General features: G+C 71.7%; 46 protein-coding genes and 2 tRNA genes (2 of these 48 only partly in view). 24 read left to right on the top strand and 24 right to left on the bottom strand.

All coding sequences use genetic code 11. The features are described from left to right. Positions 1-803, bottom strand: the 5' end (the start) of a protein-coding gene (locus WMF17_RS23275) for a tetratricopeptide repeat protein (protein WP_437595266.1). It extends 1,999 nt beyond the left edge of the window; the window shows 803 of its 2,802 coding nt (coding positions 1-803); its start codon is at positions 801-803; its stop codon lies beyond the left edge, outside the window. 149 nt (positions 804-952) lie between these two features. Here WMF17_RS23275 and WMF17_RS23280 point away from each other — a divergent pair, with 149 nt between their 5' ends. Beyond that, positions 953-1,249 carry a hypothetical protein gene (locus tag WMF17_RS23280; RefSeq protein WP_437595267.1) on the top strand — a complete coding sequence of 99 codons (297 nt, stop codon included), beginning with the start codon at positions 953-955 and terminating at the stop codon, positions 1,247-1,249. A 13-nt stretch (positions 1,250-1,262) separates the two neighbouring features. On the opposite strand, the gene WMF17_RS23285 is transcribed toward WMF17_RS23280, so the two are convergent. Next, on the bottom strand, positions 1,263-2,597 hold the full coding sequence (locus tag WMF17_RS23285; RefSeq protein WP_437595268.1) for a serine/threonine-protein kinase: 1,335 nt from the start codon (positions 2,595-2,597) through the stop codon (positions 1,263-1,265). After that, entirely contained in the window at positions 2,594-3,820 is a 1,227-nt protein-coding gene (locus WMF17_RS23290) for an FHA domain-containing protein (RefSeq protein WP_437595269.1), read from the bottom strand. Before WMF17_RS23290 ends, WMF17_RS23285 begins: the two co-directional genes overlap by 4 nt. 105 nt (positions 3,821-3,925) lie before the next feature. On the opposite strand from WMF17_RS23290, the gene pilB reads away from it, so the two are divergent. From pilB to WMF17_RS23320, 6 genes are all read left to right on the top strand, one after another. Beyond that, on the top strand, positions 3,926-5,626 hold the full coding sequence (pilB, locus tag WMF17_RS23295; RefSeq protein WP_437595270.1) for a type IV-A pilus assembly ATPase PilB: 1,701 nt from the start codon (positions 3,926-3,928) through the stop codon (positions 5,624-5,626). Between the two features lie 3 nt (positions 5,627-5,629). After that, entirely contained in the window at positions 5,630-6,769 is a 1,140-nt protein-coding gene (locus WMF17_RS23300) for a type IV pilus twitching motility protein PilT (RefSeq protein ID WP_437595271.1), read from the top strand. A 204-nt stretch (positions 6,770-6,973) separates the two neighbouring features. Continuing rightward, on the top strand, positions 6,974-7,666 hold the full coding sequence (gene lexA / locus WMF17_RS23305; RefSeq protein ID WP_437573024.1) for a transcriptional repressor LexA: 693 nt from the start codon (positions 6,974-6,976) through the stop codon (positions 7,664-7,666). 154 nt (positions 7,667-7,820) lie between these two features. After that, positions 7,821-8,099, top strand: coding sequence for a DUF4398 domain-containing protein (locus WMF17_RS23310; RefSeq protein WP_437302040.1), 279 nt, complete (start codon positions 7,821-7,823; stop codon positions 8,097-8,099). A gap of 8 nt (positions 8,100-8,107) precedes the next feature. Continuing rightward, positions 8,108-9,265 carry an OmpA family protein gene (locus tag WMF17_RS23315; RefSeq protein ID WP_437595272.1) on the top strand — a complete coding sequence of 386 codons (1,158 nt, stop codon included), beginning with the start codon at positions 8,108-8,110 and terminating at the stop codon, positions 9,263-9,265. 134 nt (positions 9,266-9,399) lie between these two features. After that, complete coding sequence (locus WMF17_RS23320; RefSeq protein WP_437643291.1) at positions 9,400-11,145, top strand: hypothetical protein; 1,746 nt, start codon at positions 9,400-9,402, stop codon at positions 11,143-11,145. Positions 11,146-11,351: 206 nt separating this feature from the next. Here WMF17_RS23320 and WMF17_RS23325 read toward each other — a convergent pair whose 3' ends face one another. Then, positions 11,352-11,717: a PilZ domain-containing protein gene (locus tag WMF17_RS23325; protein ID WP_437475591.1), complete on the bottom strand. Its 366-nt coding sequence runs from the start codon at positions 11,715-11,717 to the stop codon at positions 11,352-11,354. Positions 11,718-11,968: 251 nt separating this feature from the next. On the opposite strand from WMF17_RS23325, the gene WMF17_RS23330 reads away from it, so the two are divergent. Together WMF17_RS23330 and WMF17_RS23335 are read left to right on the top strand one after the other, a co-directional pair. Further along, positions 11,969-13,546 (top strand): TIGR02266 family protein, encoded by a 1,578-nt coding sequence (locus tag WMF17_RS23330; protein WP_437643292.1) that lies wholly within the window; start codon positions 11,969-11,971, stop codon positions 13,544-13,546. A 39-nt stretch (positions 13,547-13,585) separates the two neighbouring features. After that, positions 13,586-14,551, top strand: coding sequence for a hypothetical protein (locus WMF17_RS23335; protein WP_437595275.1), 966 nt, complete (start codon positions 13,586-13,588; stop codon positions 14,549-14,551). A 265-nt stretch (positions 14,552-14,816) separates the two neighbouring features. On the opposite strand, the gene WMF17_RS23340 is transcribed toward WMF17_RS23335, so the two are convergent. The 9 genes from WMF17_RS23340 to WMF17_RS23380 all read right to left on the bottom strand — a co-directional run bounded on the left by WMF17_RS23340 (position 14,817) and on the right by WMF17_RS23380 (position 25,793). Beyond that, positions 14,817-14,888: transfer RNA gene (locus WMF17_RS23340), tRNA-Val, on the bottom strand. 337 nt (positions 14,889-15,225) lie between these two features. Continuing rightward, on the bottom strand, positions 15,226-16,425 hold the full coding sequence (locus tag WMF17_RS23345) for a pyridoxal phosphate-dependent aminotransferase (protein WP_437643294.1): 1,200 nt from the start codon (positions 16,423-16,425) through the stop codon (positions 15,226-15,228). 224 nt (positions 16,426-16,649) lie between these two features. Then, the gene (locus WMF17_RS23350; protein WP_437595277.1) at positions 16,650-17,765 is read right to left on the bottom strand and encodes an MlaD family protein; all 1,116 of its coding nucleotides are present in this window, start codon (positions 17,763-17,765) and stop codon (positions 16,650-16,652) included. Between the two features lie 35 nt (positions 17,766-17,800). Beyond that, on the bottom strand, positions 17,801-18,580 hold the full coding sequence (locus WMF17_RS23355) for an ABC transporter ATP-binding protein (RefSeq protein WP_437643296.1): 780 nt from the start codon (positions 18,578-18,580) through the stop codon (positions 17,801-17,803). Positions 18,581-18,620: 40 nt separating this feature from the next. Next, on the bottom strand, positions 18,621-20,396 hold the full coding sequence (recJ, locus tag WMF17_RS23360) for a single-stranded-DNA-specific exonuclease RecJ (protein ID WP_437643298.1): 1,776 nt from the start codon (positions 20,394-20,396) through the stop codon (positions 18,621-18,623). Positions 20,397-20,480: 84 nt separating this feature from the next. Next, positions 20,481-21,722: a protein translocase subunit SecF gene (secF, locus tag WMF17_RS23365; protein ID WP_437643300.1), complete on the bottom strand. Its 1,242-nt coding sequence runs from the start codon at positions 21,720-21,722 to the stop codon at positions 20,481-20,483. Positions 21,723-21,796: 74 nt separating this feature from the next. Then, a complete protein-coding gene (gene secD, locus WMF17_RS23370) occupies positions 21,797-23,950 on the bottom strand; it encodes a protein translocase subunit SecD (protein WP_437643302.1) in 2,154 nt (717 codons plus the stop codon). Between the two features lie 55 nt (positions 23,951-24,005). Continuing rightward, the gene (gene yajC, locus WMF17_RS23375) at positions 24,006-24,440 is read right to left on the bottom strand and encodes a preprotein translocase subunit YajC (protein ID WP_437595282.1); all 435 of its coding nucleotides are present in this window, start codon (positions 24,438-24,440) and stop codon (positions 24,006-24,008) included. Positions 24,441-24,650: 210 nt separating this feature from the next. Beyond that, positions 24,651-25,793: a transketolase gene (locus tag WMF17_RS23380; protein WP_437595283.1), complete on the bottom strand. Its 1,143-nt coding sequence runs from the start codon at positions 25,791-25,793 to the stop codon at positions 24,651-24,653. A gap of 433 nt (positions 25,794-26,226) precedes the next feature. Here WMF17_RS23380 and WMF17_RS23385 point away from each other — a divergent pair. The 3 genes from WMF17_RS23385 (at position 26,227) to infC (ending at position 29,365) form a co-directional block, all read left to right on the top strand. Continuing rightward, a tRNA-Val gene (locus tag WMF17_RS23385) sits at positions 26,227-26,298 on the top strand. 33 nt (positions 26,299-26,331) lie between these two features. Continuing rightward, positions 26,332-28,398, top strand: a complete 2,067-nt coding sequence (gene thrS, locus WMF17_RS23390) for a threonine--tRNA ligase (protein WP_437595284.1) — start codon at positions 26,332-26,334, stop codon at positions 28,396-28,398. Between the two features lie 244 nt (positions 28,399-28,642). Further along, entirely contained in the window at positions 28,643-29,365 is a 723-nt protein-coding gene (infC, locus tag WMF17_RS23395) for a translation initiation factor IF-3 (protein WP_437643304.1), read from the top strand. Between the two features lie 165 nt (positions 29,366-29,530). Here infC and WMF17_RS23400 read toward each other — a convergent pair whose 3' ends face one another. Both WMF17_RS23400 and WMF17_RS23405 read right to left on the bottom strand, forming a co-directional pair. Then, positions 29,531-31,033 carry a serine/threonine protein kinase gene (locus tag WMF17_RS23400; protein WP_437643306.1) on the bottom strand — a complete coding sequence of 501 codons (1,503 nt, stop codon included), beginning with the start codon at positions 31,031-31,033 and terminating at the stop codon, positions 29,531-29,533. A 162-nt stretch (positions 31,034-31,195) separates the two neighbouring features. Beyond that, positions 31,196-31,882, bottom strand: a complete 687-nt coding sequence (locus tag WMF17_RS23405; protein WP_437595287.1) for an SMI1/KNR4 family protein — start codon at positions 31,880-31,882, stop codon at positions 31,196-31,198. A gap of 127 nt (positions 31,883-32,009) precedes the next feature. Here WMF17_RS23405 and WMF17_RS23410 point away from each other — a divergent pair, with 127 nt between their 5' ends. The 6 genes from WMF17_RS23410 to WMF17_RS23435 all read left to right on the top strand — a co-directional run bounded on the left by WMF17_RS23410 (position 32,010) and on the right by WMF17_RS23435 (position 38,045). Next, positions 32,010-32,273, top strand: a complete 264-nt coding sequence (locus WMF17_RS23410; protein WP_437643308.1) for a hypothetical protein — start codon at positions 32,010-32,012, stop codon at positions 32,271-32,273. Beyond that, a complete protein-coding gene (locus WMF17_RS23415; protein WP_437643310.1) occupies positions 32,270-33,889 on the top strand; it encodes a hypothetical protein in 1,620 nt (539 codons plus the stop codon). The genes WMF17_RS23410 and WMF17_RS23415 overlap by 4 nt, the downstream gene beginning before the upstream one ends. A 66-nt stretch (positions 33,890-33,955) precedes the next feature. Continuing rightward, a complete protein-coding gene (locus tag WMF17_RS23420; protein ID WP_437643312.1) occupies positions 33,956-35,329 on the top strand; it encodes a hypothetical protein in 1,374 nt (457 codons plus the stop codon). A gap of 21 nt (positions 35,330-35,350) precedes the next feature. Further along, on the top strand, positions 35,351-36,718 hold the full coding sequence (locus WMF17_RS23425) for a protoporphyrinogen/coproporphyrinogen oxidase (protein ID WP_437595291.1): 1,368 nt from the start codon (positions 35,351-35,353) through the stop codon (positions 36,716-36,718). Positions 36,719-36,861: 143 nt separating this feature from the next. Beyond that, entirely contained in the window at positions 36,862-37,425 is a 564-nt protein-coding gene (locus WMF17_RS23430; RefSeq protein WP_437643314.1) for an FMN-binding protein, read from the top strand. After that, on the top strand, positions 37,422-38,045 hold the full coding sequence (locus WMF17_RS23435; protein WP_437643316.1) for a hypothetical protein: 624 nt from the start codon (positions 37,422-37,424) through the stop codon (positions 38,043-38,045). Before WMF17_RS23430 ends, WMF17_RS23435 begins: the two co-directional genes overlap by 4 nt. A 255-nt stretch (positions 38,046-38,300) precedes the next feature. Here WMF17_RS23435 and WMF17_RS23440 read toward each other — a convergent pair whose 3' ends face one another. Both WMF17_RS23440 and glgB read right to left on the bottom strand, forming a co-directional pair. Beyond that, positions 38,301-38,912 (bottom strand): response regulator transcription factor, encoded by a 612-nt coding sequence (locus WMF17_RS23440; RefSeq protein ID WP_437595294.1) that lies wholly within the window; start codon positions 38,910-38,912, stop codon positions 38,301-38,303. Positions 38,913-39,219: 307 nt separating this feature from the next. Beyond that, positions 39,220-41,466, bottom strand: a complete 2,247-nt coding sequence (gene glgB, locus WMF17_RS23445) for a 1,4-alpha-glucan branching protein GlgB (protein WP_437595295.1) — start codon at positions 41,464-41,466, stop codon at positions 39,220-39,222. A 336-nt stretch (positions 41,467-41,802) separates the two neighbouring features. Here glgB and WMF17_RS23450 point away from each other — a divergent pair, with 336 nt between their 5' ends. From WMF17_RS23450 to WMF17_RS23460, 3 genes are all read left to right on the top strand, one after another. Continuing rightward, positions 41,803-43,371: an aldehyde dehydrogenase family protein gene (locus tag WMF17_RS23450; RefSeq protein ID WP_437595296.1), complete on the top strand. Its 1,569-nt coding sequence runs from the start codon at positions 41,803-41,805 to the stop codon at positions 43,369-43,371. Positions 43,372-43,476: 105 nt separating this feature from the next. After that, positions 43,477-43,680, top strand: a complete 204-nt coding sequence (locus WMF17_RS23455; protein ID WP_437643318.1) for a hypothetical protein — start codon at positions 43,477-43,479, stop codon at positions 43,678-43,680. Further along, positions 43,677-43,910 (top strand): hypothetical protein, encoded by a 234-nt coding sequence (locus WMF17_RS23460; protein ID WP_437643320.1) that lies wholly within the window; start codon positions 43,677-43,679, stop codon positions 43,908-43,910. Before WMF17_RS23455 ends, WMF17_RS23460 begins: the two co-directional genes overlap by 4 nt. Here WMF17_RS23460 and WMF17_RS23465 read toward each other — a convergent pair. The 3 genes from WMF17_RS23465 to WMF17_RS23475 form a co-directional block, all read right to left on the bottom strand. Beyond that, positions 43,895-44,455, bottom strand: a complete 561-nt coding sequence (locus tag WMF17_RS23465) for a helix-turn-helix domain-containing protein (protein WP_437643322.1) — start codon at positions 44,453-44,455, stop codon at positions 43,895-43,897. The two genes, WMF17_RS23460 and WMF17_RS23465, sit on opposite strands and share 16 nt — an antisense overlap. 561 nt (positions 44,456-45,016) lie before the next feature. Continuing rightward, positions 45,017-46,141, bottom strand: coding sequence for a hypothetical protein (locus tag WMF17_RS23470; RefSeq protein ID WP_437643323.1), 1,125 nt, complete (start codon positions 46,139-46,141; stop codon positions 45,017-45,019). Between the two features lie 236 nt (positions 46,142-46,377). Then, entirely contained in the window at positions 46,378-46,737 is a 360-nt protein-coding gene (locus WMF17_RS23475; protein WP_437643325.1) for a S16 family serine protease, read from the bottom strand. 237 nt (positions 46,738-46,974) lie between these two features. On the opposite strand from WMF17_RS23475, the gene WMF17_RS23480 reads away from it, so the two are divergent. Beyond that, a complete protein-coding gene (locus tag WMF17_RS23480) occupies positions 46,975-50,217 on the top strand; it encodes an RCC1-like domain-containing protein (RefSeq protein WP_437643327.1) in 3,243 nt (1,080 codons plus the stop codon). Positions 50,218-50,327: 110 nt separating this feature from the next. Here WMF17_RS23480 and lon read toward each other — a convergent pair whose 3' ends face one another. From lon to WMF17_RS23500, 4 genes are all read right to left on the bottom strand, one after another. Beyond that, on the bottom strand, positions 50,328-52,724 hold the full coding sequence (lon, locus tag WMF17_RS23485) for an endopeptidase La (RefSeq protein WP_437643329.1): 2,397 nt from the start codon (positions 52,722-52,724) through the stop codon (positions 50,328-50,330). 229 nt (positions 52,725-52,953) lie between these two features. After that, complete coding sequence (locus WMF17_RS23490) at positions 52,954-54,765, bottom strand: LA_2272 family surface repeat-containing protein (protein ID WP_437643331.1); 1,812 nt, start codon at positions 54,763-54,765, stop codon at positions 52,954-52,956. A 49-nt stretch (positions 54,766-54,814) separates the two neighbouring features. Further along, complete coding sequence (locus WMF17_RS23495) at positions 54,815-55,678, bottom strand: tetratricopeptide repeat protein (RefSeq protein ID WP_437643333.1); 864 nt, start codon at positions 55,676-55,678, stop codon at positions 54,815-54,817. After that, on the bottom strand, positions 55,675-56,277 hold the full coding sequence (locus WMF17_RS23500) for an RNA polymerase sigma factor (protein WP_437643335.1): 603 nt from the start codon (positions 56,275-56,277) through the stop codon (positions 55,675-55,677). The genes WMF17_RS23495 and WMF17_RS23500 overlap by 4 nt, the downstream gene beginning before the upstream one ends. Before the next feature lie 474 nt (positions 56,278-56,751). On the opposite strand from WMF17_RS23500, the gene WMF17_RS23505 reads away from it, so the two are divergent. Next, positions 56,752-57,261, top strand: a complete 510-nt coding sequence (locus tag WMF17_RS23505; protein ID WP_437643337.1) for a hypothetical protein — start codon at positions 56,752-56,754, stop codon at positions 57,259-57,261. 193 nt (positions 57,262-57,454) lie between these two features. Further along, positions 57,455-57,671 carry the beginning of an alpha/beta hydrolase family esterase gene (locus tag WMF17_RS23510; protein WP_437595309.1) on the top strand. 830 nt of this gene lie beyond the right edge of the window, so 217 of the gene's 1,047 nt are visible here — the first part of the coding sequence; its start codon is at positions 57,455-57,457; its stop codon lies beyond the right edge, outside the window.

The raw sequence follows: 57,671 nt of genomic DNA on the forward strand, positions 1-57,671 counted from the left end.
TCCGGCGCGGGCGCAGGCGTGGTGGCGGCGCCGTCTTCGCCCGCGCTCTCGAGCAGCGCCCCCTCGGGCTCCCTCGCCCGCCGCCTGCCCGGAGCGCCGCCGCGCGGGACGAGCACCGCGAACGAACCCCGCCCGCCCACCCGCGCGAAGCAAGGGATGGCGCCGGCGAGGTCGGGGTTCTCCTGCACGCGGCGGAAGATCTCCTCCGCGGTGAGGCCCCTCTCCGGATCGGCCTCGTCGAGGTGCTCGACGAAGGCGCGGGTGAACACCGACGGCAGGTCGGCGTCGAGCGATCCGATCGGGTGGGCCGAGACGAGGAGCTCGACCCCCGTCACGGGGGACGCCGTCGCCTGCTCGGCGGCGGTGACCACGGCGCGCGAGGTCGCCCCGGGGCCGTGGTGGCACTCGAGGACGAAGAGCACCTCGCCGCGCGCGCGATCGCGGAACACCGCGGCGATGTCGCCCAGCGCGTCGCCCACGCCGGGGTTCTCGGGGTCGAGGCAGAGGAAGAGCTCCCCGTCCGGCGACAGCGCGACCGCGCAGGAGGCGTAGAAGAGGAACAGGGTGGAGGCCTCGTCGCGCGCGGCGTCCTCCGCGTCGACCAGGGTCCGCCGCGTCGCGACGAGCTCGTCGAACAGCGCGTCGAGCTGCTCCGCGAGATCCCGCGCGGGATCGACGTCGAGCACCCGGAAGCCCGCGTCGTCCAGCGAGAGGCGGGCCCGGATGAGATCACCGTCCAGCGAGCCGGGCGCCGGCCGCTGATCGCGGTGCAAGCTGGGCGTGGCGACGACCGCCAAGCGCATCAGGGCGCCCTCTCCTCGTTGCGTACGCGCATGCAGGCGAGCAATCTACCCAGGGCCGCGCCCGAAGCGAAGAAGGTTGCCACCCGGCGTGCAACTCCGACGCAGCGCGAGGTCCCCCGTACGAGACAACCCGCCGGGAGAGAGCACGCATGAGCAAAGGCAAGGGTCGTTGGTGGACGGAAGCGCCCGGCAGCGCCGGAGGAGCTCGCGCTGCGTCATTTGCGCTCGCGGTCGCCCTCGCGTCGGGCTGCGGGGGCGCGTGCGACGAGGCCGAGGACCACATGGAGGAGTGCGGGTTCCAGGGCAGCGGCCTCTCCAGCGAGGCGTCGTGCGAGGGCGCCGTCCGCTGCGCGTCGGCGTGCGCCGCCGAAGTGCCCTGCGGCGCGTTCGACGGAACGGACGCGGCCGCGTCCGATCGGTACAGGAGCTGCCTCGAGGCGTGCTGAGGCGTCGCGGAGCTCAGCAGACGGTCCGGACGAGCGCCGCGCCGTCCTGCGGGCGCTCGTCGTCGGGGCCGAGGCACCGCAGCGACAGCTCCTTCCAGGGAGCCAGCCCCTCGCCCCCGAGCGGCTCGAGGCGCACGAGGACGTCCTCGAGCACGCGGCCGTAGCCGTAGATATCGTCGCGCGGGTCGCTCGGCCGCCCGGCGAGCCGCTCCGGCGAGACGTACCCCGGGCTGCCGCCGGCCGACGGCGCGCCGCGGGGCCGGGCCAGCCCGAAGTCGCTGAGCACGGGCTCGGCGAGGCTGCGCAGGAGCACGTTGGCCGGCTTGACGTCGGCGTGGACGTAGCCGCGCTCATGGATGCGGGCGAGCGCGCGGGCGAGCGGGCGCGCCCACCGCGCGACCGGCGCGAGCGCCGCCGCGTCGCCGGCGCGGAGCGCGTCCCGGACCGAGCCGCGCGCGATCCACTCGAGCGCGATCCACCCCTCGTCGGGGTCCGCGTCGAACACCCGCACCACGCCGGGGCCCGCGAGCGCCGCGGCGAGCCGCACCTCGCGGGCGAGGTGCGACCGGTCGCCGCCGCGCCCGTGGTAGACCTTGAACCCGATGCGCCGGCCGAGCACCTCGTCCTCGGCCTCGTAGACGACGCCGGCGCCGCCGCGCGCCACCTCGCGGAGCAGGCGGAACGGGGTCTTGCCCGCCGAGGGCGCGACGACGGTCACGTCCTCCACGCGGGCCGCCGCGGGCCGCTCCGCGCCGAGCGCCGCACGCCAGCGGTGGTGGCGCTCGCGCGCGCCGGGCGCGTCGATCTCCCGGGCGAGCACCCGCTCGATCGCGCCGACCGCCCGCGGGAGCTGCCCCAGCGACGCGTAGAGGTCGGCCGCGAGGACGAGCCCCTCGGTCGAGGACACCGGCTGCGCGCGCGACCCGCCGCCGCGCTCGCGCGACGCGGCGCCCTCGAGCACGGAGAGCGCGCCCAGCTCGTCGCCCCGGGCCGCGAGCAGGTCGGCGCACGCCACCCGGATCGGATCCGGCAGCACCCGCTCTGCCATCGCCGCGACGAGGTGCGCCACGGCCTCGGCCTCGCGCAGCGTCCCGCGCGCGCGCCGCAGGATCGCGATCACCTCGTCCGTCGAGGGCGCGTCCCGCGTGCCGGAGCTCCGCAGGCGCGCGATGTCGTCGCCGCCGTCCTCGCGCGCCGCGCGCCCCCGCGCGTCCGCCGCCGGCCGCGCCGGGCGCGCGCCGCGCCCGGCGTCCGGCGCGGCCGGCGCAGCACCGCCGGGCGGCGGCGCGCCGCCCTCCGCCGCGCCGCCGCCGCCGAGCCGCTCCTTGAGCCGCCGCCACAGGCTCATGCCGGCCCGCCCTCCGCGCCGCCGTCGCGCCGCATCGACGCGGCCTGGCCCGCGGCGGGCAGCCGGAAGACCGGCGTCCCGCCGCGCGACGCGGCGATCGCGTCGCCCGCGCAGAGCTCGACGGACGGCGCGAGCTGGTAGTCGCCGAGGAACGGCGGCGGCGCCCCCGGCGGCGTCTTCAGCGCGACGAACGCCGAAGCGCCCGCCCGCTCGAGGCGGAGCCGCCACGGCCCGACCGGCAGATCGCCGAGCGGCGCCGTGAAGCGCTCGCCCGCGATCGCCACCACGCAGCCCTGCCCGATCCCGGGCGCGATCGCGCACGGCACCTCCCCGCCGAGCAGGATCTGCACGCCACGGCCGACGGGCAGCGGCGCCGTGAGCCGCGCGCCGGCCAGCGTCGTCCCGTTGCGCGTCCCCAGATCTTCGACCTCGATGCCGGACGGGCCGCGCCGGATCCGCACGTGCGTCCTGCTGACGGCGCGGGACGAGACGACGAGGGTCGCCTCGCCGCGGCCGATCGTGACCTCGTCGCCGAGGGCGCACCGCACGAGGGCGCCGCCGAGCTCGATCGAGAGGAGCGGACCCGAGAGGAGCCGCGCCCGGATCGCGCGCAGCGCGTCGGCCACCTGCTCGCCGCCGCGGCCGCCGCCGCCCCACGCCTCGGCCACCGCGATCGCCTCGCGGCGCTCCGCCATCCGGTCGAGATCCGCGATCCTCGTCAGCGCCGCCGCGAGCTCGCGCTGGTCCCTCTCGGCCGTCATCGAGACGCGGAGCCGCTCCTCGAGCCGGTCGATCGCGCCCGCCGCGGCCAGCACGCGCGCCTCCGACTCGTTGTCGCCGACCAGGGCGTACGCGTCCGCCGCGCGCTCGAGCTCCCCCGCCGCCTCGAGCTCGCGCGCGACCGCCAGCACCTCGCTCCGCATCGCGCTCGCCTCCCGCGCGCGCACCAGGTCGAACGCGAGCATCGCCTTGCGCCCGAGCGCCGCGCGCTTCAGCTCGGGGCTCTCCGCCGTGCGGGACGCCGACGCGCAGAAGGCGATCCGCTTCTCGACGCTCCGCTCGGCGTCGGCGCGGAGGAGCAGGACGCGGGCGGCGTCGTCCGGCATCCCGGCCTCGAGATACAGCTCGACCGCCCCCGCGAGATCGCCGGCCAGCTCCCTGGCCTCTGCCGCCCGGCGCCGGCTGTCCCCCCGCTTGAGCCCGAACCACTCAAAGAGACTCACGCAGCGCCATCCTCACCACCAGCCGCCATCCTACCCTTGATGCGCGCGGGCCCCAACCGCCAGCGTTGACTCCCTCCCTCGCCACCCGCAGGATTTGCGGCCTCGATGTCGACAACCAACCGCCTCGGCGAACTGCTCGTCCGCGAAAAGCTCATCAGCCTCCAGCAGCTCAGGCAGGCCCAGGAGGAACAGCGCAAGACAGGTCAGAACCTCGGCTACGCCCTCGCCAAGCTCGGGTACATCTCCGACGGCGAGATCACGAGCTTCCTCTCGACGCAGTACCGCGTCCCGGCCGTCGCCCTCGACGAGTACGAGATCGACGCGGAGGTCTCGCGCCTCGTCTCGCGGGACGTCTGCGAGAAGCACAAGATCATCCCGATCTCCCGGTCGGGCACGGCGCTCGTCGTGGCGATGGCCGATCCGACGAACCTCCACGCCATCGACGACATCAAGTTCCTGACGGGCTTCAACGTCGAGCCCGTCGTCGCGTCCGAGACGGGCATCACCGAGGCGATCGAGCGCTCCTACAACGTCGGGCCCTCCTACGACGAGGTGCTGAGCGAGTTCGGGGAGGAGGAGGTCGGCTTCCAGGTCGAGGCCGACGACCTGAACGTCCTCGAGCTGGAGAAGGCCGCCGAGGGCGCGCCCGTGGTCCGGCTCGTCAACGCGATCCTCCTGAACGCCATCAAGAAGGGGGCGAGCGACATCCACGTCGAGCCGTACGAGAAGAAGCTCCGCGTCCGCTACCGCATCGACGGCGTGCTGATGGAGGAGATGCAGCCGCCGATCAAGTTGAAGAACGCGATCGCGAGCCGCCTCAAGATCATGAGCTCGCTCGACATCGCCGAGCGGAGGCTCCCGCAGGACGGCCGCATCAAGCTGAAGATGGGCCGGGGCCGGGAGATGGACTTCCGCGTCTCCGTGCTCCCGACGATCTGGGGCGAGAAGATCGTCCTCCGCCTCCTCGACAAGTCGAACCTGCAGCTCGACATGGCGAAGCTCGGCTTCGACCCGAAGCCGCTCGGGGACTTCAAGTGGGCGATCGGCCAGCCGTGGGGCATGGTCCTCGTCACCGGCCCGACCGGCTCCGGCAAGACGACGACGCTCTACTCGGCGCTCTCGGACCTGAACCAGATCGGCTCGAACATCAGCACCGCCGAGGATCCGGTCGAGTACAACCTGCACGGCATCAACCAGGTGCAGATGCACGACGAGATCGGGCTCAACTTCGCGATGTCGCTGCGCTCCTTCCTGCGGCAGGACCCGGACATCATCATGGTCGGCGAGATCCGCGACTTCGAGACCGCCGAGATCGCCGTCAAGGCGGCGCTCACCGGCCACCTCGTGCTCTCGACGCTGCACACGAACGACGCGCCCTCGACGATCTCGCGCCTCCTCAACATGGGCGTCGAGCCGTTCCTCATCACCGCCAGCGTGAACCTCGTGCTCGCCCAGCGCCTCGCGCGCAAGATCTGCGCCGACTGCCGCGTCCCGCTGCGCCTGGACTCGGCGGTGCTCCTCGACTTCGGCTTCACCGAGCAGCAGGTGGCGCGCGCGGATCTCGTCCGCGGCGGCGGCTGCAAGACGTGCAACGGCTCGGGCTACAAGGGCCGCGTCGCGCTCTACGAGGTCATGCGCTTCACCGACTCGCTGAAGGAGATGGTCCTCCAGGGCGCGTCCACGGCCGAGCTCAAGGCCGCGGCCATCAAGGGCGGGATGCTGACGCTCCGGATGAGCGGGATCGAGAAGGTGCTGGCAGGCGTCACCACGACCGAGGAGGTCGGCCGCGTGACGATGGGGGACTAGCGCATGACGACCGAGCTTGTCGGACAGCAGGAGGGCCTCAGGTACACGCTCCAGCAGCTCCTCCGCGCGATGGTGGAGAAGGGCGCGAGCGACATGCACATCACGAGCGGCACGCCGCCGCTCCTGCGCATCGACGGCACGGTGGTGCCGCTCAAGCTCCCGCCGCTGATGCCGAGCGACACGAAGCAGCTCTGCTACTCGGTGCTGAACGAGGAGCAGGTGACGACGTTCGAGCAGCGCAGCGAGCTCGATCTGTCGTTCGGCATGAAGGGGCTCGCCCGCTTCCGCGCGAACATCTACATGCAGCGCGGCGCCGTGGCGGCCGCCTTCCGGCAGATCCCCTTCCGGATCATGAACTTCGACGAGCTGGGCCTGCCGCCGGTCGTGCTCGACATCACCGCCAAGCCCCGCGGCCTCGTGCTCGTGACCGGCCCGACCGGCTCGGGCAAGACGACCACGCTCGCGAGCATCATCGACAAGATCAACTCCGAGCAGCGCCTCCACATCCTCACGATCGAGGATCCGATCGAGTACCTGCACCCGCACAAGCTCTCGCTCGTGAACCAGCGCGAGATCGGCTCCGACACCGCGTCGTTCAAGGACGCCCTGCGTTACGCCCTGCGCCAGGATCCGGACGTCGTGCTCGTCGGCGAGATGCGCGACCTGGAGACGGTCGAGTCGGCGCTGACGATCGCCGAGACGGGCCACCTCGTGTTCGCCACGCTCCACACGAACTCGGCGATCTCGACGATCAACCGCATCATCGACGTCTTCCCGCCGCACCAGCAGTCGCAGGTGCGCCAGCAGCTGTCCTTCACGCTCGTCGCCGTGATGACGCAGCTGCTCCTGCCGCGCGCGAACGGCCCGGGGCGCGTCATGTCGATGGAGGTCATGATCCCGAACGCGGCGATCCGGAACCTCATCCGGGAGGACAAGCTCCACCAGATCTACTCGCAGATGCAGGTGGGCCAGTCCGGCAGCGGGATGCAGACGATGGCGCAGTCGCTCGTCTCCCTCTACCAGCGCCGGATGATCACGCTGGAGGAGATGTTCGCCGCCGCCACCGACGCAGACGAGATCCGGGCGATGCTCGAGCCCCGCCAGGCCATGAGCTCGCGGAACAACCTCCCGAAGCCGACCTGAAGCCGACAGGATCAGGGGCCCCTGCCCTTCGGTTCACCCTGCACGCTCGACGCGCCCCCCGGCTCACCGCGCGGCCCGCGCCACGGGGTCAGCCGCGCCCGCGCGCCACGCCGGCCCCCCGAAGATCGCGGCAAATTCGGCCCTGTGGAGAGAGACCTCCACACTTTTTTGACATCTACCCAACCGTTCAGTAGGTTCCGCCCGATGCAGGGGCTCACCGAGCGGCAACAGCAGGTGCTTCACTATATCCGGCAGTCGATCACCGAGCGCGGGTACCCGCCGACGCTGCGTGAGATCGGCGCGCATATGGGGATCCGCTCGACGAACGGGGTGAACGATCACCTCCGGGCGCTCGAGCGCAAGGGCTACCTCACCCGCGAGGACATGAAGTCGCGCGCCCTCCGGCCGCGCGACCTCGACGGCGGCGGCACGAGCGGCGGCGCCGAGCTCCGCGGCGCGCTGGTGGCCGGCGGCAACGACGCCCCTGCGAACGACCAGGACGACGACCTCGTCGAGATCGCGGTCGTCGGCCGGATCGCCGCGGGCCTGCCGCTCCTCGCCGAGGAGCACGTCCTCGATACGGTCCGGATCGAGCGGACGCTCGTGCGCGGCGGGCGCGAGGTGTTCGGCCTGCGCGTCACGGGCGACTCGATGATCGAGGCGGGCATCTTCAGCGGCGACTACATCTTCGTCCGCCGGCAGCTCACCGCGCAGCGCGGCGACATCGTGGTGGCGCTGATCGGCGACGAGGCCACCGTGAAATATTTCTTCCCCGAGAAGGACTACGTGCGCTTCCAGCCGGCCAACGCGGCGATGGCGCCCATCCTGGTCCGGGCGAGCGATTTCAAGCCCGCGATGCTCCTCGGCGTGGTCGTGGGCGTCTACCGGAAGCTCTAACCTCCTCCCCTCTTCCCGAGCCGGTTGACGCGCGCCGAGCGCCCTTGGTAGCGTCGCGACGACCGGGCGGACGGTCCAACGGGCCCGCTCCAGAAAGAACGCGATCGTGACGACGCACGGGCGGCGATTCGGGATTTGGATTTCAGGCGCGGGCATGGTGCTCGCGGCCGCTCTCACGAGCGGCTGCGGCGGCGCCATCTACGCATTCACCGCGAACTCGGCCTCGAGCAAGCTCGAGACGGCGGAGGCGCTCGGGGCGGCGAAGTACGCGCCGTACGAGTACTACACCGCGCGAGAGCACCTCTGGAAGGCGCGCGAGGAGGCCGCGGCCGCCGATTACGGCGACGCGATCGACTTCGCCGACGTCGCGGAGGAGTACGCGGACAAGGCGATCACCCTGGCGAAGCAGGCACACGAGGGCGCGGGTCGATGAGCATTCGGATGAAGCGTCGACCTTCCCACCGCGCTCGTCGCGCCGGCGCCGGCGCCATCGCCGTCGTGATGATCGCGGGGTCCGCGCTCTCGTGCGCGCAGGTGCCGGTCATGCGCGGCGACATCGAGGCGCTGAGCACCATCGCGAAGCAGGCGGAGCGCAACGGCGCGCTCCGCTGCGCGCCGCGCGAGCTGGCGATGGCGAAGTCGCACCTGTCGTTCGCCACGGTCGAGCTCGATCAGGGCTTCTTCGCTCGCGCCAAGGAGCACCTCGACATCGCGAAGGCGAACACGCACGCCGCCTACGATCTCTCGCCGCCGCAGAAGTGCGCCGAGCGCGGGTTCGTCGAGGAGGCGCCGCCCCCCACGCCCGGCGACTGCGACGGCGACGGGCTGCTCGATCCGCAGGACAAGAAGTGCCCCTGCGATGCCGAGACGTGGAACGGCTTCCAGGACGACGACGGCTGCCCGGACGATCCGGACACCGACGGCGACGGCATCACGGACAGCAAGGACAGCTGCGTGCTCCTGCCCGAGGACAAGGACGGCTACCTCGACGAGGACGGCTGCCCCGAGCTCGACAACGATCTCGATACGGTCCCCGACCTGAACGACAAGGACAGCACCGGCAAGAGCTGCATGAACGACCCGGAGGACCCGGACGGCTACGAGGACGCCGACGGTTGCCCGGAGCCGGACAACGACCAGGACACGGTGGTCGATCTCGAGGACCAGTGCCCGAACGAGCCGGGCGTGGTCGGCGGAGACAAGCCGGGCTGCCCGAAGAAGCCGAGCCTGGTCATCGTCACCGAGAAGGAGATCAAGATCACGCAGCAGATCCACTTCGAGTTCGACAGGGACAAGATCCGGCCCGAGAGCTTCCCGATCCTCGACGCCGTGGTGGAGGTCCTCCAGCAGAACCCGAAGATCAGGATCGAGATCCAGGGGCATACCGACAACAAGGGCGCCGCGGCGTACAACAAGAAGCTGTCGGATCGGCGCGCGGCCTCGGTGAAGAAGTACCTGGTGGCCAAGGGGGTCGACGAGGCCCGGCTGACGTCGAAGGGCTACGGGATGGAGCAGCCGATCGTGCCGAACACGTCCGATCAGAACCGCGCCCTGAACCGGCGCGTGCAGTTCGTCCGCACGGAGGGTGGCGCGCAGTAGGCAAGCAGCTGCTGGAGCGCCGCCCGGCGTGTGGGGGGTACGCGCGATCTCGACCGCGCCGTTCTGGAGCCGGATCCGGCTCGGATTCTCAAAAGCAAGAGCCCGTCCCCAGCATTTCCTGGAGGTTCGAACCCGTGTTTTCTTGTCGCTCACGCCGCGGTCGCCTCGCGTTCGCACTGACTTCGCTGCTCGTCCTCGGCGCGCCGGCGGCGGCCAGCGCCGCCGGCGAGAGGGACGCGGAGGCGATGAAGCTGCACAACCAGGCGATGGACGATGACTATCTCTCTGTCGAGTTCGACAAGGCGGAGAAGAAGCTCAAAGTCGCCCTGAAGAAGTGCGCGAAGGGCGCGTGCACGAAGCCGGTGATCGGCAAGCTGCACATCGCGCTCGGCACGGTGTACGGCGGCGGCGACAAGCTGGATCAGGCCAAGGCGGAGTTCGTGCTGGCGCTCCGGGCCGACCCGAAGGCGGCGCTCATCGACGCGCTGACGACGACCGAGCTGGCCCAGGCGTTCAAGGACGCCCAGAAGGAGGCGCAGGGCGCCAGGAAGCCGGCGGATGAGTCGCAGGGCGAGGGCGGCAGGCCCGCGAAGGCTGCCGCGGGCGACGTCCCGCACACGCCGGTGGCGGAGCAGGCGGTCAACACGCCGGTGCCCGTCTATGTCGAGATCCCGGAGGAGATCGACGCGTCCAAGGCGACGGTGCGGTACAAGCCGTTCGGCTCGCCCAAGTGGAAGTCGCTCGAGATGACGAGCATGGGGAGCGGCTTCGGGGCGGAGATCCCCTGCGAGGATGCCACGACGACCGGCGAACTCCGGTATTTCGTGATCCTGCGGGACGAGGCGGGCGACCCGGTGGGCACCGCCGGCTCGATGCAGGCGCCGCACCGGGTGCCGATCAAGAACGAGATCGAGCAGGAGCCGTCTCTCCCCGGCCAGGAGCCGCCGAAGCGGTGCGCCGCGAAAGAGGATTGCCCGCCTGGCCTGCCCGGTTGCCCCGAGGCCGGCGGCGAGCGCGGGGACAAGGACTGGGGCTCGGCCTGCGAGGAGACCGTGGAGTGCCAGTCCGGGCTCGTCTGCCTGAACGGGACCTGCGAGCAGGGGACCGAAGGCGGGGGCGGTAGGGCCGCCAGCGGCAAGGGCAACCGCAACGTGATCGGCCTCTGGGGTGGGCTCGACCTGCTCCTCGTGCGCGGCACGGATTACGTCTGCTCGGGCAGCGACGCCGCCTACGCCTGCTTCTATCCGGGCAGCGGCGGCAAGCAGTTCTACGGCGAGCCGGCGGATCTCCCCGGAACGAACGGGGTCAAGGGTGGCCTGAGCCTGGGTGGGTGGCGCGTGATGCTGTCGTACGACCGGCAGCTCTTCTCGAGTCTGCCGCTGCTCGTGGGCGCGCGGGTCGGGTTCGCTTTCGGCGGCTCGCCTACCTCGGAGGCGGAGAAGACGCAGTGGCCGGACAAGGAAAACCCGCATCCCCAGGCGCGCAGCTTCCTGCCGCTCCACGGGGAGCTCCGCGTCACGTACTTTCTCCTCGGAGATCGGATTGTCGAGAAGGGTGGATTCCGCCCGTATGGGTTCCTGTCACCCATTGGCCTGGCCCAGGTGAACGCCTCTGTGCCCGTGGATGTGTGCGATCGTCGGACGGAGGACCTAACGCCGCTGGCGGGGAGCGGCAGCAGCAGGTGTCCGTCGAACACCCGTTTCGTGGAGGACCTCGACGCCTACCAGATCACCGGTTTGAACTTCTCGGCGGCCGGCGCCGGTGTGGTTTATGGCATCACCCCGCACTTCGGTGTGTCCGCCGAGGTGAAGGTCATGCTGATGTGGCCGACGCTCGGCCTCGTCATAGCGCCGACCATCGGCCCGGTGTTCGCCCTCTAGCGCCCCGCGCCTTCAGCGACCTTCTCGCCACGCAGGCGAGCTCCGCCACGCCAAGCCCCCCGGTTCCCCCGTTCCCTCCACAGCGCGGGGGGCGGCCGCACAGGAGACGGGCCCAGATCGGCGTTTTCGGCGCGCAGGCGTACTCTCGTACGCCGAGCACCGAAAACGCCGAGATGGGCCCGTATCCGAAGCGGCCGCCCCCCGCGCTAGAGGTCGAAGCGTTCGGTGCCGAGCAGCTGGTAGAGCGCGTAGAGCGCCCCGGCGTCGTGATGCTCGAAGCGAACGCCCCCGCGGGCCGGTCTCCCCGCCGGCCCGCGGCGGATCCAGGCGATCCGGCCGCGGAGGCTCAGCGGATCCCAGAGGTTCGGCGTGGTGACCTCGAGCGTCACCGAGGCCTCGGGATCCAGGAGCTCCGACGCGAGCTGAGCCTCGGACAGCTCGATGCCGGCGCCGCCCAGCCCCAGATCGCGGATGCGAACGCCGTGCTCCTCGAACGACTGCCTATCGCGCAGCGTCGCCCCAAGATCGACGCGTCGCCGCGCATGAGCGCGAAAGTGGTCCCGGACAGCCATCCCGGCGCATTCTCCAGTCGGCGCGAACATATCACGAGAGGCGCGCGCGCAGGCTCGGTTCACATGTCCCGCAGCGCGCGGGCACGGGCGCGAGCACGCGCGCACGAACAGCATGCTCGCCCGGTAGCCCATGGCCGCGTTCGGTAAAGCGACCGTCACGTGTTAGCCTTTGGGCTTCGCGGCGAACCTTGGGTAACATGCGGACGAGATCCGCAGGAGCGAGTCGCGAAGTAGACGGGAGTTCTACCCTGATGGCCCAGGACACACGCAAAGATCCGCGAGCGAGGGTGCTGCAGATGACCGTGCGCTACAAGAGCGCCACGGTCGACGAGTTCATCGAGCACCACTCGCATGACGTGAGCCGGGGCGGCATCTTCATCAAGACGCCGTCGCCCTTCCCCGCCGGCACGCTGCTCAAGTTCGAGATCCGTCTGCTGGACGAGCAGGCCGTCATCGCCGGCGTCGGTCGCGTCGTATGGAAGCGGGAGCCTGCGCAGGCGAGCGACGCGCACCCGTCCGGCATGGGCGTGAAGTTCATCAAGATCGATGAGAAGTCCAAGGCCGTCATCACCCGCCTGGTCGACGCGCAGCAGGGCGCCGGGTCGGCGTTCGAGGCCGGCATCACGGACCGCACCGAGCTGGGCGACGAGGCGCCGGAGCCCGCGGCCGCGGCGGCGACCACGACCGCGCCCGCGCCGCAGGCCGAGCCTGCGGCCGCGAAGGCCGCGCAGGCGAAGCGGGCGTCGACGATGCTGGGGCTCGGCTCGATCGGGGCGACCTCGAAGGGCGACGCGGGCAAGAGCGACGCGGTGAAGAAGGCCGACCCCGCGGAGGCCGGCGGCTTTTTCCCGCAGACGAACCCCGAGAAGGAGATGCCGCCGCCCGACGAGCGGACGATGATGAAGCAGGCGGCCGAGCTGCTGAAGCAGGCGCTCGCCGAGGCCGGCGGCTCGCTGGACGAGATCGGCGCGTCCAAGGAGCCGCTCATCGCCACCCCGCCGAAGAAGGCCGAGCCCGCGCCGGTGCCGAAGCAAGAGCGGGCGAAGCCGCTGGCCGAGCCAGCGGCCGTTCCTGTCGCGGCGGTCGCGCAGCTGGCGAACGAGAGGGAAACGCGGGACGATCTGCCCGCGGCCGAGGCGAGAGCAGCCAAGGTCGCCGCGGCGAAGAAGCCGGCGGAGGAGGCGGACAGGACGCCGGCCGAGGAGCTGCACGGCAAGCCCGCGCGCCAGGAAGAGAAGGCGGCCGACGAGCCGGCCAGGGCAAAGCCTGTGGCAGCCAAGCCGAAGGACGACAAGGCGGTCGCCGCCAAGACCGCAGCCACGGGCAAGACCCCGCTCGCGCAGGAAGAGGAGAGCAGCGGAACCGGACGGCTGCTCACGATCCTGCTGGTCGCGGCGGCGCTCTGCGGCGCGCTCTGGCTCGTGTTCGGCCAGAGCGACCCCAAGCCGACCGCACCCGCGCCGGCCGCGCCCGCGCCGGAGCAGCCCGCGGCGAAGCCCGAGGCTCCGGAGGAGAAGCCCCGGCCGACCGAGATCGTGCCCGCGGCGACGGACACGACCGCGCCCACGGCGCCCGCTGCGCCCGCAGCGGCCCCCGAGGTGACCGCGGCGCCTACGCCCACGCCCACCGTCGAGGCCCCCGCGGCGACCGCCGAGCCGGCAGCGCCCACGGCGACCGCCGAGCCGGCAGCGCCCACGGCGACCGCCGAGCCGGCAGCGCCCACGGCGACCGCCGAGCCCGCCGCCCCCAAGCCGGCGGCCACGCCGGCGCCCAGGCCGGCGCCCAGGCCGAGGCCTGCCGCGCCGAAGAACGACGATCCCTACGGTTGAGGACGAGGCCGTGGGTCACCCGCGGGAGAGGCGGCGGCAATGAGCGGCTCGGGTAGCCACGTCGATGAACCGGGGCCGGGGCTGGGTCGCCCGAAGGCGGCCGCCCCCCTGGCCGCGCTGGGCCTGCTGGTCGCCACCGGCCTCGTCTGCGGCGCGGTCGCGCTCCGCAACCCGACGGCCGTGACCGTGCTCGAAGGGGAGCTCAGCGGGGCGCAGAGGCCTGTGCCGACCGCCGCCCCCAGCGGCAGCGACCGCGCCAGCGTACCGGCGCCCGAGCCGGCGGCCGCGAGCGAGCCCGCGGAGCCCGAGGCCCCCGCGAAGGCGGAGCCCGCCCGCGCGCAGCCCGCGGAGCTCGAGCGCGCCCAGGCCACGGGGGCCGCTGCGCTCGGCGCGCTCGCGCAGCGGTATCCGGAAGACCCCGCGGTCCTCCGGGCGCTCGCGGTCGCGCAAGGGCGCGAGAAGGCGACGGTGGCGGCCGCGCTGCTCACGGCGAAGCGGCTGTTCGAGATCGCCCCCGAGGAGACCGGGATCGACGAGCTCAAGCAGTTCATCCTGAGGGCCGCGAACGGCCCCCCGGACGTCGCCCTCACGGCGCTCGATCTGATGGCCAAGCACATGGGAAGCCGCGGCCCCGACCTGCTCTACGAGGTGGTGACCGCGCCGAAGTTCGGCGACTGGCCCAGGGACCACGCGAGCACGCGGCTGCTCGACAGCAGCGTGCGTCAGCTCGCGTCGCCGGCGCTGCTCGTCGCGGACGACCTGCGCCGGCTCACGGGGTGCCCCACCAAGGCGCTGATCGCCAGGATGCGCGAGGAGGGCGATGTCCGCTCGCTCCATTACATCAAGCAGCTGCTCACCCCGCAGCGCTGCGCGGGCCAGCGGACGCGCCGCTGCATCAAGTGCGGCGCCGTCGCCAAGGATCTGCGCGCGACGGCCGGCGTCATCGAGAGGCGCAAGAACGACAAGGCGGCCGCAACCCCGCCCGCGGCGCCCCCTGCGCCCTGACGTCTGCGCCTCGCCTCGGGCACACGGGCGTCGGCCTGCGGGCCTCGTCGCCGCCGAGGTCGCGACGACAGGCAGGGGCGTCGCCTAGGCAACGCGCGACGGGTCGCGACGGCACGTCCCCCGATGCGAACGGGAGGCACACGGCGCGAGCTGCACCACGCTCGACACGACGCATCGGCCCAGCTGCCCAGCGCCTGCCGCTGGCGGCATCGTCGCGCGGGCGACTCGATGCGTTGGACCAGCTCGCGCGGGGGGCGAATCGGGGTGGGCGCAGCAGGACTTGAACCTGCGACTTCGTCCGTGTGAAGGACGCACTCTACCGCTGAGTTATGCGCCCGATGCCAGCCGGTTGTCACCCGGCCGTTTCGGAAAGACGTGGCGCTTTTAACCCAGACATCGGCATTCGACAAGAAGAACTCGCTGCCGACAGCGAACTTCCTCGCGGTGCTCGGCAAATCGGGCGCCAGCGGGCCGTCCCTCACGGCTCCGGCGGAGAGGCTCGGCGAGGCTCGGCCGCGCGCCGTCGCGCGCCCTGACGCGCCGACCGCGAGGGGGGTGGATCCAGGCAAGCAGCCGCTTCCGCATCCCTTCTCGGTCGCGCCCTCGAGCGGGCGGAGCCGGCGCCGCGGCCTCGAAACCGCGCCCCGGGGATCGGCCCAGGGGTCCGCGATCCGTCAATCGAGCGCCGCGACGGCGCGGCGGAGCGCGGCGAGGCCCGCTTCGATGTGGTCCTCGTCGCAGGCGTAGGAGAACCGAAGATAGCCGGGTGCACCGAAGGGGGTGCCGGCGACCGCGGCCACGTGCGCTTGCTCCAGCATCCACGTCGCCACGTCCTCGTCGCTCGCGAGCGTCCTCCCCTGGAAAGAGCGCCCGCAGAGCCCCCGTACGTCGGCGAACGCATAGAAGGCCCCCTCCGGCATCCGGCAGCGCACCCCAGGGACCGCGTTGAGGCCCTCGACCATGAGCGAGCGCCGCCGGGCGAAGGCCGCGCGCATCGCGAACACCGCGTCGCGCGGGCCGTTCAGGGCGGCGACGGCGGCGGCCTGGGACACGGCGGCGGCGTTCGTTGTGCTCTGGCCCTGGACCACGTCGAGCGCCCTCGCGACCTCGGTCGGCGCGATACTCCAGCCGACGCGCCAGCCGGTCATGGCGAACGTCTTGCTGACCCCGTCGACGACGATCACGCGCGGGGCGAGGTCCTCCGCGAGCGCGGGGAGCGACACGTGCTGGAAGCCGTCGTACGTGAGGTCGGCGTAGATCTCGTCGACGATGATCCAGCAGTCGTGGCGCCGCAGCACGGAGGCCAGCGGGAGCAGGTGCTCCTCCGCATACGCCGAGCCGGTCGGGTTCGAGGGCGTGCACAGGACGAGCGCCTTCACCCGCGGAGACAGCGCGGCCTGGAGCGCGTCCGCCGTGAGGCGGAAGCCCGTCGCCTCGGTGGTCTCGACGATGACCGGCGTGGCGCCGAACAGGCGCACCTGCTCGGGATAGCTCACCCAGTAAGGCGCCGGGATGACGACCTCGTCACCCGGATCGAAGAGCGCGGCGGCGAGGTTGAACAGCGCATGCTTCGCGCCGCAGCTCACGTTGATCTGGCTCGGCAGCGGCCGCCATCCGCGGTGCTGCTCGGTCGCGGCGCAGATCGCCGACTTCAGCTCGGGTGTACCGGACACGGCCGTGTAATGGGTGGCGCCGGCGTCGAGCGCCGCCTTCGCCGCGCTGCGAATCGGCTCGGGCGTGTCGAAGTCCGGCTCGCCCACGCCGAAGGAGTAGACATCGTGTCCCTCGGCGCGGAGCCGCGCGACCCTCGCCGCCATGGCGAGCGTTGCACTGGGCGCGACGGCCGACAGACGGTCAGCGAGCTTCGTGGGCATGGGGACAACGAGGAATAAAGGGGGGACCGGAACAACGCAAGGCGCTACCCCCCTGGCGGTTGCGCAGGCGACCCGGATGTGCCTCGCGCCGCGGGAGCTCCGCCGCCGTGCGCCCCGAGCGTCGCGCGCCACGCGACAGATACGGCGCTCGACGCCTCCCGGGGGAGCCGCCGCGAAGCGGCGCAGCAGCCCGGCCACGCACGCCGGACACCTGACGCGCGGCCCTAGGGAGCGGGCGCCGGCGTGGTGCCGCCGACCTGGACTGCAGGCTTCTGCTCGTCCTTCTTGATCGAGTAGCGCACGAGCGCGCGGAGCACGTCGTTGCGCTGCACATTGCCGAGGAGGCTCTTCATGTCCTCGTAGATCGACGGATCCACCAGGAGCGCGCCGAGGGTCCCCTTGCCCGCCCTCATGTCGTGCACGATCGCCCGGAGGTCGCCGGTCATCGCCGTGACGTTGGCGAGCGCCTCGGCGCCGTCGCCCTTGCCGCCGTAGAGCGCGTCGTGCGCGAGGCTGTCGCTCTCGCGGATACCCCGCAGCGTCATGGCGACCTCGTCCGCGGCGTTCCCGAACTGCTGGACCTGCTTCTGCGGGCCGTCGCCGTAGATGACGTCGTGCGCGAACCCCGGCCCCTCCTTGACGCGCGAGACGACGCCCCTCACCTCGCGCAGCGTGCTCGCGAGCTCCATGCCGACGCGGTCGAGGCTCTGCAGGGTGCGCGAGATGCGCTCGGCCTCCTCGGGATCGGTCAGGAGGCGGTGCGGGTAGCCCTCCCCCTCGGTCACCTGCTTCATCAGCGTGTTCGCCGAGGCGACCGTCTCGCGGAGGTCCTTGTGCAGGCGCTCGTCGGCGATGCTCTCCGAGACCTTCTGGATATTGTCGAGCGTCGCCTCGGCCTTCTCGGCCATCCCGGTCACCTTCCCCATCACGTCGGTCGGGACCTCGCCCGGGATGTGGCCCCCCGGCGGCACCGAATCGGGGCTCTGCCCCTTCGTGAGCTCCAGCATCTTGTCGCCGAGCAGGCCCTTGTTCGCGATCTGGGCCACGCTGTCGGTCTTGATCCGGCTCGACTCGCTCTCGACGACCTCGAGCTTCACATAGATCTTTGTGTCCTTCGGGTCCGGGCCGTAGGCGACCTCGGCGACGTGACCGATGTCGATGCCGCCCATGCGGATGGGCGCGCCTGGCTTCAGACCCTGCACATCGCCGAAATTCGTCGTGAACTCGACGGAGGCGTCGAAGAGCCGCCGCTCGTCGCCTATCAGGAAAATGACGAGGGCGGACATCACGAGGCCCGCCAGCACAAAAAGTCCGACCTTCAGATCGCGCGCTCTGCCCATGCAGACGGGCATCTTGCGCGATCTTGGAGGGATCGTCACGTGCCGAGAAGCGTCTGGACGTCCTCATTCATCGGGGCGGTCCCGGTGATGAAATCGGCGACATGCGGATCTCTGGACGCCCGGAACTCGTCCGGCGTGCCGGTCGCGATGACCTCGCCGCGGTAGATCATCGCCATCCGATCCGAGATCGAGAACGCGCTCTTCATGTCGTGCGTCACCACGATGCTCGTGACGTTGAGGGCCTGCTTGAGCCCCTTGATGAGGTGGTTGATGCGCTCGGTGTTGATCGGATCGAGTCCGGTCGTCGGCTCGTCGTAGAGCAGCACCTCGGGCTGCACCGCGATGGCGCGCGCGAGGCCGACGCGCTTCTTCATGCCGCCGGAAAGGTCCCCCGGGCGCATCTGCTCGATGCCGGGCAGGCCGACGAGCGACAGCGCCCAGTTCACCCGGTCGGCGATCTGCGCCTCGGTCATCTGCTTGCGGAAGTGCTCGTGCAGGCCGTAAGCGACGTTCCCGCCGACCGAGATCGAGTCGAACAGAGCGCCCCCCTGGAACAGCATCGCGATGCGCTGGCGCACCCCGGAGATGCGCGCCTCGCTCACGCGCGTGATCTCTTCACCGTGGAACTGGATAGATCCATCGTCCACGTCGAGCAGTCGGATGAGCAGCTTGAGCATGACGCTCTTGCCGACGCCCGAGCCGCCCATGATGGTGAGCGTCTCGCCCGGGTACACCTCGAGGTTCAGGTCGCGGTAGATGACCTTCGGACCGAAGGCCTTGCGCACACGCGAGAACCGGATCAGCGGCTCGGCCACGCGCCCACGCTAGCACGCCGCCGAGGCCCGCCGCGAACGCTCAATCGGCCGCGGCGACATGCTCGATCCTGATCTCGACGGCGTCCCCGCCGCGCCAGGCGTCGCGCCGGAGGCGGCCCACCACATCGACGCTCCGGCCGGTGAACCGCGGCGCGAGCTCGCCCAGCTCGAGCCCGAAGCACGAGATCTCGCGGCGGGCGAAGGTGAGCTCCAGCTTGAGGTGGCCCTTCAGGTTCCTCGCCGAGCGCACGGCCGCGCCCGCCAGGAGGACGTACGCCGGGCGGTTCCCCTCGCCGCACGGCTCGAGCCGCTCGAGATCGCGCGCCACGGCCGCCGGGTCGTCGCGATCGTCGAGCCGGACGTGGGCGGCCGCGAGCGCCGAGGCGGCGGGGAGGTCCTGCTCGCGGAAGGCGTCGCACCACGCCGCCCGGAGCGCCTCGACGCGGTCGGCGCGCACCTCGACGCCGGCCGCCGCCTGGTGGCCGCCGAAGCCGACGAGCTCGGCGCGGCAGAGGGAGAGCGCGTCGTGGAGCCGCGCGCCGGCTGGACCGCGGACCGAGCCGCGCCCCTTCGCGCCCTCGAGGGCGATGACGATCGTGGGTTTGCCGAAGCGGGAGGTGATCCTGCCCGCGACGATGCCGACCACGCCGGGGTGGAAGCCCTGCCGCGCGATGACGATCGCGGGATCCCGCTCGAAGCCGGCGCGCTCGATCTCGGCGAGCGCGGACACCAGCATCTCGTCCTGGATGGCGCGCCGCTTCATCTGCGCCTGCTCCACCGTGGCGGCGAGCGCCGAGGCGGTCACGCTGTCGTGCGCGAGCAGCAGCTCCAGCGAGATGTCGGGATCGCCGAGCCGGCCGGGCGCGTTGAGGCGGGGCGCGATCCGGAAAGCGACGTCCTCGGCAGACGCGCCGCGCCCGAGATCGAGGTTGGCGAGCGCCGCGAGCGCCCGCAGCCCGGGCCGGGGTCCGGTCTGGAGCACGCCGAGGCCGGCCCGCACGAGCGCGCGGTTGTCACCGGTCAGCGGCGCGACGTCGGCGACGGTGCCGATGGCCACGAGGTCGAGGTAGGGGCGGAGATCGAGCGACGAGCCGAGCTTCTTGCGCACGGCGGCGAGCAGCGTGAGCGCGAGCCCGCACGACGCGAGCCCCTTGTACGGGAAGCCGCAGTCGGCGCGGTGCGGGTTCAGGAACGCGATCGCGGGGAGCGGCTCGGCCGGCACGAGGTGGTGGTCGATGACGACGCAGTCGATGCCGGCCGCGCGCGCGGCGGCCAGCCGCTCGTGATCGCTGGAGCCGCAGTCGCACGTGATGAGCAGCGTGGGGCAGGCGCGCATCACGCGCTCCATCGCGGGCGCTGAGAGGCCGTAGCTGCCCTCGGCGCGCGTCGCGAGGAGCGGCACGACCTGGCCGGAGAGGGCGCGCAGCGCGCCCGTCATGATGGCCGTCGCGGTGATCCCGTCGCAGTCGTAGTCGCCGAAGACGGCGATCCGCTCGCCGGCGCGCACGGCGCGCGCGATCCGGTCGGCGCTCGCCTCGCGATCGGCCATGGCGTCGGGCGGCGTGAGGTGCGAGAGCCGCGGATCGAGGAAGCGCCGGGTCGCCTCGTCAGGAGCTCGGCCGGCCCGGTGCAGGATGTCCGCCACCGTGATCGACAGCCCGAGCTCGCGCGCCATCGCGAGCGCCTCGGGCGACGCCTCGCCCGGGTCCGCGATGCGCTCGGACGCGCCCGCGCCATCCCGCGCCGCGCGCGAGGCGGGGGCCTGCGCCTCGCGCTCGGGGAGCTCCTTCCAGGCCTCCGTGGAGGTGCTCGTCATCGTCAGAGCCGGTACATCGGCGCGATGGAGGCGTCCATGGCCTGCGTCCCGGCTGCGCGAGCGGCCGCGATCACGGCGAGGCGGTCAGACGACCGCGTCGGCGCGCTTCTGCGTGCGGACGCGGTTGACCTTCTTGCGCTTGCTGGAGTTCGAGCCGAAGAACTTGCGGTCGATCCACTCGGTGAGCGGCGCGGCGACGTAGATGGAGGAGTACGTCCCGACGACGATGCCGACGACGAGCGTGAACGCGAAGTCCCGGATGACGCCCGTTCCGTAGAAGAGGAACATGACGAGCGACAGGAACGTCGTGAACGACACGAGGATGGTGCGTCCGAGCATCTCGGAGAGCGAGAAGTTGATGACGGCGGCGAAGCTCATGTCGCGGTGCTTCCCCAGGTTCTCGCGGATCCGGTCGTAGACGACGACCGTGTCCGTGATCGAGTAGCCGACGATCGTGAGCAGCGCGGCGACGGTGGAGAGGGTGATCTCCCGCTGCGTGATCACCATCGCGCCGAGCGCGATGCCGACATCGTGGACGAGCGCGAGGATGCCGCCGGGCGCGAACCGGACGTCGAACCGGAACGCGATGTACGCCATGATGAAGAAGATCGTGATGAGGACGCTCTTGATGGCCGCGTCCCGCAGCTGCGCGCCGGCCTTCGGCCCGATCCACTCGACCCGGAGCGCCTGGTCGGGCACCTTGTCCGCGCCGAGGTGCTCCCGGAGGCCGTCCATCAGCTGGTCGCCCTTGGACTTCAGGTAGAGCTCGACCTTGTTGTCGCGCTCGCTCACGACGAGCGGGTTGTTCGCGCCGGGCCTGAGATCGACCCCCTCGACGCCCTCGAGCTGCTTCTTGATCCCCTCCAGGTCGGGCGCGACGTCGTAGCGGGCGGAGATCTTGTCACCGCCGGGGCTGAACTTGACCTCGGTGGCGCGCACCGCCTGCGGGCAGCGGTCCTCGGGGACGGAGCCGTCCTCGGGCGCCAGGCACATCCGATCGCGCACCGCCGCCTTCTGCGGCTCCGACAGCGCGGAGACCTCGTGGACCCGGATGAGGTAGCGGTTCGGGTTCGCCTGGTCCGCGACGGACACGATGTCCGGGGAGTCGAAGCCCGACTTCGAGACGGCCTCGCGCACCTCGGCGCTGGAGACCGGAGCCTCGAAGGCGACCTCGATCTCGGTGCCGCCCTTGAAATCGGTCCCGAGCTTCGGCCCCGGCACGATGAACGAGATGATCGACAGGAGGAGCAGCACCCCGCTGAGCCCGATGAAGAGCCAGCGCTTGCTCATGAAGTCGAACTGACGGCCAGGTTTGATGAGTTCCATCGTCGTGTCTCAATCGGAGATCCGCTCTCGCGTTCTCCCTCAAAGGTCGGGGATCCGCTCTCGCGGCCCCGTTGTCAGCCGAGCGAGAGCGTCTTGATCTTCCGGCCGCGGACGGCCCAGTCGAACACCAGGCGGGTGCACACGACCCCCGTGAACAGGCTGATGGCGATGCCGACGATCAGCGTGATCGCGAAACCCTTGATCGGGCCGGTGCCGTACTGCGCGAGGATGAGCCCGGAGATCAGCGTGGTCACGTGGCCGTCGAGGATGGCGCTGAACGCCTTGTCGTAGCCGGCGTCGACCGCGGCGCGCGGGCTCTTCCCGGCCCGGAGCTCCTCCCGGATGCGCTCGTTGATCAGCACGTTGGCGTCGACCGCGATGCCCATGGTGAGCACGAGGCCGGCGATGCCGGGCAGCGTCATCGACGCGCCGAACATCGCGAGGACCGCGACCTGCAGGATGAGGTTGAAGATGACGGCGGCGTCCGCGATGAGCCCGGCGCGGCTGTAGATCACCACCATGAACACGACGACGAGCAGCCCGCTCGCGATCGCGCCCTTCATGCTCTGCTGGATGGCGTCCTTGCCCAGCGACGGGCCGATGCGCTGCTCGTTCGACGGGGAGATCGGGGCCGGCAGCGCGCCCGACCGGAGCACCAGCTCGAGCTTGCGCGCGTCCTGGAGCTGCTGGTCGGGGTTCTGCGAGCCCATCGTGATCTGCGCGCGTCCGCCGCCGATCTTCGTCTGGATGACCGGCGCGCTCTCGACCTTCTCATCGAGGATGATGGCGAACCGCCGCTTGACGTTCCGGCCGGTGATGTCCTCGAACCGGTCGGCGCCGGTCGGGGTGAACTCCATCGACACGTACCAGCCGCCGAGGCCCCCATCGCTCTGATCCGGGAGCGCCTGCGCGTCGCGCACCATGTCGCCCGTGATCTCGGCCTTGCTGAAGAGGAAATACGTCCGCCAGCCGATCTCCTCGATGACGTCCTTCTCCTCGTTGTACTCGTACAGCTTGCCGTAGCCGACCTCGTTGTCCGCCGGGACCTGGAGCGTCCCGACCCACTCGCGCAGCCGCTTCAGCGTGTCGCGCAGCTCCTCGTGCTCGGCGCGCACCATCCGGGCAAAGTGGACCGGCTTGGTCTTCCCGGGGCCGACCGGCGCGTTCTCGATCGAGAACGTCAGCCCCTTCGGGAGATCCTCCTCCTTGGCGCTCTTCGCGATCGGCTCGAAGAAGTCCTGGTCGTCGTCGACCATCTTGAACTCGAGCCGCGCCGTCTGGCTGATGATCTCGCGGATCGTGCTGAAGGAGCTCTCGTCGTCGCCGGGGACCTCGATGATCACGTCCTCGTCGCGCGCCGAGACGCTCGCCTCCTTGAGGCCGAGGCCGTCGATGCGGCGGAGCACCGTCTCCTTGGCCTGCGTCACCGCGCGCTCGCGGATGCCGCTCGCGACCTCGTCGCGGATCCGGAACCTCGCGACGCCGCGGTCCGACGAGCGCTGGAGCTGCATCTCTCCGAGGAACTTCGCGAGGAAATCGCTGTTGATCTTCTCGGCGTCCGCCGGGTCGTTGAAGGTGATCACGATCGTGTCGGCATGCTCGCGCGACTTCTCGATGCGGAGCTTCGTCTGGAGCTTCTGCATCTCCTCGATCGTCGGCGGCTTGTCGCCCTCGTGGAACCCGAACGCCGTCGCGAGCGCCGCGCGCAGATCGTCGTAGTACCGGTCGCGCTTGTCGCTGATCGCCTCGTCGACGTCGACCGTGTAGACAAGGCGGAGGCCGCCCTTCAGATCGAGCCCGCGCACCAGCCGGAACGGGATGTTCGAGGTCAGGAAGCGGCTGAACCCGAGATCTCCCCGCCTCGCCTGGGTCTCCTGCTCCGACAGCTCGTCCGACGGGACGCCGGTGTGATCGGGGCGGCCGAACCGCTCGTCGTGGTAGGTCGGGTAGATGCAGAGCGCGGCGCCGAGCGCGAGGAACAGCACGAAGCCCGTCTTCGCCCGCCACGCAAAGTCGATCCACGGCCCGGTGCAGAGCAGCGCCCACGGCACCATCAGGCCGAACGTCGCGAGGGCCCAGAACACTTGGTAGTGGGCCGCGAACGCGGCGGCGCCGGCGGAGAGCGCCGCCCAGGCGAAGACGCTGCGCCGCGAACGGCTGAGCCACGCGCCGAGGAGGCACAGACCGGCGACGCCGGCGAACCCGTACTGGAAGATGTTTAGGAGCATGGAGTGGGGCGCCGCGAGGGGCGGTAATGAGCTTCCTGTTGGACCGAGCGCCGGCCTACGACTTCTTGTCCTTCGCGGCGTCGGCGACCTTGGCGTCTGCCGCCGCGACCTCGCCCGGGTCGTGGCCCTGGATCACGCTCTTCAGGATCTGCACGTTCACGCCGGGGGCGATCTCCAGCTTGACCCGGGGCGAGTTCGGGCTGATGTCGGTGATCCTCCCGAGGAGCCCGGCCTGGGTGACGACCCGGTCGCCCACCTTGAGGTTCGACTCGATCTGCTGCTGCTTCTTCTTCTGGCTCCGCGTCATCACGAAGATGAGCAGCAGCGGCAGCGCCAGGATGAGGAACGAAAAGGCCCCTCCGCCGAACGGCGCAGGTTGCGCCTCCTGTCCCCCGGACGGAGGCGGCGGTTGACCTTCAACCGGCGTCGCGGGCGCGTTGCCCGCGCGCCCGGGGGCGGCGTTCGGCTGGAACCAGTTTGAGCTTGCCAAGGTGACGCGTGTCTCCGGGCCCCGACGGGCTCGCCCGCAAATTGCAGGCCTCTCCCAACCCCCGGGGCCCGCCTCCATACCCAGGATCCAAGGGTCGCGCAAGGAGCTAGGCGGGCAGCCTCACCCGGGCACGCCGGGAATGCAGCCTTACGGCCCTTTCCGGTCCCGCCCTACCCCGCCGCGCGGGACGCGGTACCCAGAGCGCCGAGGTCAGCCGTCGCTGCCGAACACCATGTGCCGGCGGGCCCGCTCGCCGCTCGCGATCTCGGCGAGCGACAGGCGCACGTCGCGCTCGGTGATCGTGCCGTCGATCGTCGCGAACGTCGCGGAGAGGATCGGCGGGATGCGCCCGACGCCCGGGAAGCCTGGGGCCCACGTGAGCGCGTCCGCGAAGGCGGCCTTCACCAGGGCGGCGACGTGCCCCTGCGGCGCGAGGGGCTCGTCGAGCGGCTCGAGCACCACGATGGCCTTGGCCCGCCCGAGGGTCTTCACCACCTCCGCGCCGTAGAACGGCCGCAGCGCGCGCACCCCCACGAGCCCGACGCGCCGCCCCTGCGCGCGCAGGCTGCGCACGACCTCGCGGGCCGCCGGGAACGCGCAGCCCACGACGACCATGATCTCCTCCGCGTCGGCGGTGTCGACGCGCTCGATCGCGCCGAGAGACCTCCCGGTCAGCTCGCAGAGCTCCCGCATCGCGCTGGCGAGCGCGAACGGCACCCGCGCGCAGAAGCTCCGCTCGGCCCGCTTCCGCACGACGCTGCGGCCCTGCGGGCGAGGGCCCCCGTCGCCGTCGCTCTCGCCCGGCGCCGCGTCGGTGAAGGTCGGCGCGCCCCGCTCCGGGCCGAGGAAGCGCGCGGCGAGATCGCGCGCGGCGCCGAGGGCGGACACGTCCGAGGGCAGCGCGTCGACGACGTGCAGGAACGGCGTCTCGCTGTCCTCGGCGGCGCGCCGCGCCACGAGCGCCACGTCGGCCGCGTCCTGGCTGCTCCAGGTGACCAGCACCCCCGCGCCGACGTCGAGCGCCGGCGCGAGCTCGTCGCGCCCCACGGCGAGCCCGCCGCGGCGCTCGATGACGTGCACGGTGACCGGCGTCCGCACCGCCGCCGCCTCGCCGAGCGCGGCGAGCGCCCCGACGAGCTCGTGGGCGCCCAGCACCACGCTGGCCCGCTGTCCGGCGCGCGTGCGGGCCGCTGCGCCGCGGATCGCCTCGGCCGCGGACGCGGCGCGCTCGATCGGCAGATCGCCGGGCACCGCCGCATGCGCGGCGAAGAGCGTGCTCCCCGCGGCCACCTCGACATGTGCGATCACCGCCGCCGGATCCGGCGGCGAGCCCAGACCTTCAGGCCCTGCCATCCAGCCGTTCGTCGCCCGAGCCGCACGCGAGGTCAAGCGCGAGCGCGCTCGGATTGCGCGAGAAAACCGGACCGATGCGTGCGGCGATCCCGCTCATCCATGTCTGGACGTAACTCCAAGAAACGGAGCTTTCATCTCGGGTGAAGCTCCTGCCTCACGCGGCCTCCGGGCGGGGTCGCATGGCCAAGCTCACCCCCGAGCGTGGCTGCCCCCTCGCGCTCGGCCCGGCGCACCGGGGACCTGACGCCGCAACGATCTGGCGACCGACCTGGCGCCCCCACGAGGCCCGCGCGCGGCCTCCCGTGCAGGGGCATCGCGACCGGTGCGCTCCCGAGAAAAGCGATCCCCAAAAATAGATCGCTTGACGGGCTCTCCGGCCCTTGCTAGGAGGCGCTCTCCGTTTCGTCGGCATCGCGTCGAGCGAGCGGGACATAGGCGCGTAGCTCAGTGGTAGAGCACTACCTTGACACGGTAGGGGTCGCCGGTTCGAAACCGGCCGCGCCTACAAATCAGCAGGAGACCTAGCCTGCGAGGTTTCATGGCCCTCGATCAGACAGCCCAGGCCGCCTCGGCGGCCCGCACCACGGTGCGCGAGGCTCTCGCCGACGACATCGCCAAGGACCGCACCGTCATCGGCGCCCGCGTCAACGGGCGCCTCGTCGATCTCCACACCCCGTTCCAGCGCGACGGCTCGACCCGGATCGAGCCGGTGCGGACGAGCGATCCGGAAGGCCTGCGCATCATCCGGCACTCGACGGCGCATATCATGGCCGACGCCGTGCAGCGCCTCTTCCCGGGGACGAAGGTCACGATCGGCCCCGCCATCGACGCGGGCTTCTACTACGATTTCGACAAGCCGACCGGCCCCTTCACGGACGAGGATCTCGCCAAGATCGAGGCGAAGATGCGCGAGATCATCGCCGCGGGCCGCCCGTTCCGGCGCGACGTGGTGAGCCGCGAGGCGGCGCACGAGCTCTTCGCGCAGATGGGCGAGACCTACAAGCGCGAGATCATCGACGCGATCCCGGCGGGCGAGGACGTCTCGCTCTACCGGCACAGCGACGGCGAGCGCGAGTGGGTCGACCTCTGCGAGGGCCCGCACGTGCCGGACGCCTCGCTGCTCCAGGCCATCAAGCTGGTCAGCGTGGCCGGCGCCTACTGGCGCGGCGACGAGCGCAACCCGATGCTCCAGCGCATCTACGGCACGGCGTTCCCGAGCCAGGCGGCGCTCGACGAGCACCTGAAGCTGCTCGCGGAGGCCAAGGAGCGCGACCACAGGAAGCTCGGGAAAGAGCTCGAGCTCTTCATGTTCCACGAGATCGCGCCGGCGATGCCTTTCCTCCTGCCGCGCGGCGCGCACGTCTACAACGCGCTCGTCCAGTACATGCGCGGCCTCTACGTCGACTACGGCTACGAGGAGGTCATCACGCCGCAGATCTTCGACAAGCGCCTGTTCGAGACGAGCGGGCACCTGCCGAACTACCGCGAGAACATGTACCTCCCCGTCACGGCGGAGCATCTGGACGCGGCGCGGCTCGCGCTCCGTCTCGGGGTCTCTCCGGGGGAGGCGGACGCGGCGATCTACAAGGAAGCGGACAAGAAGCGCGACGCCGCGGTCCTGGAGCAGCTCGCGGAGCTCGAGCGGCTCGCCCAGAAGCCGATGAACTGCCCGAGCCACTGCCTCATCTTCGGCCAGCGGCGGCGCAGCTACCGGGAGCTGCCGTGGCGGCTCGCCGACTTCGGGCGGCTCCACCGGTACGAGCGCGGCGGCGTCGTCCACGGCCTCGCCCGGGTGCGGAGCTTCTGCCAGGACGACGCCCACATCTTCTGCGCTCCGGAGCAGATGCAGGGCGAGATCCAGGCGTTCCTGCGGCTCTTGCTCGAGGTGTACGCCGCGTTCCGGTTCGCCAAGATCGACATCAAGCTCGCGACCCGACCCAAGAAGCGCATCGGCACCGACGCGCAGTGGGACGCCGCGGAGGCCGCGCTCGCGGACGCGCTGAAGCAAGCCGGCCTCCCCTTCGAGATCGCGCCCGAGGAGGGCGCGTTCTACGGCCCGAAGCTCGAGTTCCACGTCGAGGACGCGCTGCGCCGGAGCTGGCAGCTCGGCACGATCCAGGTGGACTACGCGCTGCCCGACCGCTTCGAGCTCGAGTACACAGGCGCCGACGGCGGCGCCCACCGCCCCGTGATGCTCCACCGGGCGATCCTCGGCTCGCTCGAGCGGTTCTTCTCAGTGTACCTCGAGCACATCGGGGGCGCCTTCCCAGCCTGGCTGGCCCCGGAGCAGGCGGTCATCGTCACGGTCAGCGAGAAGCAGGCCGCCTACGCAGAGGACGTGGTGGCGTACCTCCGGGGCCGCGGGCTCCGGGCGAGGGCCGACCTCAGCTCCGACAAGCTCGGCGCCAAGATCCGGGCGGCGCGGCTGACGCGCGTCCCGTACGTGGTCGTGGTCGGCGACAAGGAGGCGGAGGGCCGCAAGGTCGCCCCCCGGTCGCGCGACCTCAACAAGGACCTCGGGGCGATGCCGCTCGAGGACTTCGCCGACCGGCTCGCCGCGGAGTCGAAGCCGCCTCGCCTCGCTGTGAGCGCCTCCGGTTCGTGACCAGCCGTTCCGGCTGGCCCTTCTCGCCGGCAGGCCCTTCCCTACCCCCGTCGAGCCCGGCAGCTCAGGGCTCCCGAGCGCCCCTGCGCCGCGGCGGCCGTCGTGCTTGCTGCCGTTGCCTGCGGCGCGGAGTCAGGCGACATTGGCGTGGTGATGGTCGCCGCGACCACCTTCGGTCGCGAAGCGGCGGTCCGTCGCTTTCAGAATCACAGAACACAAGGAGGCAGCGAAATACCACATGGCGATGAGACGCTTCGACCCTCGGCAGGCCCAGCGGGGGCCGCAGATCCGCATCAACCAGCGCATCCGCGTCCCGGAAATCCGCGTCATCGGCGATGATGGCGAGATGCTCGGCATCATGCAGACCCACGAGGCGCTGCGCCGAGCACAGGAGAAGGGGCTCGACCTCGTCGAGGTCAACCCGAAGGCGGATCCTCCGGTCTGCAAGATCCTCGACTTCGGCAAGTACAAGTACGACGAGAAGAAGAAGGCCCGCGAGGCGAAGCGCAAGCAGAGTGTGGTGGAGATCAAGGAGATCAAGCTCCGTCCCAAGACGGACGACCACGATCTCGAGTTCAAGACCAGGGCTGCGCATCGGTTCCTCGGCGCAGGTCACAAGGTGAAGTTCACGGTCCGCTTCCGCGGCCGCGAGATCACGCACCCGGAGAAGGCGCAGGAGCAGCTCGACTGGATCGTCCAGCACTGCGAGGAGATCGCGAACGTCGAGGTGCGCCCGATGATGGAGCAGCGCACGATGACGCTGATGATGGCGCCCAAGCCCGCCATCCTGCAGAAGGTGGCCCAGGCCCGCGTCGCCGCGGAGAGGGCCCGCCAGAAGGCGCTCCAGGAAGGACGCGCCGCTCCCACCGGGGACGAAGAGGACGAGGAGATCGAGAAGCTCGAGAGGCAGCTCGAAGAGCAAGACGACGACGACGACGACGACGAGGCCGAGGGAGGGACCGAGTAACCCGCCCGGGGAGAGCGTGCGCCACGACGGCAGCTGCGGCTGCCGTGGGGCGCGCATCGCGCCGCCCGCGGGAGCTCGCGTGGCGCGCTCGCTTCTGCGTCGCGGGGGGCGCGCCCTCTCCCTCGAACGTCCGCGGGCGCGGCGAGGCGCTCGCGCGCTGCCGGCTCAGTGCGGGATCAAGCCGCCGAGCCACGCCCCTGCGGCGAGGACCGCCAGCGCGGCGACGAGCAGCACAGCCTTCACCGCGCCTCCCCCTGTCCTGAGTGGACGGAGCTCCGGCTCCAGGTCGCGCGGCGCGGCCGTGGCTGGCGGCGCCAGCACGCGCGAGGGCGGCGCAGGGGGCTGTGGCGCAGGCACGGGCTGCGGGGAGGCCAGGGTCGGCTCGGCCCTCCTCTCGAGCGGCTGACGCGCGGGGAGCGGCGGCGCGAGCGGCTGCTCCGCGGCCGAGTACGCGGGCAGCGTGGCGGGTGGAGCGACCTCCTCGGGCTCCTCGAGCGCGGCGAGGTTGCCCGCCTCGACCGAGACCGCGGCGAGGGACTGCCGCATGAGGTCCTCGCCGGGCGCCGAGATCTTGAGCTCGTCGGCCCACTTGCCGATGTCCTCGAAGGCCGAGATCTTGAGCGGCTCGTTCGGCCGCGCAGCGCTCGGCGCCGCCTTGTCGTCCGGGAGCGACGTGAACTCGAGCAGCGTCTCCTCGATGAGCCTGTCGATGAACGACGCCTTGTCCGACGCGGGGGCGCGCTTGCGCAGCGCCATGGCGCTGCGGACGTGCTCGGCGATGTCGTACGCGCTGACCGGCCGGCCGTACCTGTACAGGAAGGTCGTGAGATCCCGGCCGAGCTCGCGCGCGGAGCTGTAGCGATCACCGGGGTCGCGGGCCAGCGAGCGGGCGATGATGCGATCGAGCTCCGGAGGAACCGCCTTGTTGATCTCGGAGAGCGGCGGGATCTGCGCCTGCTGCACGAGCTTGACGGTCTGGTAGTCGGTCTCGCCGAGGAAGAGCCGCTTCCCCGAGAGCATCTCCCAGAGGATGGCGCCGGCCGCGAAGATGTCGGTGCGGGGATCGACCTCGAGGCCCTGCGCGGCCTCGGGTGAGAGATAGCTGAACTTGCCCTTGATGATCCCCGCCTCGCTCTTCTCGAGCTGGCTCGTCGCCTTGGCGAGGCCGAAGTCGACGATCTTCACCTCGCCGTACTTGGTGATGAGCACGTTCGGAGGCGACATGTCCCGGTGCACGATCTTGAGCGGGTGCCCGTCGGCCCCCTTGAGCTCGTGAGCGTACGTGAGCCCCTCGCAGAGCTTGCCCGTGATGAACACGGCGGACTCGACCGGGAGGATGCGCCCAGCCTTGCGCATCGACTCGAGGACGGCCTTCAAATCGGCGCCGTCCACGTACTCCATCACGATGAAGTAGGCGTTGTCGCCGACCCCGATGTCGAACACCTGCGCGACGTTGGAGTGGGAGAGGTGCGCGGACAGCCGCGCCTCATCGAGGAACATCGCGATGAAGCGCTTCTTCTCGCTCAGGTGCGGGAGCACGCGCTTGATCGCGACCTGCTTCTTGAACCCCTCGATCCCCGCGCTCTCGGCGAGGAAGACCTCGGCCATGCCGCCCGAAGCGAGCCGCTCGATGACCCGGTAGCGCTGCTGCTGGTGGGCTTCCGTCATGCTCCGACTAGTACATCACGTCCCACGCTGTGCGCGGAAACAACCGGCTGTACCCGGGGTCCCACGCGCGATCGCGGGGTCTGTGACGAGCGCGTTCCAGGCCCTTTCGGGCGCGAGCTCACGCGGGCAGCGCCGCGGCCGGGCTCGGCAGACGGCGCCGGCTCAGCCCGTGAGCGCGCTCCTCGCGAACGCGCGAGGCGCGGGTGTGAGCGGCACCGCCACCGCGCGCGCGCGGCTCCTCGGCGCGACCACCGCGCGAGGGCGCGGCGTCAGATCGAGCTGCGCGGCGGCGCGCTTCCGGCGATCGTCGAGCTCCGCGGCGAGCATCTCCTTCACCATGTCGAGGAGCTCCGCGAAGCCCGCGAGGCGAAGACCGAGGTCGTTCGTCCAGAGGATGATCTCGAGCTCGCCGTCGGGCGCCCTCGCCTCCGGATCCCAGGCGAAGACCGTCTCGGCCGCCGCGTCGATGCCGAACGGGACGAGCGCGCTCCGCGCACCGTAGCGGCCGCGCACGGTCTTTGGCGCGGCGTCGTCCTCGCATGCGCCGCGCGCCCCCTGGCCCTCGCAGTGCTCGAGCACCATCCGCCCGACATCCATGTACGAGCCGCGCGCGAGCGCGCGCACCCCGAGCAGGCTGGCGCCGGCGAACAGCTGCGGCCAGCCGTCGTGCCGCGAGAGCAGCTCGCGGTAGCTCGGCGGCAGCGGCATCCCGAGGCGGCGCTCGACGCCGGCGATCTCCGCCGCGGAGGCCCCGGACGGCGGCGCGATCGGCATTCCCCGCCGCGGGTCCATCCGCGCGAGCTCCAGCTTGAGCGCGCGGATGCGGTGCATCGACTCGAGCCACTCCATGCGCGCGACCCTACGCGCCCGGCGCCGGTAGGAGCAAAAAACGCGCGATCCCCGACACCGCCGCACCGGGTCGGCGCGCGGAGCGCGCGCGCTTGACAGGCATTTGCGCTGGCGGCACGGTGCTTGCGTGATCGGCTTGGGCTCCTGGGCATCCCTGCGCACCGCCTTCGTGGCGGCGGGCGTCACGTTCGTCGTCGCGTCGCTCGCGACCGCGTGCCTCGACTACGCGGGCGAGGAGCTGTTCGATCAGTGCGACACGCCGGCTGCGCCGCTCCCCGGCTCGGGCTCCGGCTCGGGCGCGACCACCGGCGCCGGGGCGGCCAGCGCGGATCCGCCGGACTGCGGCGCGCCGACGCACGCGCCAGGCTCGGGCTCCGGCTCGGGCTCGTGAGGGAGGAGCGGCGCGACGTCGTCGCGCTCGCCGCGCTCGCCGCCGCCGCGCTCGCCTCCCGCCTGCTCTTCCGCATCGACCACGACGAGGACATCGACGCGCTCCGGTTCGCGCTCGGCGTGGAGCGCTTCGACGTGGCCGCGCTTCGCCCGCATGCGCCGTACTATCCCGTGTTCATCGCCGCGGCGAAGGGGCTCGCGCTGCTCGGCGCCTCGCCGCGCGCCGCGCTCGCCCTCGTCAGCGCCGCGGCGGGCGCGGCCACCGTCGCCTTCACCGCCCTGCTCGCCCACGCGGTCGCCGGGCGGCGCGCCGCGGTGTTCGCCGGGGTGCTCGCGCTCGCCTCGCCGTTCCTGTGGCTGTCGTCCGAGAAGCTCCTCAGCGACATGGCCGGCGCCGCGGTGACGACCGCGGCGCTCTGGCTCTGCGCCCGCGCGCGGCACCTCCGCCGCGCGCCTGGGGTCGCCCTGACGGGGCCGCCCGAGATCGCCGCCCGCGAGGCGCGCGCCGCGCGCTCGCGCACGTGCGCGCTCGTGTTGCTCGGCGTCGGGCTCGGCGTGCGGCTCTCGTACTTCCCGTTCGCGCTCGCCTGCCTCGCCGTCATCGCCCGCAGCGAGGGCGGCCGCCTCGCGTGGCTCGCGCGCGGCCGCGACCTCGCGACCGGCGCGCTCGCGTGGCTCGTCCCGCTCGTGCTGATCGCGACGCCGCGCGACCTCGTCGCGGCGACGTGGGTCCAGGGGCTCGGGCACTTCACCCGCTGGGGAGGGACGGCGATCACCGTCTCGTCGCCGGCCGAGCGGCTCCACGGCGTGCTCTGGGGGATCTGGGCCAACGGCCTCGGCGGCGCGTGGCCGGACGCGCCGGCGGCGCGCTGGCTGGGCGCGCCGATCCTGATCGCGCTCCTCGCCGCCGCCGCGCTCCGCGTCGCGCCTCTCCAGCGCGCCGCGCGCGCGGCGCGAGACCAGCCCGAGCTCTGGGCCTCGGCGCTCGCCTATTTCGTCTGGGCGCTCCTCGGGCAGAACATCGCCTACAAGCCGCGGCACTGGCTCCCGCTCGTCCCGCCCTTGCTCGTCGCCTTGGCCGCCGGCGCGGCGGCGCTCTCGCCTGCGCTCTCGCCGGCGGCGAGCGCGCCGCGCGGCCGCGCGCTCCGCTCGGCCGCGCCCGCCGCCCTGGTCGCGGCGCTCGCGGCGCAATGGCTCGTCGACGCGATCGTCCTCGCGCGCGAGCACCGGGCGCCCTCGCCCGCGGCCGCGATCGTCGGCTTCCTCCGCGACGCCCGCGCCGAGCAGCGCCCGGTGCTCACGCGCGACCTCGACCGGATGATCCAGGAGGGCGCGCCGGGCCGGCGGCCGGTGCGCGTGCGCAGCGACGCCGAGCTCGTCCGCGCCGTCGAGCAGGCCGGCCCGGGCGGCGCGCTCATCACGAGCGAGGCGCTCTCGCCGGCGGCGCGCGACGCGCTCGCCGGCCGCGGCCATGCGATCTCGATCCGCTTCGCGCGCCCGCGCTCGCGCTACGTCGACGCGCTCTGGAGCGACCTCGCCCTGCTCGAGGCGCTGCCCGGTGGGCCTCCGATGGATCGATCGCTCCCGCGCTCGACGGGCAGCGCGCTCTCCCGCTGAAAACGAGGTTGACCTCCGTTTTCGGGGGCGCGAAGACTTCCGCCCTGCCGAGCCCCGGCCCTCGTCATGAAAGCAATATCGTCCTTGTGGCCTCGCTCTGCGGGCGTCGTCCTCAGCGCGCTGCTGCCCTTCGCGGCCGCCGCGCAGCCCGCGCCCGCCGCGCAGCCCGCGCCCGCCGCGCAGCCCGCGCCGGACGGCCCGGTCCTCGACCTCCCGCCCGAGCATGCCGCGCCGCCGCCGGCTCCCCGGGAGCCCGCCATCGGCCTCGGCGCCGGGCAGGCGCCGGAGCACGAGCTCGTGCGCGGACTGACCGAGCAGCGGTTCCGGAGCGCCGGCGCGAGCGCGAGCAACACCTCCGTCGGCGGCTACGGCGAGGTGCACGTCCGCGGCACGACGACCGGCCGCGAGGGCGAGCGCGCGTGGGTCGCCGACATCCCCCGGCTCGTGCTCTTCGTGGCGCACGAGTTCACGAACGACATCCGGTCCTACGTCGAGCTCGAGGTGGAGCACTCGCTCTCCTGCGCGAGCTGCCCCGGCGCCGCGGAGCTGGAGCAGGCCTACCTCGAATGGAACGCCGCAGGCCGCGCGCTCGGGCTGCGCGCGGGCCTCGTGCTCGTCCCGATGGGGATCATCAACTCGTGGCACGAGCCGCCGGTGTTCCACGGCGTGGTCCGGCCGAAGGTGGAGACCGTCGTCATCCCCTCGACGTGGCGCGAGATCGCCGTCGGCGCCTTCGGGCAGCCGCTCGACTGGCTGCGCTTCGAGGCCTACGCGATGACCGGCCTCGATCCGCTCGGCTTCCGCGCGGGCGGCCTCGCCGGCGGCCGGCAGAGCGCCGGGCTCGCCCGCGCCAACGCCTGGGCCGGCGTCGCGCGCGTCGAGGCCGAGCCGCTCCTCGGGGTCGTCGCCGGCGCGTCGGTGTACGCGAGCGACGCCGGGTCGAACGGCGATGGCAAATTCTTCCTCCGCGACGGCACTCCGGTGGATCTCTCGATCCCGGTCCTCGGCTGGTCGCTCGACGCGCGCTGGCGCAGGAGCGGCCTCGAGACGCGGGTCCTGTTCGCCGAGTGGCACCTGCCCGAGGCGCGCGCCCTCATGGTCTCGTTCAACGAGAGCGGCGCGCCCAATTTCATCGATCCCACGAGCCCCGTCGCCACCCGGCTCCGCGGCGGCTACGTCGAGGCCGCCTACGACGTGCTCCGCCCGCTCGGCCTGGGCCACGAGCTCCTGCCGTTCGCGCGCCTCGAGGCGTACGACACGCAGTCCGCGGTGCCGGAGGGCTACAAGGCGAACGCGTCGTACGGGGTCCGCGAGATCACGGTCGGGGCCTCGTACCGGCCGACCCAGGGGGTCGTGCTGAAGGCCGACTACCAGCTGCGCGACCGCACCCTCGGGTTAGACCAGACGCAGCTCAATTTCGGGCTCGGGTTCATGTACTGAGCGCGCCGTCCGAGGCTCCCCATGTCACTCCGCCCAGACGACGCGGGGCCCGAGCGCCTCGTCGTCGGCGCCGGCATCTCCGGCCTCTACGCTGCCCTGCTGCTCGCGCGGGCCGGCCGTCGCGTGCGCCTCCTGGAGCGCGCGGCGCGCCCCGGCGGCCTCGCCGGCGCCGAGCTGTTCCGCGGGCTGCCGTGCGACCTCGGCTCGCACCGGCTCCACCCGGCCGCGCTCGAGCAGCCGCTCTTCCGGGAGGTGCACGCGCGCTCCCCGTTCCTGTCGCGCCCGCGCCGCGGGGTGCTCGTGCTCGGCGAGCGCCACGTCCCCTACCCCCCGAGCGTCCCGTCGATGCTGCGCGCGCTCGGCCTCCGCGCCGGCGCCGCGATGGGCCTCGGCTTCGTGGCGCAGCGCGGCCGCCGCGCGGCCTTTGCCCGCTGGGAGCACGACCGCGCGATCGCCGGCGAGGACGTCGGCTTCGAGCGGTTCGTGCGCGAGCGCGTCGGCGCCGCGGCCTACGCGTCGTTCTACCGGCCCTACGCCGAGAAGGTCTGGGGCATCCCGCCGTCCGAGCTCTCGCAGACCGTCGCGAAGAAGCGGATCAGCACCACGAGCCCGCTCGCGCTGTTCAAGGGCCTCGGCCGCGGCGGCGCGGCGGCGGACCTCGCGCGGTTCGTCTACCCGCCGGCGGGCATCTCGTCGCTGATCGCGCACCTCGAGGCGCGGCTCGCGGAGGCCGGCGTCAAGGCCGAGTGCGGCGCCGCCTTCGGCCTGGCCGGGATGGCCGCGCGCGCCGGCGCGGCGCCGGTCCTGTTCGCGGGCGACCTCGCGGCTCTCGTGCCCGACGCGCGCCTCGAGCACCGCGGCCTCTACCTGGTCTACCTCGCCTACCCGCGCGCGCGGCTCGGCGCCCCGGAGACGTACTACTGCCCCGACCCGCGCTTCTGGTTCGGCCGCGCCTCCGAGCTGCAGAACTACGCGCCCGATCTCCGCCGCCCGGGCGAGACGGTGCTGTGCGTCGAGATCCCCGAGGGCGCCTGGGGGCGCGGGCGCGACTTCGCCTCGGGCCGGCCGCTCGAGGCGCTGCTCGACCAGCTCGTGCGCGCGGGCATCGCCCCGCGCGGCGTGGCGCCGATCGAGGTCCGCCAGCGCTTCGTGCCGGGCGTGTACCCGCTCTACCGGCGCGGCTGGCTGGAGAGCTGGCGCGCAGCGATGCGCCGCGCCGCCGCGCTCGGCGCGCTCCCCTTCGGGCGGCAGGCGCTCTTCCTGCACTGCAACCTGGATCACTGCGTCGCGATCGCGGCCGACGCGGTGGCCCACGTCGAGGCCGGCCGCAGCCCTGAGGCGTGGGTGCTGAACGCCGAACGCTACCTGGACGTACAGGTGCGTGACTGAACGCAACTGAACGCAACTGAACGCAACTGAACGCAACTGAGCGCAACTGAGCGCAACCGAGGCGCGCGCCCACCGCAGCGAAACCCAGGGGCCAAACGCTGTTGACGTTGACTTTCATGAGTGACAGTTTCGTCGGAGCCTTGATGCGTCCTTCCGGTCTCCGCACTGCCCACTTCGCCGCAGCCACCGCGCTCGCGTTCGTCCTCGCGGCGCTCCCCGCCCACGGCGCGACGTACTGGACGATCCCTGCCGTCCTGAAGAGCTTCTTCGCGAGCTCGAAGAAGGTCGGCTATCGCAAGGTCGTCCTCAGCGACGTGGAGGCGCGGGACGTCGGCAAGAAGCTCGGCGCGCCGGTCAAGCGCGAGTGGGTTGTGTACGTCGCCGAGTCGGACGGCAAGACCGACGGCTACGCGATCAAGGACGAAGAGAAGGGAATGCACGAGCCGATCGACTTCGCCGTGAAGTTCTCGACGGCCGGCGCGGTGGAGCGGATCGAGATCCTCGAGTACCGCGAGGCGTACGGCGACGAGGTCCGCGGCGATCGCTTCCGCGCCCAGTTCCAGGGCAAGACGGCGAGCGACCCGATCACCGCGGGCAAGGACATCGACATCGTGTCGGGCGCATCCATCTCGTCCCGCTCCGTCGCGCTCGGCGTCAAGCGCGACGCGCTCGTCCTCCAGCTCGCGCTGAAGCGCGGCGCGCTGTGAGAGATTTCACCGCGGCGGCGGGGCGGCTGAGGTCGCTCTCGCTCGGCGCGAAGCTCCTGTACTCGGCGTTCACGCTCGCGTCGATCCTCGGTTTGCTCGTGTCGTGGCGCCTCTACGGGGCGATGGTGCAGGACGCGGGGGCGGCCGCGTACTACGCGGGCGCGCCGGTCGCCGCGCCGCCGCCCGCCCCGCCGCAGGCGCCCGCCGCGGCCGAGGGGCCGGCGCTCGACCTGGGCCCGGAGCTCGAGCTCCCCGGCGCGCCGGAGGCGCCGCGGGTCCTGGTCGAGCAGATCTCCGAGCGAAAGCTGCTCGAGGTGACCCACTTCCACCTCTTCTCCGTGCCCGTCTACGTGCTGATCCTCGCGCACCTCTGGCTGCTCGCGCGGCTGCCGTCGTGGCTGCACACCGCGGGCGTCGTGGCGGCCGTCGTCACGAGCGGGCTGCACATGGCGGCGCCGTGGCTCATCCGGAGCGCCCCCGGCGCCGCGGCGCTGATGCCGATCTCCGGCGTGGCCATGCTGCTGTCGCTCGGCGCCATGGCGGTCGTCTCGACGGTGGACATGTGGCTGCCCAGGCGGTCGCGGCGGGGCGACACGGCGCCGCTCGACGAGGTGCAGTGAGACGCATGAGCAGGTTCGGAGGGGCCCCGGACCGAAGGGCGCCAGATCAGGAGTTACCGGCGGACAGCGGAGCTCCAGGCGGGGCTTGTCGGCCGCCCCAAGGCTGTCGTACAGAGCCTGTAAGTGGGAGCTCACCACCTCTGTACCGTTGAACCGGTGTCGAGGTCGAGGCGCTGGCTCAGGACCCCTGCCAAACCCACGCCAGGGGTGTAAACACCGCTCCCGGGGCGTCAACACCCCCGCAGCGCGGTCCCCTCACCGCCTCGTCGCGCTCCGCTTGAGCCACCGGGACGTGAGCGACCAGGCGAGCTCCAGCACGTCCTTGCTCTCGAACGGCTTGCTCAGCAGCCGGAGCTCCGGCCGCTTCAGGCGCCGGATCACGTCGTGCCACGAGTAGTCCGAGTACGCGCTGCAGATCACGGCCTCGATGTCCGGACACTCGGACCAGATCCGCTCGATCGTCTCGATGCCGTCCCAGCCCGGCGGCATCCGCATGTCCACGAACATCAACGCATAGGGACGGCCGCACCGCTGCATTCGCCGGATCTTCTCCAGGCCTTCCTGACCCTGGCAGGCGCCGTCCACCTGGAACGTGCTCCTCGGGGTGGCCGCCGGCCCCCCGAAGATCGCCGCGTCGAGGGCGTCGAGATCCGCCGACGCACCCGAGTCGGGACAGAGGAGCTTCTGGAAATCGCGGTGGATCGCGGGGTTGTCGTCGATGACGAGGACCCTGCGGACCTCGCCCCCCCGCACGGACTCAGGCCCGGTCGACGCCGCGGGCGGCATCTGCGAACGGAAGCGCGACGGACCTCCTTGACTCATCATCGCCCACGTCTGACCAAGGGGCTCGCCGTTGCTACTCACCATTGAAGCATTCCACCTTTGCTCGACCCGAGCCTGCTCGTCCCATCGTACGTCGGAGGACCAGGAGAGCACCAGGCAGGGGTTCCGATATCGGCCCACCAGGCCGGGTGCGTGACGAGGAAGAACGGCGCACAAGGGCAAGCGCAGCGAAGTGCTTCAACCTGGACGGACATGACCTCGTGCTCGCATCGTTGTCGCGGCGACGAGCTGCTTGGCGTGATGGAGAGGAGGCGGCCGGCCTCGAGCGGGGCCGCCGGCGGAGAGCGCTGCGAGGCGACGGCCGGCGCCTCGCAGCGCGCCGGGGGAGGCGTCAGGGCTGCGCGTCGTGCTCGGGGACGAGCCAGAGCACCCCGAGCGGCGGGAGCGTCAGCACGATCGACTGCGGGAACCCGTGGCAGGGGACGTCCTCGACCTCGACACGGCCCATGTTGCCCACGCCGCTGCCGCCGTACACGGTCGCGTCGGTGTTGAGCACCTCCAGGTAGGCGCCGCGGCGCGGGACGCCGATGCGGTAGTTGTGGCGCGGGACCGGCGTGAAGTTGCCGATGAACACCACGTGCACGCCCGAGGGCGACATCTGGTCTCCCGCGCCGTCCCCGTAGCGGATGAACGAGATCACGGTCTGCATGTGGTCGGTGCAGTCGATCCAACGGAAGCCGTGGTGCTCGTCGTCGAGCTCGTACATCGCCGGGTACTTCTTGTAGAGCGCGTTGATGTCCGTCACGAGCCGCTTGAGCCCGGCGTGGGCGGGCACCGAGAGCAGGCCCCAGTCGAGCTCCGTCTTCTCGCTCCACTCGGCGAACTGGCCGATCTCGCCGCCCATGAACAGCAGCTTCTTGCCCGGGTGCGCCCACATGTACCCGTAGAGCGCGCGCAGGTTGGCCAGCATCTGCCAGTAGTCGCCCGGCATCTTCGAGAGCAGCGACCGCTTGAGATGAACGACCTCGTCGTGGCTCAGCGGCAGGAGGAACTTCTCGGAGAAGGCGTAGATGAGCCCGAACGTGAGCTGGTGGTAGTGGAAGGCGCGGTGGACGGGCTCGTGCTTGAAGAAGTCGAGCGTGTCGTGCATCCACCCCATGTTCCACTTGAAGTCGAAGCCGAGCCCGCCGACGTACGTCGCGTGCGTCACCGACGGCCAGGCGGTGGACTCCTCGGCGCACAGCACCGCGCCCGGGAAGCGCTCGTGCACCCGGTTCGACAGCTCCCGGATGAACTCGATCGCCTCGATGTTCTCGCGGCCGCCGTACCGGTTCGGCACCCAGTCGTGGCCCTCCGCGGCGTAGTCGAGGTAGAGCATCGAGGCGACCGCGTCGACCCGCAGGCCGTCGATGTGGAACTCGTCGAGCCAGTAGAGGGCGTTGGCGACAAGGAAGTTCCGCACCTCGTGCCGGCCGTAGTTGAAGATGTACGTGTTCCACTCGCGGTGCTCGCCGAGGCGCGGGTCGAGGTGCTCGTAGAGCGCCGTCCCGTCGAACCGGCCGAGCGCCCACGCGTCCTTCGGGAAGTGCGCCGGGGTCCAGTCGAGGAGCACGCCGATGCCCTTCTGGTGGAACCGGTCGATGAGGTAGCGGAGATCGTCGGGATCGCCGTAGCGGCTGGTCGGGGCGAAGTAGCCCGCGACCTGGTAGCCCCACGAGCCGTCGAAGGGGTGCTCCATGACCGGCATGAGCTCGACGTGCGTGAAGCCGAGCTCGGCCACGTACTCGACGAGGTGGTCGGCGAGCTCGCGGTACGTCATCCAGCGCATCCCGTGCTCGTACGGCGGGCCCTCGCCGGGCACGCGCCGCCAGGAGCCGGCGTGGACCTCGTAGATGGAGATCGGCTTCTTGCGCGAGTCGACCTCGCCGCGCGCCCGCATCCACGCGTCGTCCTGGAACGTGTAGCGGCTCGTGGTGACCCGCGAGGCGGTGGCCGGCCGGAGCTCCATCGCCTGGCCGAGCGGATCGCTCTTCGCGGTGATGTGCCCCGCCGGGGTCTTGATCTCGTACTTGTAGAGCGCGCCCTCGCCGACGCCGGGGACGAAGAGCTCCCAGAAGCCCTCGCCCATCCGGCGCATCGCGTGGCGGCGGCCGTCCCACTGGTTGAAATCGCCGACGACGCTCACGCGGCGCGCGTTCGGGGCCCAGACCGCGAACGCCGTCCCGGAGACGCCGTCCACCTCGCGCACGTGCGCGCCGAGGATGCGGTAGAGCTCCCAGTGCCTCCCCTCGGCGAGGAGGTGAAGGTCGACGTCCCCCAGGGTGGGCGGCATGCCGTACGGATCCGGCTCCACCGAGGCGTTCCCGTCCGGGAAGCGCAGCTCGAGCCGGTAACGGAAGCGGCCGTCCTCCGGGTAGGAGACGCCGGGGAAGCGCGCCTCGAAGAGCCCCGCGGGGTGGATGCGCTCCATCGACCGCCTCCGGAGCGAGGGATCGGCCGGGAGCACCGCGATCTCGGTGGCGTCCGGGCGAAAGACGCGGACCACCAGGTCGCCTTCCTCCTCGTGCGCGCCGAGCACGTGGTGCGGATCCGGATGCTCGACAGCCGCGATGAGATCGACTTCTCGTTGTTCCAACATGTCAGGGTCCGCGTATACCGGCTCCTCTCGCCGACGTCATGCCGAGAGTCCGCCCCAGACGCCAACCAGGGTCGGCCCGACGCACCGGCGCGCCCCACGCCGCCCGGCCCCCCTGGCGCCGCCGCGGTGTGCTCACCATTTGTCCGCGACGCAACAGCGAGCGCCGGGGGGCGGATCGCGCGCAATTTTGTCGGGAATCATCGGGAAACATCGCAAATGCTCATTTGCTGTACCTTCGCTGGGGGGGTACGGTCCGGGCGCCGAGCAGCCAGCCCCGGAGACAATCCGGCGGCAACGCGGGCTCGACAGGCGGAGGGATCGAACATGGGTCAGGTGGTGAGCGAACGCTCGATCGGGGGCAACGGCAGCGGTCCGGGCATGAACGGGCACGGGGGTGCGACGATCCGCAGCTACGCGCCGGCGACCGGGGACCTCCTTGGGGAGGCCCCGAACACGAGCGCCGAGGAGGTGCGGGCCGCGGTGGCCAGGGCGCGGCGCGCGCAGGAGGCGTGGGGCGCGCTGCCCGTCGAGGAGCGCTGCCAGCGCATCCTCCGCTTCCGCGACGCCATCGTCGACCGGACCGACGAGATCGTCGACCTGATCTCGCGCGAGTGCGGCAAGCCGCGCCACGAGGCGCTCCTGCACGAGGTGCTCGTCGCGGCCGACATGGCGACGTACTTCGCCGGCATCGCCGCGAAGGCGCTCGAGCCGCGCGAGATCAGGCTCCACCTCTTCAAGCACCGGCGCAGCTGGGTCCACTACACCCCGCGCGGCGTGGTCGGCGTGATCTCGCCGTGGAACTTCCCGTTCCAGCTGGCGCTGCGCGACGTGCTCGCGGCGGTCGTCGCGGGCAACGCGGCCGTGCTCAAGCCGAGCGAGGTGACGCCGCTCATCGCGCTCAAGCAGAAGGAGATCTGGGACGGCGCGGGCATGCCGGAGGATCTCTTCCAGGTCGTCACCGGCTACGGGCCGACCGGCGCGGCGCTCATCGACAGCGGCATCCAGATGCTCCTGTTCACCGGCAGCGTGGGCACCGGCAGGAAGGTCGCGGCCGCGTGCGGGGAGCGCCTCATCCCGTGCGTGATGGAGCTCGGCGGCAAGGCGCCGCTCATCGCGTGCGCGGACGCCGACATCGAGCGCACGGCGCAGGCGATCGTGTTCGGCGGCTTCGCGAACGCGGGGCAGGTTTGCGTCGCTGTGGAGCGGGTCTACGCGCACCGCGAGATCCACGACCGCCTGCTCGAGCGCACCGTCGAGATCACGAAGGGGCTGAACCAGGGCGATCCGGGCAAGGAGTTCGTCGACGTGGGGGCGATCATCTTCCCGCCGCAGCTCGACGTGGCCGAGCGGCACATCAAGGACGCGGTCGAGAAGGGGGCGAGCGTGAAGGCCGGCGGCAAGCGCGCGCCTGGGCAGGGCCAGTTCTTCGAGCCGACGATCCTCGCCGGCTGCGATCACGGGATGACGGTGATGAGCGAGGAGATCTTCGGGCCGGTCGTGCCGTTCATGCAGGTCGCGACCGAGGAGGAGGCGATCCGCCTCGCGAACGAGTCGCACCTCGGCCTGAACGCCTACGTCTTCTCGCAGGACACCGATCACGCCCGCCGGCTGGCCGAGCGCCTGCAGGCCGGCAGCGTGCTGGTGAACGACGTGCTCATGAACGGCGCCCTCCCCGAGGCGCCGTTCGGCGGCATCAAGCAGAGCGGCTTCGGCCGGGTGATGGGCGAGGACGGGCTGCGGCAGATGTGCGACGTCAAGCACATCAACGCGGACCGCATCGCGCTCGGGTCGAAGGACCCGACGTGGTTCCCGTACACCGAGTCGTCGTACGGCTGGTTCAAGCGCGGCATGCGCGCGCTCTACTCGAGCGGCAGCTTCCTCCGGCGCATCGGCGAGCTGTTCTAGACGGGCGCGGCGCGGCGCCAGGGGGGACGGCCGCCGGGGGGGGACGGCCGCCCTTTGGCTTCGTGCCGCTTGCTCCCGTGCCCCCTTCCGATCCACGCTGAACCCATGCCCACCCGCCCCGGTGCCTCGCCGAGCGACCCCATCCTCGCGGCCATCGACCGCGCGCCGCGTGTGCAGAGGCTCACGCCGGAGCAGCACGCCGAGCTCGAGCAGGACCTCGCCGACATCGCGGCGGGGCGGGCGCGCCTCGTCGCTCACGAGGATCTGCCGCGGGCCCTGGAGGAGCTGGCCCGCGCGCAGGACGAATGAGCTTCCGCGTCGTCTGGAACTTCCCCGCCCTGGTGACGTTTTACCGCCTGCCGATGCACTCGGCCTTCATGATCGACCGGGCGGTCGTTCGCTTCGCGGAGACGGGCGAGGGCGAGCTCTCCTGGGAGGCGCCTCACCACCTCCTCAGCGCGGGCTTCCACGACGTGGTGCTCGCGATCGATCGCGAGGCGCGGGCGATCACCGTGCTCCGTATCTATCGCGTTCGCTGAGCGCTCCAGAGACGAGTCGCTTCAGACCGGCGCGGGCTCGACCGGCCTGGGCTCGACCGGCTTGACCTCGGCGGGCGCGGCCTGGGCGGGCGCGGGCTCGGGCTCGGCGGCGGCGCTGCCCCGGCGCTTCGGGCGGAGCCTCCGCAGGGCGTTGCGGAACGAGGCGGCGCTGAAGCGGCGCTTCGCCTCGGGGATGTCCCAGCAGGCGTTCGATCAACCAGGCCGGCCGCCGCGGCCGGCGGCGGTCGGAACGCCGGGGGCGGCGGCACGAGCAGCGCTTCCATGTCGGCGGGGGACATCGTCGCGAGCTTCCGCTTGATCTCGGGCAGCTTGAGCCCCTGCTCGCAGAGCTTCTGGATCGACAGGATCTGGAGCCGATGCTCGCGCAAGTACCGCGTCCCCGGTCCGGCGAACGGCGGCGGCACGAAGAGGTCCCGCTCGTACCCGTAGCGAATGGTGCGTTCGCTCACTCCGGCTTCCTCGGCGATCGCCCCGAGGGTGTACCCGTCGTTCCTCGGCATGGGCTGCCTCCTCGAACAGATCATCGCCTGGGAAGCGGCAAACTGCCATGAATCTTGACAGGATCGAGGCCAGAGTTTGCCGGGAACTGGACCTATTTGTGCGATATTTTTCACATGTTTAGAAGAATCTTGTCACGATCGTGAAGTTAAACTCTCCATCCAGGATGTTCGAAGCCAACTGCGTGAAGTTAAACTCTCCATCCAGGATGTTCGAAGCCAACTGCGTGAAGTTAAACTCTCCATCCAGGATGTTCGAAGCCAACTGCGTGAAGTTAAACTCTCCATCCAACATGCCTTCGTGGGTCGTCCATGCTGCGGGCAAGTACACCGTGCGCGCGTCGCATCCTGGTTATGCGACGCGAACCAGGACGGTGCTCATCGAGCGGAGAGGCTGCATTTTCCAGGCGCCAGGCTTCAGGTTCCCGCGCCCGCCCTTGAAAGGGGCGCCTCCGGCAGGGGTCGGCGGCCGCTGAGACAGAGGTTGAGATCGGCGGGAAGACCAGCTCCGGCTCGCCGAGCGCCGCGGAGCCGGCGGCAGGACAGGACCTGTATCAGCGGCCTATGCGATCCGGCCCCCGCGCGGGCCTAGACGGCTGTCCCGCCACGGTCGCTGGGCTCGGCGGTCTTGCCTCTCAGCGCCGATTTCACGTGCTCGTGAGAGGTTCGCAGGAGCTCACCCAGCTTGTCGAGGTCATCGATCGACTCCATCGTTATGCAAGACCAGCCGAGCTGGGGGATGGTGACCGGAAGCGAGGCAGCAAGAGGGGCCACCTTGTCGCTCGGCAAAGGCACCCAGATGCACGGCTTCTTGCGGCCGGCCAGCAGCCTGCAGAACACCGCCGTCCGCCTCTCCTGAAGGTGCATCTTCAAATAGGATACAGTGTCCTCGTAAGCGATCGGCCGCTCGGGCCCGAGCAGGCGCTGAGCCGTTGCAAAGGCGTTGAGCTCTTCCTGCGTCGTTTCAACCTTGGGGGCCGGCGGCTCTTCGGGAGGAGCGCTGATGCGAGCCTGGGTCTCCAGAACCGATGCCAGCGCGCGCTGCTTGGCCCATTCATTGATGGCATTCGCCACGATCGGCTTCCAGCTCTCGACCACCGCAGCGGTCAGATTCCTCGTCTCGATCCTCGCGACGGCGAGCTTCGTGAACTCCGGCGCCGGCTCGAGGAGCCTGCCCAGCTCCTGCACAAGAAGGTTCTGCTGGCGGGTCCGCTGGGCGAACGTCCGGAGAAGGCTGGCGTTGTACTCGGCCTTCTGGAGCACCGTGAGGAAGTCGATCGGTGGCTGGTCGTCGGCCAGGACGTCCCATTGCACGAACGGCTCCTTATCCATCACATTTTCGTTCACAATGTCGGTAAAGAAGCGCCACTGGATACCGTTCGTAAGAACTCCGAGCTTCGCCTCCGGCGCCTTCGCGAAATAATCCGCCAGCTGCTCATCGAAGCCAGCGAGCTTCCGTCCCGCTTCTTTGGCTTCCACGAAGAAGATGGGGCGTCCGGTCTGAAGGAAGGCCCAGTCAATCGGCTTGACCGAGCGGTCCTTTCCGAAGTCGACGCGATATTCTGGAAGACACTGGCGAGGGTCGGTCAGGTCGTAACCAAGAAGAGTAAATAGCGGTCCTATCAAGCTTTGCTTCGTGGCCTGTTCATTGCCCTTGACATGCTCTGCCAACTCACGGACGCGGTGGACATGCGATGCGAGCGCCTCCCTCATGGACTACCCCTTTCGTAGGGTAGAGGCTACAGGACCCCCGTGCAGTGTGTCGAGCGCGCGATGCCTGGTTTCGAGGTTCCGGCGAGCCATCGCCCTCACCCAGCGCGACGGCTACCCGGGCCGGTCTGCGGCTCCCCCACGGCTGGCGGGTAATCTTCGACCGGCGGAGCGGCCAGCGGTCCATCCCGGAACTGCGCGCCCCCCCCGGCGCGCGCGGCTCGGCGCAGCCCCCTCCCCTACGCGGCGGCCGCCGGCTCGGCCGCCGTCACGTTCGCCGCCGCGCCCGCGGCCTCGATCGGCGCATCCTCCAGCGCGGCCGCGATCACCTGGCTCATGTCCTGGACGAAGATGAGCTCGAGCTCGGACCGCACCTCCTTCGGGATCTCCTCGGCGTCGCGCGCGTTCTTCTGCGGCAGGACGACCCGCGTGAGCCCGGCGCAGTGCGCCGCGAGCACCTTGGCCTTGATCCCGCCGACCGGCAGCACCCACCCGCGCAGCGTGCACTCGCCTGTCATCGCCGTGTCCGAGCGCACGCGCGGCCCGAGATCGCGCGGGGACGAGCACCTCTCAGCTGAGTAGTGGTCAAATTTGAGCATCTAGGCGGGAAGGCGGAAAAAAAAAGAAGAGACCCATGATCTTCCCGCCTTCATGTGAACTCTCTCTGGGCAAATGCGACCACGACCGGAGCTTGACAAGGAAGGAAATTCTATAGTTTCCTGCGAAGCTTAATCACGGCCAGACGGAGGATTGCATTGGACACTCGGCGGCGCCCTCGCATCGACGAAAGCAGGGCTGTATCAGGTCGAGGTGCGGGTCGAGCGCTGTTCGCGCGGATGCTCGTCGCGCTCGTCGCGATCGTGACCGTCGCGTGCGGCGACGAGCCAGGCGACAGCAGCACGAGCAGCGGCGACCCGGGCGGGACCGGCGGCAGCGCGGCAACCAGCACGAGCGGCACGGGCGGGGCCGGCGGCGCTGGCGGCGCGGGCGGCGCAGGCGGCGCAGGCGGCGCGGGCGGCGCAGGCGGCAGCGGCGGGGGCCCCGGCTGCACCGCAGGCGCGTCGCAGAGCGTGCCGTGTGGCGCCAATGGAAACGGGGAGCAGACGCAGGTCTGCACCGACGGTGTCTGGGTCGACGAGGGCGCGTGCGACGATCGGGACGAGTGCGTCAACGGAGCCCAGCAGAGCGAGCCTTGCGGCCACAACGGTGCCGGGACGGCGACCTCGGTCTGCACGGGCGGCGTCTGGCCGCCGCGCGCCTGCGTCGATCCGGACGTCTGCACGAACGGCACGACGCAGCAGGCGGCCTGTGGGCGGAACGGGGCGGGCACGAAGCCGCAGGTCTGCACGGCAGGGCACTGGCAGGACGATGGCGCCTGCGCCGACCCCGACGTCTGCACGAACGCCGCTACGCAGCAGGTGGGCTGCGGGCTGAACGGGGCGGGCGCGAAGCCCCAGCGCTGCGCCGCGGGCCAGTGGCAGGACAATGGCGCCTGCGTCGATCCCGACGTCTGCACGAACGCCGCTACGCAGCAGGTGGGCTGCGGATACAACGGCGCGGGCACGAAGCCGCAGCGTTGCGCGGATGGCCAGTGGCAGGACGATGACGCCTGCGCCGACCCCGACGTCTGCACGAACGCCGCTACGCAGCAGGTGGGCTGCGGATACAACGGCGCGGGCACGAAGCCGCAGCGTTGCGCGGATGGCCAGTGGCAGGACGATGGCGCCTGCGTCGACCCCGACGTCTGCACGAACGGCACGACGCAGGACGTTCCGTGCGGGCTCAATGGTCGCGGCGATCAGCAGCAGACCTGCACGCAGGGCGCGCAGGTGGACACCGGCGCGTGCATCGATCCCGACGAGTGCGTCGACGACGAGGTGGCGCTCGCGACGTGTCCCGGCGGGGTCCAGTCGACGACGTGCGTCGAGGGGCTCTGGGTCGAGGACGGGGCGTGTGAGAAGAGCCCGATCAGCGCGAACGAGCGCAACACGTGCGCTGTCGTGGGCGGGAAGGTCCACTGCTGGGGCAGCAACACGAACGGCGAGCTCGGCAATGGCACCACGATCTCGACGGGCGTGCCGACGCCGGTCTCGAACCTGAACGACGCCGTGGCCGTCGGGATGGGTACTTCCCACGCGTGCGCGCTGCGCGCGACCGGCGCCGTCGTGTGCTGGGGAGCGGGCAACTCGGGCCGGCTCGGGAACGGTTCCGCCGCGACGACGACGACGCCCGTCCCCGTGTCCGGTCTCAGCGACGCTGTGGCCCTCGACGTCGCGTCCGGCCACGCGTGCGCGCTGCGCGCGACCGGCGCCGTCGTGTGCTGGGGGTCGGGCAGCTCGGGCCAGCTCGGCAATGGCTCGACGGCGCAAGCGACGACGCCGGTCACGGTCTCGAACCTCGCCGACGCCGTCGACGTCGACGCGGGCGCCGCACACACCTGCGCGCTGCGCGCGACCGGCGCCATCGTGTGCTGGGGAGCGGGCAGCGCGGGCCAGCTCGGCAATGGCATCGCGGCGAACCAGCCGACGCCCGTGGTCGTGTTCGGCCTGAACGACGCGATTTCGATATCGGCCGGCGGGGGCCACAGCTGCGCCGTGAGGGCGAACGGCGGCGCCGTTTGCTGGGGTCAAGGGCGCGCTGGCCAGCTCGGCAACGGCTCGTCGAACGACGTGTTCACGCCCGTCGCGGTGTCGAACCTCTCGGACGCGGTCGCGATCGAGGCGGGCAACGCTGATAACAACGGCTCGAGCACGTCCTGGGGCCACACGTGCGCGCTGCGCCGGAACGGCGCCGTCCGGTGCTGGGGGTATGGCGTTGATGGCCAGCTCGGGCAGGGCGGCTTCTCTTCGAGCTCGGCCGGCGTTGCGGTGCTGGATCTGAGCGACGCGCGCGCCGTGACGGCGGGCATGCGTCACACGTGCGCCATGCGAGGCACCGGTGAGCTCCGCTGCTGGGGGGCGGCACGCGACGGACAGCTCGGGAATGGATCGACCGCCACCGCGCTGTTTCCGGCCCCCGTTGTGAATCTCGGTGACGCGGTGGGGATCAGCGCGGGTACATACCACACGTGCGCGCTGCGCCAGAACGGCCAGGTCCAGTGCTGGGGGGCGGCAGGCGACGGACAGCTCGGCAACGGTTCCACGGCGGACCAGACGACCCCCCTCGCCGTGTCCAACGTGACCGACGCCGTTCAAGTCAGCGCGGGCGATTACCACACGTGCGCCCTGCTTCAGGACGGGCAGATCCAGTGCTGGGGGTTTGGCGCCGATGGCCAGCTCGGGTACGGCTCGGCGTTCAGCCGCAGCACGCCCGTCACGGTGTCGGGCCTGACGGACGCCGTTGCGATCAGCGCAGGCCATCGCCACACATGCGCGGTGCGCCAGAACGGGCAAGTTCGGTGCTGGGGCGATGGGGACGTGGGAGGGCTCGGCGACGGCTCCAAGGCGGACCAGACCACGCCCGTCACCGTGTCCAACATCGCCGACGCTGTCGACGTCGCGGCCGGCAGCTATCACACGTGCGCCTTGCACGCATCAGGCGCTGTCTCGTGCTGGGGCTATGGAGCGAACGGGCGGCTTGGAAACGCCACCTTGACGAGCGCATTGACGCCGGTCGCGGTGACGAGCCTGAGCGACGCCATCGGGCTCGCTGCGGGGAGCGAGCACACGTGCGCGGTCCACCGCACGGGCGCCGTGAGCTGCTGGGGCTCCGGTCTTTACGGACAGCTCGGGAACGGCACGACGACGGACGTCACCATTCCGATCCCGATCTCGAACCTCGGCGATGTCGTGCACCTGAACGCGGGGAACTCGCACACCTGCGCGGTCACGGCTCTCGGGGGAGCGTTCTGCTGGGGTCGCGGTGACAGCGCGCAACTCGGAGGCGGCTCGGTGGCCAATGCGCTGACGCCGGTGCCGGTCTCGGACGTCGCCGATGCGGTGAGCATCAGCGCTGGGACGAACCACACCGCCGTACTTCGCCGGACGGGCTCGGTCGCGGCCTGGGGCGCGACGGGCATGGGTCAACTCGGCAATGGCAGCCCGAAGGTGAGCTTCCCCATCGCCGTCGTCGGGCTCTGAGCTTCGCACTCGAGCGCGCCTCCGCACGTCGAGGCGCGCTCGCGGTGGCGAAAGCTGGCCCATGGCTCCGACGAGTACCCCGCGCCCGGCCGCCCCCCCCCGCGCGCGACTCACGCGGCAGCCGCCGGCTCTCCGGCCGCCGCGCCCGCGCCGACCGGAGCCACGGCCTCGATCGGCGCCTCCTCCAGCGCAGCCGCGATCACCTGGCTCATGTCCTCGACGAAGATGAGCTCGAGCTCGGACCGCACCTCCTTCGGGATCTCCTCGGCGTCGCGCGCGTTCTTCTGCGGCAGGATGACCCGCGTGATCCCGGCGCGGTGCGCCGCGAGCACCTTGGACTTGATCCCGCCGACCGGCAGCACCCGGCCGCGCAACGTGCACTCGCCGGTCATCGCCGTGTCCGGGCGCACGCGCCGGCCGGAGAGGAGCGAGGTGAGCGCCGTGAACATCGTCACGCCCGCCGACGGACCGTCCTTGGGCACGCCGCCCGCCGGGACGTGGATGTGCAGGTCCTCCGCCTCGAGCTTCGCCGTGTCGACGCCGAGCTCGCCGGCGTGGCTGCGCACGTAGGTGAGCGCCGCCTTCACCGACTCCTTCATCACGTCGCCGAGCTGGCCCGTGATCTCGACCCTCCCCTTCCCCGGCATCCGCGAGGTCTCGATGAACAGGATGTCCCCGCCCACCGGCGTCCAGGCGAGCCCGGTCGCGACCCCAGGCACGCTCGTCCGCTCCGCGACGTCGCTGAAGAACCGCACTTTGCCGAGGTACGCGCCGAGATCGCGCGCCTCGATCACCCGGCGCGACACCTTGCCGTCCGCCGCGCGGGCGATCTCCAGCGCGACCGCCCGGCAGAGCTTCTTGATCTCGCGGCCGAGCTGCCGCACCCCGGCCTCGCGCGTGTAGTCACGCACGATCGCCGCGAGCGCCTCGTCCGTGATCGACAGCGACCCCAGATCGATGGCGTGCTCCTTGAGCTGCTTCGGGACGAGGTGCGACCGCGCGATCGCGATCTTCTCGTCCGGCGTGTAGCCGGACAGCTCGATGACCTCGAGCCGGTCCCGGAGCGGCGCCGAGAGCGCGCCGAGATCGTTCACCGTGCAGAGGAAGACGACCTCCGACAGATCGAACGGGAGCTCCATGTAGTGGTCGACGAACGTCCGGTTCTGCTCCGGATCGAGCACCTCCAGGAGCGCCGCCTCGGGCGAGCCGCGGAAGCCCGCGCCGAGCTTGTCGACCTCGTCGAGCAGCACGACCGGGTTCCTCACCTTGGCCTTCTTCAGCGCGTGCACGATGCGGCCAGGCAGCGCGCCGACGTACGTCCGCCGGTGGCCGCGCAGCTCCGCCTCGTCATGCACGCCGCCCAGCGAGATGCGCACGAACGGGCGGCCGGTGGCGTCGGCGATCGACTGGCCGAGCGAGGTCTTGCCCACGCCGGGCGGGCCCGCGAAGCACAGGATCGTGGCGCGGGCCTTCCCGGTCAGCTTGAGCACCGCCATGTGCTCCAGGATGCGGCGCTTCACGTCGTCGAGGCCGCGGTGATCCTCGTCGAGCTTCGCCTGGACGGCGTCGAGGTCGTCCTTGACCTCCGCCCTCGCGCTCCACGGCAGATCGGCGATCCACTCGAGGTAGGTGCGGATCACGTTGTGCTCCGCGCCCTGCGGGCCGATCGACTCGAGCCGCCGGAGCTCCCGGTCGGCGACGGCGCGCGCCTCCTCGGAGAGCCCGGCCTCGTCGAGGCGCCGCCGGAGGAGCGACAGCTCGTCCTCGCCCTGCTCGCCGCCCGCGAGCTCCTTCTGGATGGCCCGGAGCTGCTCGCGGAGGATCGCCTCGCGCTGGCCCTTGCCGAGCTCGCGACGCACGTCGCTGTCGATCTTCTTCTTCAGATCCGCGAGCGCGGCCGCCTCGGAGAGCAGGCCGGCGACCCGCTGGAGCCGCGGGACCACGCGGAGCTCGGCGAGCACCTCCATCTCCTTGTCGGTCGGGAGGCCCAGCGCGCCGGCCACCTGATCGGCGAACAGGCCCGGCTCGGCCCGGCTCGCGGCGGCGATCTCGGGGAGGTTCGTCGCGGTCCTCGGGCCGAGCTCGCGGGCGCGCTCGCGCAGCGACGCGGCGAGCAGGCGCGCCTCCTCGGCGTCGCCGGGGAACTCGGGCGCGAGGGCGCCCTCGGCGCGCCAGTACGGCTCGGCCTCGACAAGGGAGGTGAGCGCGAAGCGATCGAGCCCCTCGATCACCAGCCGGTAGCCGTTCGAGACGCGCGTGACGTCGACGATCCGGGCGAACGTGCCGATGTCGTGGAGATCCTCGCGCCGCGGATCCTCGCGCTTCGGATCGCGCTGCGCGATCACGCCGATGACGTCGCCGGGGTGCACCGCGGCGAGCAACGCCACCGAGCGGGCGCGGCCCACCGGAAGCGTGAGCACGGTGCCCGGGAAGAGCACGCCCGTGCGGAGCGGGAGCAGAGGGAACGGAGAGCGAGGCGCGCTGGCGCCGCTGCGAAGCTGGCTCATGCGAACTCCTGTGGGCAGCGGTCGGCTCGCGCCATCCCTGCCGGTTCGATGGACGGGTGGTTACAGCGCGCCGCGCCCCTGCCGGTCAGGCAGCGCGCGACACGCGGATCGGACGCTCACGTAGACCGCCGCGAGCAACCGCTCGGGCGAGCTCCATGAATCGATGAACGGAAAGTAAATTCGTTCACGCGTCCGTCAACCCGCCCCGCGAGCGAGCGCGGCGGTTGGCTCAGAACGCCTGGACGCCGAGCACGACGCCTGGCCAGCGGCGCTGGGCGTCCGAGTCGCCGATGCCGAGGGGGATGCTGCCGTAGGGGCTCAGCCGGGCGTCCTCGGCGGTGTCGCCGAACGCAACGTTGTAGCTGGGGCCGCCGAAGACAGCGAGCTCCGGGAAGAGGCGGACGCCGAGGACCGCGCGCGCCTGCACCAGCGTGGCCGAGGTGTTGATCGACGAGGGCTCGTGGAGCGAGTACCCGAGCAGGTCCATGTCGGCGTAGACGCGCTCGCCGAGGGGGATGCGGCCGCCCAGGCCGAGCGAGACGACCATGCGGGGGCGGTCGCCCGTCATGCGGATGCCGATCCCGTAGATGTTGTGGAAGTGGTCGCTCCCGTTCTTGAGGCCGGCCATGACGATGCCGGACTCGAGCCCCCACACGTCGAGGTGGAGGCGGCCGTTGCGGACGACGTTGAGCAGCCCGAACGAGAACGGCGACTCGCCGGCGTAGTTGACGAGGCCGATCTGCATCCCCTCCACCTTGCCGGTGGCCACGTTGACGAGCCCGATCTGCACGCCCGTCGACTCGCCCGCGGAGAGGTTGGCGAGGCTCACCTGAGCGCCCGTCGACTTGCCGGCGGCCACGCTGGCCAGGCCGACCTGCACGCCGGTCGCCGCGCCCACGCCGAGGTTGACGAGGCCGACCTGCACGTCGGTCGCGTCGCTCACGGCGACGTTGGCCACGCCGATCTGCAGGTCGGTCGAAGCGCCCGCCGCGACGTTGACCATACCGAGCTGCGCACCGTCCACGGCGCCGGAGGCGATGTTGAGCACGCCGCCCTGCGCGCCCGTGACCGGGCCGGCGGTGACGTTGATCGGGCCGACCTGCGCGCCCCAGAGCCCCCTGGCGAGGTTGAGGCCGGCCGAGATCTGCACCCCGCGCGCCGGACCGAGCGCGAGGTTGGCGCCGGCCGAGAACTGCGCGCCGCACACGAACGACGAGGCGATGTTGACGCCGACGCCGACCTCGAGGCCCGTGATGCCCGCCGTGTACCCGCCGGCGAGGTTCAGCGAGTAGCGGCGGACGACGTTCGCGCCGTCGACGGTCGAGGTGCCGACGAACGGGAAGAGGTCGGCGCCGAGGACGACGGTCTTCGCGCCGGGGAGCTCGCACCGAGGAGGCTCCGGGGGCGCGGAGCGCGCGGCTCGCCTGGCCTGCGCGGACGGCGCAGGGCGCGCGGCGCGGGGAGGCGCGGCCTTCGCGCCTGCGGGGGGCTCGGCGGGCTCCGGCTGCGCCTGCGGCGGCGGCGTCGTCTCGCGCGGGCGCTTGCCGAACGCCGCCGCGAGCTCCGCCGCCTCGTCACGAACGAGGTTGCCCGCGAGCAGGGCGATCGCCTCGGCGGCGCGATCGGGATCCTCGGGGACGTCGATGGTGCGCTCGATGCGGCGGTCGTCCGCGGCGCTGTAGCTCAGCGTGATGCGGCCGTCGGGCTCGCCGCGGACGACCAGCGTCGGGCGCCCGGCGGTCGCCGCGGAGGCCAGCGTGACGCTGGCGCCGAGCTCGCGGCCGACGGCGGCGCGCACCGCGTCGGGGTCGAGCGTCCACGGCGCGCCATCGACGACGAGCTCGACGCCGACGGCGCTCGGCGCCTCGGCGAGGACGCGCGCAGGAGGCGCGGAGATCGCGGCGAAGGCGCCCGCGGCCGCGAGGGAGCGCACGAGGAGGACGCCCGCGCGGAGGCCTGCGCCGCGCGCGGACGTGCTCCGTTCGCGGCGCGGCGAGCCCCGCAGAGGCGCGGGGAGGAGAGCGATGTCGGGTGTGTTCATCAACCGTGCTGTGCCCGCTCGCGGCGCGTTCGTTCACGCGCCGTGACGTTCACTCGTCCGCGCTGCGCATCGCCTCGATCAGCGAGCGCGACTCGGCCTGGCGGTAACCGCCGAAGGTGCCCTGCGCAAACGGCTCGAGCGCCCGCTGCGCCTCGTCCTTGCGGCCGAGTCGAACGAGGCAGAGGGCGCGGTTGTACTGGGCCTCGACGGCGAAGCGGCCGCGCGGGGCAGCGGCCAGGTAAGCGTTCCAGGCGTCGAGCGCGGACGCCGGGTCGCGCTCGACGAAGTGCGCGCGGTGCGCCGCTTGATAGAGCGCGTCCGCGTCGGGCCCGGCCGGCGGGCGCTGAATGGCCTGGGGATCGGCGGCCTTTGGCGGGGCGGGCGGGACGCGCGCGGCGCTCGGCGCGACGGCCTTGCGCGCGGGCGGCGCGACAGCCATCACCGGCGCGCGCGGCGGCGCGGGGTCCGGGCTGGGCGGCGGCATCGACGGCTGGACCGGCGCGAGCGGATCCGCGGGCGCGTCGGCCTCCGGCGGCGCGGGCGCGTCGGCCTCCGGCGCGGGCGCCTCGGCCTCCGGCGGCGCGAGCGCCTCGGCCGCGCGCCGCGGCCCGGACAGCGCGCGCGGCGACGGCGGCGCGGGCGGCTCGCTCGGCGCCTCGGCCGCGCTCAGGCCGAGCTGGGACGCGATGTCGTTCCAGCCGCCCGGGAACCAGCGCGCGGCCGAGGCCCACGCGACAGATCCGACGAGCACGGCGGCCAGCGGGACCACCACGCGGACGGTGGTGAGCCGGCGGGCGCGCTGCGCCTTGAGGCCCCTCATCACGCGGGCGCGCGTCTCGTCACGACGGGCGCGCGACGCGTCTGCATCCTCGCGCAGCGCGCGCGCGGCCTCGCGGAGCACGTCGTCCTTCATGGGGTCCTCTCTTCCAGCAGCGTCCGGAGCTTCTGCTTGGCGTGGAACAGCCGCGTGCGCACCGTCGCCTCGGGCACGCCCAGGATCTCGGACACCTCGCGCGCGCTGCGCTCCTCGACCTCGCAGAGCACGAACGTCGCGCGCTGCGCGTCCGGCAGCGCGTCGAGGGCGCGGTTCAGGGCCTGGGCGAGCGCGGCGCGGCCGGCCTCCCGCTCGGGGCTCGGCGCGTCGTGCTCCTCGGGCTCCAGGGCGAGCCGCTCCATGGCCGCGCGGCGCCGCGACGCGCCGCGGAGGTGATGGCGGGAATGGTTGACCGCGATCGAGATGAGGAACGTCTTCAGCGACGAGCCGCCGCGGAACCGCTGCGCGGCCTGCGGCAAGCTGACGAAGACGTCGTGCGCCAGGTCCTCGGCGGCGGCGTCGTCGCCGGTGAGGCGGCGGGCGAACCCGCGCACCGCCGCGTAATGCTTGTCGTACGCCTCGCCCACCGCCGCGGCGTCCCCGCGCCGCAGCCGCTCGACGAGCGCTTCCTCCTCGTCCTGCGCGCGCTCGGCGCCGCGGGAGAAGAGGAACGGCATGACGAGCGCGATCGCCCTCATCGGCCGCGACCTCTCCGCCGCGCGCTCGGGGTGAACGGCGCCCGGCGTCTGTCCCGGCGGAAAGCCCGCCGATCGCTCCGTCCCATCTCGGTCCATTCCTGCGTTGTCATCGTTACATCCGAACGGGCCCCGCGGCGCTGCCCTTTTGCCGTCAGCAGGCGTCGGAGGGCTCGAGGCGACCTGGTGCACAGCGCTTCGTGCCCGGAAGGGAGGGGACCGTTCATGGGGGCCGTCCATTTCGTGCCCGGACCGGTCGGGAACGTTCAACCCCGGCGGGCGAGATCGACCCCCTCAGGGGGTCCCCCCCGCCGCCGGGCGGGTTCCGGGCGGGTGGGCGTCGGAATCGTGCCGAGGCTCGCGACCGTTGAACGAAGCGCGCGGCAGCGGGCACGCAGCATCGAGTGGGCAGAAGGCGCCGCCGCGACGCGCGGCGCCGCGGCCACGGATCCATCGCAGATAAGGAGTGATGACGCTATGAGCATGCGCACGGCTTTCGAGTGGGGTCTTGGTCTCTCTCTGTGCTTCGTCTCCACGACGATGATCGGTTGCCATATCAACACCCACTGCGACTGGGACGACGACGAGGAGGAGTGCTTCTGGCACGAAGATCGCGATGCTCCCGACGCCCCCGACGTCCCCCACGCGGAGCGCCCGGACCGCGACGACGACGACGACGACGGCGGCTCGAGCAGCGCCGGCGGAGGCGGCTCGAGCAGCGCCGGCGGAGGCGGCTCGAGCAGCGCCGGCGAGGGCGGGAGCTCCTCGGAGAACCCGGGCGCCTGCAAGGCGGACTGCGACTGCCCGAGCGGCAGCGAGTGCGTCGCGGGGGCCTGCAAGATTTCGTGCGCGGCCTCGTGCGATTGCCCCGAGGGCGAATCCTGCGAGGCCGGCTATTGCGAGCCGCCGCCCGAGCCGGCGCTCTCCTGCGAGGCGGACTGCGACTGCCCGAGCGGCGGCGCGTGCGTCGAAGGCCTCTGCACCTGAGCCGCGCCGCGCTCCCCCGCGGCAAAGCGCGCCGAACACGAAACGCCGTCTCGATGGGGTCGTGACGCCTCGCGTCGAGGCATAGGCGAGTATGCCTATGCCTCGATCCTGCGGGCTCGGGTACAAGTTCGTCGCAGGCACCTGCATCGGAAGATGCGAGGACGGACGGCGATCTTGGACGAGGCGAGGACCCATGAAAACGCTCCGCAATTTCGGCACGACGGTTCCCGAGGTCGTCGCGCTCGCGGCGTTCGCGGCGTTCGCGGCGATGGCCTGCTCCAGCCAGGGAGACGGGACGACCGAGGCACCGGCCGGCAGCGCCAGCGCCGGAGGGCTCGCTGACGCCAGCACCAGCGGCTCCGGTGCCACGGGTGGCTCGTCGGCGACGGGTGGCTCGTCGGGCGCTGTCG

Source organism: Sorangium sp. So ce362 (assembly GCF_051519845.1).
GTDB lineage: Bacteria > Myxococcota_A > Polyangia > Polyangiales > Polyangiaceae > Sorangium.

Coding starts and splice junctions, on each gene's coding strand:
- WMF17_RS23280 (WP_437595267.1), top strand. CDS start 953: ATGAGCAAAGGCAAGGGTCGTTGGTGGACGGAAGCGCCCGGCAGCGCC.
- WMF17_RS23285 (WP_437595268.1), bottom strand. CDS start 2,597: ATGAGCCTGTGGCGGCGGCTCAAGGAGCGGCTCGGCGGCGGCGGCGCG.
- pilB (WP_437595270.1), top strand. CDS start 3,926: ATGTCGACAACCAACCGCCTCGGCGAACTGCTCGTCCGCGAAAAGCTC.
- WMF17_RS23300 (WP_437595271.1), top strand. CDS start 5,630: ATGACGACCGAGCTTGTCGGACAGCAGGAGGGCCTCAGGTACACGCTC.
- lexA (WP_437573024.1), top strand. CDS start 6,974: ATGCAGGGGCTCACCGAGCGGCAACAGCAGGTGCTTCACTATATCCGG.
- WMF17_RS23310 (WP_437302040.1), top strand. CDS start 7,821: ATGGTGCTCGCGGCCGCTCTCACGAGCGGCTGCGGCGGCGCCATCTAC.
- WMF17_RS23315 (WP_437595272.1), top strand. CDS start 8,108: ATGAAGCGTCGACCTTCCCACCGCGCTCGTCGCGCCGGCGCCGGCGCC.
- WMF17_RS23325 (WP_437475591.1), bottom strand. CDS start 11,717: ATGGCTGTCCGGGACCACTTTCGCGCTCATGCGCGGCGACGCGTCGAT.
- WMF17_RS23330 (WP_437643292.1), top strand. CDS start 11,969: ATGGCCCAGGACACACGCAAAGATCCGCGAGCGAGGGTGCTGCAGATG.
- WMF17_RS23335 (WP_437595275.1), top strand. CDS start 13,586: ATGAGCGGCTCGGGTAGCCACGTCGATGAACCGGGGCCGGGGCTGGGT.
- WMF17_RS23345 (WP_437643294.1), bottom strand. CDS start 16,425: ATGCCCACGAAGCTCGCTGACCGTCTGTCGGCCGTCGCGCCCAGTGCA.
- WMF17_RS23350 (WP_437595277.1), bottom strand. CDS start 17,765: ATGGGCAGAGCGCGCGATCTGAAGGTCGGACTTTTTGTGCTGGCGGGC.
- recJ (WP_437643298.1), bottom strand. CDS start 20,396: ATGACGAGCACCTCCACGGAGGCCTGGAAGGAGCTCCCCGAGCGCGAG.
- secF (WP_437643300.1), bottom strand. CDS start 21,722: ATGGAACTCATCAAACCTGGCCGTCAGTTCGACTTCATGAGCAAGCGC.
- secD (WP_437643302.1), bottom strand. CDS start 23,950: ATGCTCCTAAACATCTTCCAGTACGGGTTCGCCGGCGTCGCCGGTCTG.
- WMF17_RS23380 (WP_437595283.1), bottom strand. CDS start 25,793: ATGGCAGGGCCTGAAGGTCTGGGCTCGCCGCCGGATCCGGCGGCGGTG.
- thrS (WP_437595284.1), top strand. CDS start 26,332: ATGGCCCTCGATCAGACAGCCCAGGCCGCCTCGGCGGCCCGCACCACG.
- infC (WP_437643304.1), top strand. CDS start 28,643: ATGAGACGCTTCGACCCTCGGCAGGCCCAGCGGGGGCCGCAGATCCGC.
- WMF17_RS23400 (WP_437643306.1), bottom strand. CDS start 31,033: ATGACGGAAGCCCACCAGCAGCAGCGCTACCGGGTCATCGAGCGGCTC.
- WMF17_RS23405 (WP_437595287.1), bottom strand. CDS start 31,882: ATGGAGTGGCTCGAGTCGATGCACCGCATCCGCGCGCTCAAGCTGGAG.
- WMF17_RS23420 (WP_437643312.1), top strand. CDS start 33,956: ATGAAAGCAATATCGTCCTTGTGGCCTCGCTCTGCGGGCGTCGTCCTC.
- WMF17_RS23425 (WP_437595291.1), top strand. CDS start 35,351: ATGTCACTCCGCCCAGACGACGCGGGGCCCGAGCGCCTCGTCGTCGGC.
- WMF17_RS23430 (WP_437643314.1), top strand. CDS start 36,862: ATGCGTCCTTCCGGTCTCCGCACTGCCCACTTCGCCGCAGCCACCGCG.
- WMF17_RS23440 (WP_437595294.1), bottom strand. CDS start 38,912: ATGGTGAGTAGCAACGGCGAGCCCCTTGGTCAGACGTGGGCGATGATG.
- glgB (WP_437595295.1), bottom strand. CDS start 41,466: ATGTTGGAACAACGAGAAGTCGATCTCATCGCGGCTGTCGAGCATCCG.
- WMF17_RS23455 (WP_437643318.1), top strand. CDS start 43,477: ATGCCCACCCGCCCCGGTGCCTCGCCGAGCGACCCCATCCTCGCGGCC.
- WMF17_RS23460 (WP_437643320.1), top strand. CDS start 43,677: ATGAGCTTCCGCGTCGTCTGGAACTTCCCCGCCCTGGTGACGTTTTAC.
- WMF17_RS23465 (WP_437643322.1), bottom strand. CDS start 44,455: ATGATCTGTTCGAGGAGGCAGCCCATGCCGAGGAACGACGGGTACACC.
- WMF17_RS23470 (WP_437643323.1), bottom strand. CDS start 46,141: ATGAGGGAGGCGCTCGCATCGCATGTCCACCGCGTCCGTGAGTTGGCA.
- WMF17_RS23475 (WP_437643325.1), bottom strand. CDS start 46,737: ATGCTCAAATTTGACCACTACTCAGCTGAGAGGTGCTCGTCCCCGCGC.
- WMF17_RS23480 (WP_437643327.1), top strand. CDS start 46,975: ATGCTCGTCGCGCTCGTCGCGATCGTGACCGTCGCGTGCGGCGACGAG.
- lon (WP_437643329.1), bottom strand. CDS start 52,724: ATGAGCCAGCTTCGCAGCGGCGCCAGCGCGCCTCGCTCTCCGTTCCCT.
- WMF17_RS23490 (WP_437643331.1), bottom strand. CDS start 54,765: ATGAACACACCCGACATCGCTCTCCTCCCCGCGCCTCTGCGGGGCTCG.
- WMF17_RS23495 (WP_437643333.1), bottom strand. CDS start 55,678: ATGAAGGACGACGTGCTCCGCGAGGCCGCGCGCGCGCTGCGCGAGGAT.
- WMF17_RS23500 (WP_437643335.1), bottom strand. CDS start 56,277: ATGAGGGCGATCGCGCTCGTCATGCCGTTCCTCTTCTCCCGCGGCGCC.
- WMF17_RS23505 (WP_437643337.1), top strand. CDS start 56,752: ATGAGCATGCGCACGGCTTTCGAGTGGGGTCTTGGTCTCTCTCTGTGC.